This is a genomic window from Arthrobacter sp. TJ-236, assembly GCF_058269235.1.
Genome location: NZ_JBZCNI010000002.1, coordinates 565,932 through 623,602, shown reverse-complemented (window position 1 = coordinate 623,602; position 57,671 = coordinate 565,932). Strand labels below are relative to the sequence as shown.

At 70.9% G+C, this 57,671-nt stretch carries 42 protein-coding genes and 1 riboswitch (1 of these 43 only partly in view); of the genes, 6 read left to right on the top strand and 36 right to left on the bottom strand.

All coding sequences use genetic code 11. The features are described 5' to 3' along the window. On the top strand, nt 1-848 hold the 3' portion of the coding sequence (locus AC4D16_RS11495; protein ID WP_490955090.1) for a M28 family peptidase. Its footprint begins 778 nt before the window's first position; the window shows 848 of its 1,626 coding nt (coding positions 779-1,626); the start codon falls outside the window, past its left edge; the stop codon is at nt 846-848. Nucleotides 849-1,039: 191 nt separating this feature from the next. Here AC4D16_RS11495 and AC4D16_RS11490 read toward each other — a convergent pair whose 3' ends face one another. After that, on the bottom strand, nt 1,040-2,002 hold the full coding sequence (locus tag AC4D16_RS11490) for a DMT family transporter (RefSeq protein WP_490955089.1): 963 nt from the start codon (nt 2,000-2,002) through the stop codon (nt 1,040-1,042). A 40-nt stretch (nt 2,003-2,042) separates the two neighbouring features. On the opposite strand from AC4D16_RS11490, the gene AC4D16_RS11485 reads away from it, so the two are divergent. Beyond that, a complete protein-coding gene (locus AC4D16_RS11485) occupies nt 2,043-2,273 on the top strand; it encodes an RNA-binding S4 domain-containing protein (protein ID WP_490955088.1) in 231 nt (76 codons plus the stop codon). Nucleotides 2,274-2,309: 36 nt separating this feature from the next. Here AC4D16_RS11485 and AC4D16_RS11480 read toward each other — a convergent pair whose 3' ends face one another. Next, nucleotides 2,310-3,095 (bottom strand): alpha/beta hydrolase, encoded by a 786-nt coding sequence (locus tag AC4D16_RS11480; protein ID WP_490955087.1) that lies wholly within the window; start codon nt 3,093-3,095, stop codon nt 2,310-2,312. 97 nt (nt 3,096-3,192) lie between these two features. On the opposite strand from AC4D16_RS11480, the gene AC4D16_RS11475 reads away from it, so the two are divergent. Next, nucleotides 3,193-4,044 carry an SGNH/GDSL hydrolase family protein gene (locus AC4D16_RS11475; protein ID WP_490955196.1) on the top strand — a complete coding sequence of 284 codons (852 nt, stop codon included), beginning with the start codon at nt 3,193-3,195 and terminating at the stop codon, nt 4,042-4,044. Beyond that, the gene (locus AC4D16_RS11470) at nt 3,933-4,553 is read left to right on the top strand and encodes a P-loop nucleotide/nucleoside kinase family protein (protein ID WP_490955086.1); all 621 of its coding nucleotides are present in this window, start codon (nt 3,933-3,935) and stop codon (nt 4,551-4,553) included. The genes AC4D16_RS11475 and AC4D16_RS11470 overlap by 112 nt, the downstream gene beginning before the upstream one ends. Nucleotides 4,554-4,801: 248 nt before the next feature. On the opposite strand, the gene AC4D16_RS11465 is transcribed toward AC4D16_RS11470, so the two are convergent. The 3 genes from AC4D16_RS11465 to AC4D16_RS11455 all read right to left on the bottom strand — a co-directional run bounded on the left by AC4D16_RS11465 (nt 4,802) and on the right by AC4D16_RS11455 (nt 7,616). Further along, nucleotides 4,802-5,044, bottom strand: a complete 243-nt coding sequence (locus tag AC4D16_RS11465; RefSeq protein WP_490955085.1) for a hypothetical protein — start codon at nt 5,042-5,044, stop codon at nt 4,802-4,804. A gap of 109 nt (nt 5,045-5,153) precedes the next feature. Continuing rightward, the gene (gene metX / locus AC4D16_RS11460; protein WP_490955084.1) at nt 5,154-6,293 is read right to left on the bottom strand and encodes a homoserine O-acetyltransferase MetX; all 1,140 of its coding nucleotides are present in this window, start codon (nt 6,291-6,293) and stop codon (nt 5,154-5,156) included. Nucleotides 6,294-6,299: 6 nt separating this feature from the next. Next, nucleotides 6,300-7,616: a bifunctional o-acetylhomoserine/o-acetylserine sulfhydrylase gene (locus tag AC4D16_RS11455; protein WP_490955083.1), complete on the bottom strand. Its 1,317-nt coding sequence runs from the start codon at nt 7,614-7,616 to the stop codon at nt 6,300-6,302. A gap of 76 nt (nt 7,617-7,692) precedes the next feature. After that, nucleotides 7,693-7,809: riboswitch (SAM riboswitch) on the bottom strand. 118 nt (nt 7,810-7,927) lie between these two features. Between AC4D16_RS11455 and AC4D16_RS11450 the strand changes: the two genes are divergently transcribed. After that, nucleotides 7,928-8,569 (top strand): VOC family protein, encoded by a 642-nt coding sequence (locus tag AC4D16_RS11450; protein WP_490950687.1) that lies wholly within the window; start codon nt 7,928-7,930, stop codon nt 8,567-8,569. A gap of 101 nt (nt 8,570-8,670) precedes the next feature. Here AC4D16_RS11450 and AC4D16_RS11445 read toward each other — a convergent pair whose 3' ends face one another. From AC4D16_RS11445 to AC4D16_RS11435, 3 genes are all read right to left on the bottom strand, one after another. Continuing rightward, nucleotides 8,671-8,958: a DUF1540 domain-containing protein gene (locus AC4D16_RS11445; RefSeq protein ID WP_490950686.1), complete on the bottom strand. Its 288-nt coding sequence runs from the start codon at nt 8,956-8,958 to the stop codon at nt 8,671-8,673. A 133-nt stretch (nt 8,959-9,091) separates the two neighbouring features. Beyond that, a complete protein-coding gene (locus AC4D16_RS11440) occupies nt 9,092-9,889 on the bottom strand; it encodes a CPBP family intramembrane glutamic endopeptidase (protein ID WP_490955082.1) in 798 nt (265 codons plus the stop codon). 108 nt (nt 9,890-9,997) lie between these two features. Further along, nucleotides 9,998-11,215, bottom strand: coding sequence for an allantoate amidohydrolase (locus AC4D16_RS11435; protein WP_490955081.1), 1,218 nt, complete (start codon nt 11,213-11,215; stop codon nt 9,998-10,000). A gap of 123 nt (nt 11,216-11,338) precedes the next feature. On the opposite strand from AC4D16_RS11435, the gene AC4D16_RS11430 reads away from it, so the two are divergent. Further along, nucleotides 11,339-12,184: a siderophore-interacting protein gene (locus tag AC4D16_RS11430; protein WP_490955080.1), complete on the top strand. Its 846-nt coding sequence runs from the start codon at nt 11,339-11,341 to the stop codon at nt 12,182-12,184. 52 nt (nt 12,185-12,236) lie between these two features. Here the strand turns inward: AC4D16_RS11430 and AC4D16_RS11425 are convergent, their stop codons facing one another. From AC4D16_RS11425 to AC4D16_RS11290, 28 genes are all read right to left on the bottom strand, one after another. Beyond that, on the bottom strand, nt 12,237-13,430 hold the full coding sequence (locus AC4D16_RS11425) for a cation:proton antiporter (protein WP_490950682.1): 1,194 nt from the start codon (nt 13,428-13,430) through the stop codon (nt 12,237-12,239). Nucleotides 13,431-13,437: 7 nt separating this feature from the next. After that, nucleotides 13,438-13,920 (bottom strand): cation:proton antiporter regulatory subunit, encoded by a 483-nt coding sequence (locus tag AC4D16_RS11420; RefSeq protein ID WP_490950681.1) that lies wholly within the window; start codon nt 13,918-13,920, stop codon nt 13,438-13,440. Nucleotides 13,921-14,122: 202 nt separating this feature from the next. Further along, nucleotides 14,123-15,220, bottom strand: coding sequence for an NAD(P)/FAD-dependent oxidoreductase (locus AC4D16_RS11415; protein ID WP_490955079.1), 1,098 nt, complete (start codon nt 15,218-15,220; stop codon nt 14,123-14,125). Between the two features lie 57 nt (nt 15,221-15,277). Then, nucleotides 15,278-16,525 (bottom strand): glycine C-acetyltransferase, encoded by a 1,248-nt coding sequence (locus AC4D16_RS11410; protein WP_490955078.1) that lies wholly within the window; start codon nt 16,523-16,525, stop codon nt 15,278-15,280. A gap of 15 nt (nt 16,526-16,540) precedes the next feature. After that, entirely contained in the window at nt 16,541-17,584 is a 1,044-nt protein-coding gene (gene tdh / locus AC4D16_RS11405; protein WP_490955077.1) for an L-threonine 3-dehydrogenase, read from the bottom strand. Nucleotides 17,585-17,834: 250 nt separating this feature from the next. Further along, nucleotides 17,835-18,725, bottom strand: a complete 891-nt coding sequence (locus AC4D16_RS11400; RefSeq protein ID WP_490955076.1) for an aminoglycoside phosphotransferase family protein — start codon at nt 18,723-18,725, stop codon at nt 17,835-17,837. Nucleotides 18,726-18,924: 199 nt separating this feature from the next. Beyond that, a complete protein-coding gene (gene gatB, locus AC4D16_RS11395) occupies nt 18,925-20,439 on the bottom strand; it encodes an Asp-tRNA(Asn)/Glu-tRNA(Gln) amidotransferase subunit GatB (protein ID WP_490955075.1) in 1,515 nt (504 codons plus the stop codon). Beyond that, the gene (gatA, locus tag AC4D16_RS11390) at nt 20,436-21,953 is read right to left on the bottom strand and encodes an Asp-tRNA(Asn)/Glu-tRNA(Gln) amidotransferase subunit GatA (RefSeq protein WP_490950676.1); all 1,518 of its coding nucleotides are present in this window, start codon (nt 21,951-21,953) and stop codon (nt 20,436-20,438) included. The genes gatB and gatA overlap by 4 nt, the downstream gene beginning before the upstream one ends. A gap of 3 nt (nt 21,954-21,956) precedes the next feature. Further along, nucleotides 21,957-22,253, bottom strand: a complete 297-nt coding sequence (gene gatC, locus AC4D16_RS11385; protein WP_490950675.1) for an Asp-tRNA(Asn)/Glu-tRNA(Gln) amidotransferase subunit GatC — start codon at nt 22,251-22,253, stop codon at nt 21,957-21,959. 117 nt (nt 22,254-22,370) lie between these two features. Then, the gene (locus tag AC4D16_RS11380; protein ID WP_490950820.1) at nt 22,371-22,901 is read right to left on the bottom strand and encodes a GNAT family N-acetyltransferase; all 531 of its coding nucleotides are present in this window, start codon (nt 22,899-22,901) and stop codon (nt 22,371-22,373) included. Between the two features lie 24 nt (nt 22,902-22,925). After that, entirely contained in the window at nt 22,926-23,390 is a 465-nt protein-coding gene (locus tag AC4D16_RS11375; RefSeq protein WP_490955074.1) for a hypothetical protein, read from the bottom strand. 99 nt (nt 23,391-23,489) lie between these two features. Continuing rightward, a complete protein-coding gene (locus AC4D16_RS11370) occupies nt 23,490-23,966 on the bottom strand; it encodes a YunG family protein (protein ID WP_490955073.1) in 477 nt (158 codons plus the stop codon). Then, nucleotides 23,963-24,448, bottom strand: a complete 486-nt coding sequence (locus tag AC4D16_RS11365) for an META domain-containing protein (protein WP_490955072.1) — start codon at nt 24,446-24,448, stop codon at nt 23,963-23,965. The genes AC4D16_RS11370 and AC4D16_RS11365 overlap by 4 nt, the downstream gene beginning before the upstream one ends. Nucleotides 24,449-24,474: 26 nt before the next feature. Continuing rightward, on the bottom strand, nt 24,475-24,942 hold the full coding sequence (locus AC4D16_RS11360) for a DUF2087 domain-containing protein (RefSeq protein WP_490955071.1): 468 nt from the start codon (nt 24,940-24,942) through the stop codon (nt 24,475-24,477). After that, nucleotides 24,939-25,796 (bottom strand): inositol monophosphatase family protein, encoded by an 858-nt coding sequence (locus AC4D16_RS11355; RefSeq protein WP_490955070.1) that lies wholly within the window; start codon nt 25,794-25,796, stop codon nt 24,939-24,941. Before AC4D16_RS11355 ends, AC4D16_RS11360 begins: the two co-directional genes overlap by 4 nt. Beyond that, nucleotides 25,793-28,120 (bottom strand): NAD-dependent DNA ligase LigA, encoded by a 2,328-nt coding sequence (gene ligA, locus AC4D16_RS11350; protein WP_490955069.1) that lies wholly within the window; start codon nt 28,118-28,120, stop codon nt 25,793-25,795. The genes AC4D16_RS11355 and ligA overlap by 4 nt, the downstream gene beginning before the upstream one ends. Nucleotides 28,121-28,278: 158 nt before the next feature. Continuing rightward, the gene (locus AC4D16_RS11345) at nt 28,279-28,545 is read right to left on the bottom strand and encodes a WXG100 family type VII secretion target (protein ID WP_490950668.1); all 267 of its coding nucleotides are present in this window, start codon (nt 28,543-28,545) and stop codon (nt 28,279-28,281) included. A gap of 176 nt (nt 28,546-28,721) precedes the next feature. After that, nucleotides 28,722-33,158, bottom strand: coding sequence for a type VII secretion EssC family protein (locus tag AC4D16_RS11340; protein ID WP_490955068.1), 4,437 nt, complete (start codon nt 33,156-33,158; stop codon nt 28,722-28,724). Between the two features lie 9 nt (nt 33,159-33,167). After that, a complete protein-coding gene (locus AC4D16_RS11335; protein WP_490950666.1) occupies nt 33,168-33,896 on the bottom strand; it encodes a hypothetical protein in 729 nt (242 codons plus the stop codon). 9 nt (nt 33,897-33,905) lie between these two features. Next, complete coding sequence (locus tag AC4D16_RS11330; protein ID WP_490955067.1) at nt 33,906-35,615, bottom strand: serine/threonine-protein kinase; 1,710 nt, start codon at nt 35,613-35,615, stop codon at nt 33,906-33,908. Continuing rightward, a complete protein-coding gene (locus AC4D16_RS11325; RefSeq protein WP_490955066.1) occupies nt 35,612-37,678 on the bottom strand; it encodes an FHA domain-containing protein in 2,067 nt (688 codons plus the stop codon). The genes AC4D16_RS11330 and AC4D16_RS11325 overlap by 4 nt, the downstream gene beginning before the upstream one ends. After that, nucleotides 37,675-38,682, bottom strand: a complete 1,008-nt coding sequence (locus AC4D16_RS11320; RefSeq protein WP_490955195.1) for a PP2C family protein-serine/threonine phosphatase — start codon at nt 38,680-38,682, stop codon at nt 37,675-37,677. The genes AC4D16_RS11325 and AC4D16_RS11320 overlap by 4 nt, the downstream gene beginning before the upstream one ends. Before the next feature lie 14 nt (nt 38,683-38,696). Beyond that, complete coding sequence (locus tag AC4D16_RS11315; RefSeq protein ID WP_490955065.1) at nt 38,697-40,247, bottom strand: RDD family protein; 1,551 nt, start codon at nt 40,245-40,247, stop codon at nt 38,697-38,699. Further along, on the bottom strand, nt 40,244-42,673 hold the full coding sequence (locus AC4D16_RS11310; protein ID WP_490955064.1) for a transglutaminaseTgpA domain-containing protein: 2,430 nt from the start codon (nt 42,671-42,673) through the stop codon (nt 40,244-40,246). Before AC4D16_RS11310 ends, AC4D16_RS11315 begins: the two co-directional genes overlap by 4 nt. Continuing rightward, a complete protein-coding gene (locus AC4D16_RS11305) occupies nt 42,670-44,070 on the bottom strand; it encodes a DUF58 domain-containing protein (protein WP_490950142.1) in 1,401 nt (466 codons plus the stop codon). The genes AC4D16_RS11310 and AC4D16_RS11305 overlap by 4 nt, the downstream gene beginning before the upstream one ends. 89 nt (nt 44,071-44,159) lie before the next feature. Continuing rightward, nucleotides 44,160-45,131, bottom strand: coding sequence for an AAA family ATPase (locus tag AC4D16_RS11300; RefSeq protein ID WP_490950143.1), 972 nt, complete (start codon nt 45,129-45,131; stop codon nt 44,160-44,162). 70 nt (nt 45,132-45,201) lie between these two features. After that, nucleotides 45,202-51,237 (bottom strand): Ig-like domain-containing protein, encoded by a 6,036-nt coding sequence (locus tag AC4D16_RS11295; protein WP_490955063.1) that lies wholly within the window; start codon nt 51,235-51,237, stop codon nt 45,202-45,204. A gap of 186 nt (nt 51,238-51,423) precedes the next feature. Further along, entirely contained in the window at nt 51,424-57,540 is a 6,117-nt protein-coding gene (locus tag AC4D16_RS11290) for an Ig-like domain-containing protein (RefSeq protein ID WP_490955062.1), read from the bottom strand. Nucleotides 57,541-57,671 lie beyond the last annotated feature (131 nt).

The window sequence follows — 57,671 nt, the reverse complement described above, 5'->3', positions numbered from 1 at the left end:
AGAACCGCGAGACGTACAACGTGCTCGCCGAGACTGCCACTGGTGATCCGGACAACGTGGTGATGGTGGGCGCGCACCTCGACAGCGTGCTCGCAGGACCGGGCATCAACGACAACGGCACGGGCAGCGCGGGCATCCTCGCGGTGGCCGAGGGCATGAGCAAGGTCACGACGGCCAACAAGGTGCGCTTCGCCTGGTGGGGTGCCGAGGAGGAGGGCCTGCTCGGGGCCGAGTTCTACGTCGCCGACCTCGTGGAGAAGGACGAGCTGGACAGCGTTGGCCTGTACCTCAACTTCGACATGATCGGTTCGCCGAACTTCGGCCGCTTCGTGTACGACGGCGACAACTCCGCCTTCCCGGTCGGTCCCGACGCCGCTGCGGGTCCCGAGGGTTCCGGTCAGATCGAGCAGGACTTCCACGACTACTTCGCGTCGCAGGGCCTCGCCTCGGGTGAGACCGCGTTCAGCGGCCGGAGCGACTACGGACCCTTCATCGCCGAGGGCGTTCCCGCCGGTGGTCTGTTCACCGGCGCCGAGGGCATCAAGACCGTCGAGCAGGCAGCCCTGTTCGGCGGCGTGGCCGGCGCACCGTACGACGCCTGCTACCACGTGGCCTGCGATGACACGAACAACCTCAGCATCGAGGCGCTCGACCAGCTGAGCGACGCCGTGGCGCACCTGACAGTGACCTATGCCTCCAGCACCTTCGGTGTGAACGGCGCCGGCGCACCGGTCAAGGGCAAGGGCAAGAAGGACCGCTTCGAGGGCAACCCCCTCGGTGGCGGCACCGAGAGCGGCGGCGGGCTCCACCCGGAGCACGACCACGACCACGACGTCGCGGACCGCTGACCCGCACCACCAGCACAGCACCACCAGCAGCATCAGTGAGGAAATCAGTACAGGGGTCGTCCATATCGGACGGCCCCTGTGCCGTGTGCGGGCTCTCCGCTCTCGAGCTCCGGACCGTACGACGGCGATCGTCGCTGGCCGACGGCGATCACAACGAGCCGTCAGCTGTTAGGCCCGCGCGGCCATCGGTGTCACAGCTGGCGTCGGCGCGGCCAGGGCAGGGTGGTGAGGACAATCGCGACGAGGGTGAGCAGCGTCCCGGCGATCGTCGCGAACACGACGATGCTGCCCGGCGTCGGGACCAGGAGATCGAGCGCCAGGGACCCCACGAGTTGCCCGCCGATCATGACGAGGCCCGTCAGCAGCACACCGAGGCTCCGGACAAGCAGCGTGCCGAGGCCGATGAACACGCACCCCATCGGTCCGCCGAGGTAGTACCACCACTCCGTGGGCAGAGGGTTCGTGGGTCCGGCGATCGCGAGCTTGATGAGCCACGCGACGAGCAGCACCGTGGAGCCGGCCACGAAGTTCATCAGCGTGGCCGCGAGCGGCGACCCGTAGTGCAGCGCGGCCGTGCCGTTCATGGCCGACTGGAAGCTCAGCATGATCCCCCCGATCACGGGCAGCAGCACCGGGATCAGCCACGAGGACAGCTCCCCCGCTCCCCCGAAACGCGGCGAGACCGCCCAGACGACCGACAGCACGGTGAGGGACACCCCGATGATCCGCATGGGGGTGGCAGCCCGACGCCCGCCCGGTCCGATGCCGGCCCTGTCCACCAGCAAGCCGCTGAAGGACTGACCCATGACGGCGGCGACGGTGAAGAGCGCCACCCCGATCAGCCCGATGGTCAGGGACTGCGAGAACACGAAGAACGCGCCGATCATGCCTGCCGCCACGTAGTACGGCGGGAAGCGCCGTTCGCGCACCGACGGGATGATCTGGCGGGCGCCCGCCCTCGCGCTCGGCAGCACCAGCGTGATCACGATCATCACCACCAGGCCCGTCCCGAAGCTGATGAGTGCCGCCGCGATGCCGTCGTCGAGGGCGGTACCGAGGGCGCCGTTGATGCGCCCCTGGACGGGAACCGCGAGCCCGGCCGCGAGCGCCAGCGGGAACCCGACGGCGGGCGGGAGGGTGGGGGCATTCTGCACCCCGCCAGCCTAGTGCTGCGTGTCCGGCATGATGGTACGCATGAGTGATCGCGCCCCCGTCGAAGACCTGCCCATCCGCGACGACATGATCCGGCTGGGTCAGGTGCTGAAGCTCGCCTCCCTGGCCGAGGACGGCGTGGACGCCAAGACCCTCATCGACAACGGACTCGTCCAGGTCAACGGCGAGATCGAGGAGCGCAGGGGGCGTCAGCTGCACCCGGGCGACGTCGTCAGCGTCAACGGGCAGGCCGTGCGCATCAGCCGCGGCTAGAACCCGCCGCGCTGCCCCACCCGCCGCCCGGATCGGTCAGCGCCGTCCGAGCACCGTCATGCTGAGGAACTCGCGCACGTGCGCGAGTTCCTGCTGATTGATGCTGTGGAACATGTTCGGGTAGAGGATCTTCGTCAGCGTGGTGTGCTTCACGAGCCAGCCGTGGGTGTACTCGATCAGCTCGGGCGTGATCACCGGATCCTCCTGGTCGCGACCCCAGAAGAAGGGCACGGGTGCCGCCCGGACGTCGTCGTCCCGGAAGAACGCGTGGCCCTCGGGTGCAACGGCGAAGCCGGACAGCCCGACGACGCAGGCGAAGTCGGCAGGCCGGTGCCGCAGGAGGGAGGTGGCCACGCCCATGCCCTGTGAGAAGCCGAGAAGGCTCACGCTCGAATGGGCGCCGCGCACCGTGTCCAGCCAGGCGGACACCGCCTCGACGCTCCGGACCACGCTCTCCACCGAGTAGGTGACCTCGCGCGAGAGCGGGAACCACGAGTAGCCGGGGCCGGCGGGCTGCGGAGCACGCACGGAGGCCACCGTGAACTCCGGGGGCAGGTGGTCGGTGAGGCCCATGAGGTCTGCCTCGTCCGCCATGTAGCCGTGGAACAGCACGAGGAGCGGGGTGCCGTCGCGCTCGCTCTCCGGCTTCGACCAGAGGACCACGGGTGCCCAGTCCGCGCTGCGTCCGTCTGTCCCGGAGGTCTCCGCCGACTGACCGGTGGGTACGGCGGCACGCGGTGCGTCGGCGGGCGCCGGAGAGCCGGTCGAGGGCGGGGCGGAGGGTGGGGAGGGCACGGCGGTGCCGCGGGGAGCGTCGGTCATGGCGTCCATCCTGACACGGGCGGGCGCCGGTGGTGGAGCCGTCCCAGGGCTTCTCGCCCCGGCCTGGTGTGGCGCGGCGGCAGCGGAGGTTGCAACAATGTGGGGCGTGAGTACCATCCCGAACGGTCCGCTGGTCGACCCGACCCTCACCACCGAGCCGCATCCCTGGCATCGCCTCGTGTCGCTCGGCGACTCGTTCACCGAGGGCATCGGCGACCCCAACCCGGAGAGCATCGGCGGCAATCGGGGGTGGGCGGACCGCGTGGCGGAGGAACTCTCCCGAGGCCAGGCGGACTTCGCCTACGCCAATCTCGCGGTGCGCGGCCGGCTCCTCCAGCAGATCATCGACCAGCAGGTGGGGCCCGCGCTCGAGCTCCGCCCCGACCTCGTGACCATCTCCGCCGGCGGCAACGACCTACTGCGGCCCGGCGGCGATCCCGACGGACTCGCCGACAGGCTCGACGACGTCGTCTCGCAGCTGGCCGCCTCCGGTGCCACGGTGGTGCTGTTCACCGGTCCGGACGTACGCGAGACGGTCCTCGGCAGCATCCGCTCGAAGACCGCCATCTACAACGAGAACCTCCGCTGCATCGCCGCACGCCACGAGGCCGTGATCGCCGACATGTGGGCGCTGCGACAACTGATGTCCCCCCAGATGTGGGCCTCCGACCGGCTGCACTTCTCGCCGCTCGGGCACCACACCATCGCCATGATGGTTCTGGACACCCTGGCCGTCCGGCACACCCTCGAACCGCTGCAGCCGAAGGACCTGCCGGTGCGCACCTGGCGAGCCGCGCGCGCGGAGGATCTTGTCTGGGCCCGTGAGTACTTCGTGCCGTGGGTGCTGCGCAGGCTGCGTCACCAGTCATCGGGCGACGGCGTCATCGCCAAGCGGCCGGAACCCACGCCCGTCTTCGGCCCTGGCATGCCACCGGGCGCGGCGGACTGAACCGTCCGCTCGCCGCCGCCGCGGGTCGGCGGCCAGCAACCGCGACCGGACGCGTCGGGTGGAGCGGCCAGGCGCCCGACGCGACCGGCGCGACCGACGGGTCCGACGCGACCGACGACGATCGACGCGACCGACGACGATCGAAGGACTCCCCCATGGCCACGGTGCACCTGATGTGCGGCTTCAACGGCGCGGGCAAGAGCACGGTCGCGCGAGCCATCTCCCGGGTGACCGGCGCGCGGCGGTTCGGCCTCGACGAGCACATGATCCGCCTGTACCCGCACCTCGACTACGCCGCCGATGAGTACGGGAGAGCCGCGGTCGAGGAGCGCGAGACGCTGTGGCGGAACGCTACGCGCGCGCTGGGCTCCGGGCACGACGTCGTCCTCGACTGGAACTGCTGGCGAGCAGCGGATCGACAGCTGTGGGCCGACCGGGCGCACCGCGCCGGCCACGCCGTCGTCGTGCACTGGGTCGATGTGCCCCTGGCGATGGCCCTGGATCGATGACGCACGCGGAAGGGCAACGGGGAGGCCGGTGCGCACCGGCTGCGGGACCAGGACGTCCGTACTCTCGCTGCCCTCTTAGAGGAACCGCGGGCGGAGGAGGGACTCGTCATCCTCCGGCACGGGCCTGACGCTCCGACCGATCACGAGGCGGCTGACGCCTCACAGGAATGACCGGTCGGGTTGTCCCCGACCGGTCATCATGGCAGTGCAATCGACGTGCGCAGTGCCGCCAGCGAACCCCGTGCCGCTCAGGCGTCGAGGTCCACCTCACCGTTGGCGACGGCGTCCGCGCAAGCGCTGAGATCGGGCCCGGGCTTGAAGTCGACGAACTGCGGCTGCAGCTTCGCGAAGAGGAACTCGTACACCTCGTCGCGGGTCTTGCCGTCCATGGTCTCGACGGCTTCACGCACGGCGCCCTGCAGCGCTCGGTCCGAGTCGAGGAGGATCTTGTCGCGTGCTTCCTGGTTCCAGCCGATGGTGCTCAGTTCCATGAACAGCTCCTTGTGCGTCGTGGTGCGGTCCCGCCCCTGAATCCTAAGCAGGCTTAGCTCCCAGCCTAGGTGCCCGCCGCAGGAAACCCAACCCGCGATCCTCCGACGGTCAGCCTGCGTAGAACGCAGCCCCCAGGGCGGCTCCCACCTGGTGGATCTGCGTGAGGAAGGCGTCGTGACCGATGGGTGAGGAGATGGTGTGCACGGGTACCTCGCCGGGCAGTCCGGCCGCGAGGCGTTCGGATTGCACGGGGAAGTAGAGCCGGTCGGAGTCGACGGCCGCGACGAAGAACCGCGCGGTGGCCCGCCCCAGGGCCTCCTCGAGGCTTCCGCGCCCCCTGGCGGCGTCATGACTCATCAGCGCTTCGGTCAGCACCACGTAACTGTTGGCGTCGAAACGGTCCACCAGCTTGTCCGCCTGGTGGTCGAGGTAGCTCTCCACGCGGTAGCGGCCGCGCTCCGTCGGCAGGACACCGCCGAGCGGCTGCTCGTCGCCCTGCGCCGCACGGCCGAAGCGGACGTCCAGCTCGAATTCGGAGCGGTACGTGATATGGGCGATACGCCGCGCGATTCCCAGCCCGCCGTCCGGGTGCGGGCCGTCGTAGTAGTCGCCGTCACGGTAGGCGGGATCGAGGCGGATCGCCTGCAGCTGCGCCTGGGCGAACGCTATCTGTTCGGCCGAGCTGGCTGCGGTGCAGGCGATGACCGCGCATCGTTCCACGCGCTCCGGGAACACGAGGGCCCACTCCAGGGCGCGGGCGCCGCCCATCGAGCCGCCGAGCACGGAGTGCCAGCGCCCGACGCCGAGGAGGTCGGCGAGCAGCGCTTCCGCGCGGACTGAATCGCGGATGGTCACGAACGGGAAGCGCGAACCCCAGGGCGTGCCGTCCGGGGCGAGGCTGCCCGGCCCCGTCGAGCCGTAACATCCACCCAGCATGTTGACCGACACCACGAAGTACCGATCGGTGTCCACCGTGCGGCCCGGACCTACCAGGCCGTCCCACCAGCCGTCCTCCTCGGACTCCCCCCGCGCCACGTGCGAGCTGCCGGTGAGGGCATGCTGCACGAGGACGGCGTTCGAGGCGTCACTGTTGAGCCGTCCCCAGGTCTCGTACGCGAGGTGCACCTCGGGCAGCACTCCCCCGGTCTCGAGGTCCAACGGGCCGATCGACGCGACGCGGAGGATTCCGTCTCCGGCGGGATCGGCGGCGTCGGCCGCGGGCCTCAGGACAACAGGGGGGTGGGTCACGGGTGGTCAGGCTCCTTTGGCGGCGCGGAACCCCGCGTCGAGGTCGGCGAGGATGTCGTTGATGTTCTCGAGGCCCACGGACAGCCGCACGAGGCCGGGACGCACGCCCGCGGTGAGCTGCGCCTCCGCGCCGAGCTGGCTGTGCGTCGTCGACGCCGGATGGATGACGAGCGAGCGGACGTCACCGACGTTCGCCACGTGCGAGTGCAGTTCGAGTCCGTCCACGAACCGCGTGCCCGCCTCGTGCCCGCCGGCGATGTCGAAGCTGACGATCGCGCCGGTCCCGTTCCGCCCGTACTTCCTGCCGCGCTCGTACCAGGGACTGGACGGGAGGCCGGCGTAGGCCACGCGCTCGACGTCGTCGTGGGCCTCCAGCCACTCGGCGACCGTCTGCGCGTTCTGGACGTGCCGCTCGATCCGCAGGCTGAGCGTCTCCAGCCCCTGCGCGATCAGGAAGGCGTTGAACGGCGACACCGCGGCCCCGAGGTCCCGCAGCAGCTGCACGCGTGCTTTCAGGATGTAGGCGAGGTTGGCACCGAGGGCGCTGCCCACCCCGAGGTCACGCGCATAGACGAGTCCGTGGTAGCTCTCGTCGGGGGTGTTCAGGCCGGGGAAGCGGTCCGGGTACCGCGCGAAGTCGAAGTTCCCGGAATCGACGATCACGCCGGCGATGGCCGTGCCGTGCCCGCCGAGGTACTTGGTGGCCGAGTGCACCACGATGTCCGCACCCCACTCGATGGGTCGGATCAGGTAGGGCGTCGAGAGCGTGTTGTCGACGATCAGCGGGAACCCGTGCTCGTGGGCGACCGCGCTGATCCCCTCGAGGTCCAGGACGTCCTGGCGCGGATTGGAGACCACCTCGCCGAAGAACAGCTTGGTGTTCGGCCTGATCGCGGCGCGCCACTGCTCGAGATCGTCCGGATCCTCGACGAACGTGGTCTCGATACCGAACTTCCGCAGCGTGTGCTTGAAGAGGTTGTAGGTTCCGCCGTAGAGGCTCGGGCTCGCGACGATGTGGTCGCCCGCCTCCGCGATGTTGAGCACGGCGAACGTCTCCGCGGCCTGGCCCGAGGCGAGCAGCAGGGCGCCGACGCCGCCCTCCAGGCTGGCGATCCTCGTCTCCACCGCCTCCTGGGTCGGGTTGCCGATACGCGTGTAGATCGGCGCGAGTTCCGTCAGCGCGAAGCGGTTGGCGGCACTCTCCGCGCTCGGGAAGACGAACGACGACGTCTGGTAGATAGGGAGCGCGCGCGCCCCCGTTGCGGAGTCCGGCTCCTGGCCGGCGTGGATCTGGCGTGTCTCGAAAGACCACTCGTTGGACATGATGCTCCCTGTAGGAAGGGGCCTCGCTCGTGTCCGGAACCTGCCGACGTCTCGCCCAGGTCACCGGGCCGTCACGGGCCCGCGCTTGCGCGACGCCGGTGCGGCGTCGAGCCTGGTCTTCACCCGGGGCACCCCACCGCGGTTGGAGGGTTGCCGGCCAGCAAGCCGGGGCTTCGTGCTGGCACTCATGACCTGACTCCATGGAAGCGCACGGCCCCGCAGGAGGCAAGCCGTATGACACTTCGTGAAGGGACGAACGAGTAAGGCGAACCTAAGTCGAGACGTGGATCACTTAGTGCCAAGATATCGGCATGCGCCTGGATCATGTGTCGTACGCCTGTGAACCCGACGGTCTCGCCGCCACGGCAGAGCGGATCTCGACCAAGCTCGGGACGGACGCGGTGAGAGGCGGTGTGCATCCCCGCTTCGGTACACGGAACATGATCGTGCCCCTGGTCAACGGCCAGTACCTCGAGGTCGTGGAGGTCCTCGACCACCCCGCCTCGGACAAGGCCCCCTTCGGTCAGGCCGTCCGCGCCCGCTCCGAAGCCGGAGGCGGCTGGATGGGCTGGTGCGTCGCGGTGGACGATCTCGGTCCGTTCGAGGAACGCCTCGGACGCAGCGCCGTCCCGGGCAACCGCAAATTTCCCGACGGCCAGGAACTCTCCTGGCAGCAGATCGGCATCAAGGGCCTCATCGCCGATCCGCAGGTGCCCTACCTCCTCCGCTGGGACGAGGGTACCGAGGCCCTGCACCCCTCCCTCGCGCGTGCCGCATCGGTGAAGCTCGACTGCCTGACCATCGCCGGCTCGTCCGAGCGCGTCACCGAGTGGCTCGGCACGGAGGTCGAGGAGACGCTCGACGGCGTCCAGGTCCAGTGGATCGCCCCGAACGGCACGCCGGGCGTCATGTCCGTGACGTTCGAGACCGCCCACGGGCGGGTCGAGATCTAGCACGCAGCACCCTGCTCAGAAGAAGCTCAGACGAAGCTCAGACGAAAGGGACCGGCCGACGGCCGGTCCCTTTCTGTGTTCGTCAGTGGTTCGGCGCCGGCTCAGGCGTGGGTATAGGTCAGGCAGTCGGCGGCCTCGGCGCCGGGACCGACCTTGACCGCGGGTGCCGTGCACAGGAGATCCGCGTTGAACGAGCACTCCGAGCGCTGGCACGCCCCGACATGGGCGAGCATCTTCGGCAGTCCGCCGCTGATGGACGTGTCGATGAACGTGGCGCACGAGGCGTGCTCCTCGCTCCCGGACACCGTGATGGCGACCGCCGTGCAGCCGTCATGGTTGAAGGAGCAGTTGTGGACACTGCATTCGGAGACACTGGTGACGACGCTCATGATTCCTCCTGGGGGTGCGGCGGATCCTGACGGCGGAATCCGTACTTCTGCGGAATGAATTCACGGTAACACCGGTAATTGCGAATAATTTAGTCATGATTTGTGCGCGATAAAAGAAAAGGTAAGCCTTGGCTCAGCTACCTATTCCGATGGCCGGGCCGATCAGGGCGAACCCCACGAACCCGGTGATGTCGATCAGCGCGTGCGCGATCACGAGCGGCATGACGCGCTTGGTGCGCGTGTAGAACCAGGCGAAGAGCAGCCCCATCATCACGTTGCCGATGAACGGACCGAACCCCTGGTACAGGTGGTAGCTCCCCCGCAGGAGGGCACTCGTGATGATGATGGCGGGCGTCGACCACCCGAGTTCGCGCAGACGCAGCATGAGGTAGCCGACCACGATGACTTCCTCCAACACGGCGTGCCGCACCGCGGAGAGCACCAGCACCGGCACGGTCCACCAGTACTCGTCGAGCGCGGCTGGGACGATCGCCGTCGTGATGCCGAGAGCGCGGCCGGCCGCGTAGACGCCGAGCGTGCCGACGCCGATGATCCCGGCGAGGCCCACACCGAAACCGAAGGTCCTCAGCGGGCGGTCGAAGGTGAACCCCAGACGCCGGAAGGCCGATGTCCCCTGTCCGCTCAGGAGGAACAGCACCAGGGCGACCGGCACCAGCGCGAAGAAGATCCCGAGCAGCTGGTAGGTCAGGTCGATGTACTGGCGGTCGTCGAGCACCGGGTTCAACGTGGTGGTCTGTGCGGCCAGGGGCCCGCGGGACAACTTGTCCACGAGGCTCACGACGGCGTAGACGCCCGACTGCCCGAGCGAGAGCCCGAGCACGATCAGCAGTTCGGCCGTGATCCGGCGTCGCGGCGGCTGGACCGTCGGGACGGAGGAGGGTCGATCGGAGGAGCGTCGGTCGGTGGACATGGCGCCATCATTCCAGCGGCGGCTGGTGTTTCCCAGCGCGGCGGCACCGGAGCAGGCCCCCGATCCCGGCGGCCCAGGCGCGTGACACCTATCGACCGGACGGCGACGTCAGAGCAGGTCCTCGAGGACGTCCGCGAGGGCGATGGCTCCCGCGTCGGCGTCCTCGCGCTCCACGAACTCCTCGGGCGAGTGGCTGATACCCGTGGGATTGCGGACGAACAGCATCGCGGTGGGTGCGATGCTGCCGAGAATGCCGGCGTCGTGTCCCGCGCCCGTGGGGAGGGTCGGGGCGCCGGGGAAGGACCGGCCGAGCGCGAGGCCGAGCGTGCGCTGCAGGGCCCCGTCGAACCGGACGGTCCCGCTGCGGGATTCCTCGGTCAACGTGGCGCGGCAGCCCTCGAAGGCGCAGATCTTCTGCGCCTGACCGTGGATCCTCTCGATGAGCTGTGCGGTCACGGCGTCGTCCTCGTGACGGACGTCGAGCCAGAGGTCCACGCGGGAGGCGATCACGTTGGTACCACCTGGGACGGGTTGGAGCCGCCCGACCGTGGCGCGGGCGCCGTCCTGCTCGGCGGCGGCCTTCCGGGCGGCGAGGACCACCTGCGCGGCCGCGATCATGGGATCAGCGCGATCCGCCATGAGCGTGGTGCCGGCGTGGTTGCCCTGCCCGGTGATCGAGAGGCGCCAGCGTCCGTGGCCGATCATCGAGGAGCCGATGGCGACCGCGGAGTCGAGGTCGATCAGCCCGCGGCCCTGTTCGACGTGGAGTTCCACGAAGTCGCCGATCCTGCTGATGGCCTCCTCGTCCCGGCCGAGGTGGTCGACGTCGATGCCCGCGCTCCGGGCGGCGTCGGCGAAGGTGGTGCCGTCGGCGTCCGTCAGGGACCGCACGTGACCGGCGTCGAGGGACCCGGTGAGCAGCCGCGACCCGAGGCAGGAGACCCCGAAGCGCGAGCCCTCCTCCTCGGGGAACACGGCGACGGCCAGCGACCGGTGGGGCTGCACCCCTCGCTCGCGCAGGAGGTCGACGGCGACGAGGGCCGAGGCGACGCCGAGCGGACCGTCGAAGGCTCCCCCGCCCGGCACGGAGTCCAGGTGACTGCCGGTGACGAGTGCGCCGTCACGCCGGTCCGTGGCGTCCCACCACGCCCAGAGGATGCTGTTGCGGTCCGTCTCGACCGTCAGACCGCGTGCCATGGCTTCCGCGGCGAACCACTCGCGCAGGCTCAGCTCGGCACCGGTGAACACGCCGCGGGAGTACCCGCCGCGTGCCGGGTCGCGGCCCACGTCGCCTATGGTGTCGAGGACCGAGGAGACTGTCTGCACGGCGCTGCCTTTCTCCGGAGGATGAGGTCCCAGCATTCCACGAGGACGGCCGCGGGCTGCCCGGGACTGCCCGGACAGGCTTGTTAGGGTGAGTGGAGCCCACCGCGAAGGAAGCCCCGCCCCATGGCCCTCCCCCCGTCCGATGCGACGCGCAAGCCCCCGCGCCCGCAGGCCGTCCTGTCCGTGATCGAGACGCTGTGGCTGAGTCCGCACCTGGTCCGCGTGGTCGCGGGCGGGCCGGGATTCGCCGAGCTCCAGCACTGCGATGCCACCGACATGTACGTGAAGCTGCTGTTCGCGAAGCCAGAGCTCGGGCTGACGCCCCCGTACGACCTCCCCGCACTCAAGGACCGGCTCCCCTCCGGCGACCGCCCGGTCAAGCGCACCTACACCGTCCGGTGGCTGGACCGCGCCGCGCAGCGCCTGGCGATCGACTTCGTGGTGCACGGTGAGGCGGGCATCGCCGGGCCGTGGGCGGCTCGCGCCGTCCCGGGCGACGAGCTGGTGATGATGGGCCCCTCCGGGAAGTGGTCACCGGATCCCGACGCGGACTGGCACCTCTTCGTCGGCGACGACTCCGCCCTCCCGGCGATCTCCGCCGCACTCGAGGCCCTGCCGGCCACCGCCGTCGGGCATGCGTACCTCGAGGTGGACGGCGACGCCGACGTCCTGGAGATCGCACACCCCGAGGGTGTGGAGCTGCACTGGCTGCTGCGCGCCGGCCGGGAGCCGGGAACGACGACGCTGCTGGCCGACGCCGTCTCCGCCGGACCGTGGCCCGAGGGCCGCGTGGACGCCTTCGTGCACGGCGAGCGCGGCGCGATGAAGGCCCTGCGGGACGTCCTGTTCAAGGGCAGAGGGCTCGCACGTTCCCAGGTCTCGCTCTCGGGCTACTGGGCGTACGGCCGCGAGGAGGACACGTTCCAGGCCGAGAAGCGCGAACCGATCGGCAAGATCCTCCACGACTGAGGGCTCGTGCGGGCTCCGCCGGAGCGGTCGTCGCAGGGTTCGTCAGGCCGGGTCAGCCCGCGACGACGGGTCGCGGCCGGAGCGCGGGAAGCCGCTCGAGTTGCTGCAGCGCGGGTTCCGCGAGCCGCGCGAGGACGGGGCCGAGGACCGCCATGAGCAGCACGTACGTGGTGGCGAGGGCAGCGAGGTCCGGGACCACCGCCCCGGAGGCGACGGCGAGGCCCGCGATCACGATCGAGAACTCGCCGCGCGCCACGAGGGCCGACCCCGCGCGCACCCGGCCGCGGCGCCCGATCCCCTGCCGCTGAGCAGCCCACCAGCCCGTGGCGATCTTCGTCGCAGCCGTGATCACCGCGAGCAGCAGGGCGAAGCCGAGCACGGGCGGGATCGACGCGGGATCGGTGTTGAGTCCGAACACGACGAAGAAGATGGCGGCGAAGAGGTCGCGGAGAGGTTCGAGGATACGCGCGGCGTTCTCCGCCGTCGCACCCGAGATGGCGATCCCGAGGAGGAACGCGCCCACGGCCGCGGAGACCTGCAGGGCGGATGCCAGTCCGGCCACCAGCAGCGCGGCGCCGATGAGGGTGAGGAGGAAGACCTCGCGGTCGGTGCTGTCCACGACGGCCGAGACGACGTTGCCCCAGCGGAGGGCGATCACGAGGACGAGGGTGACCACGAGGAGCGAGATCCCCACGGTCCCCAGCCCGCCGGCGAAGCTGAGCCCTGCCAGGACCGCCGTCAGGACAGGAAGGTAGATGGCCATGGCGAGGTCCTCGAAGACGAGGATCGCGAGGACCGTGGGCGTCTCACGGTTGCCGAGGCGGCCGAGGTCGCTGATGACCTTCGCGGCGATGCCCGAGGAGGAGATGTAGGTAACCCCGCCCATGACGAGTGCGGCGACAGGCCCCCAGCCGAGGATCACGGCCACGAGCGCGCCGGGCGTGAAGTTGAGGACGAAATCCACCACACCCGCGAGCCACGACTGCCGGAGACCGGTCACGAGCTCCTTCGCCGTGTACTCCAGTCCCAGCATCAGCAGGAGCAGGACGACGCCGATCTCCCCGGCGATCTCACTGAACTCCATGACGCCCTCGAGTTCGATGAACCCGCCGTGTCCGAAGAACAGTCCGCCGATGAGGTAGAGCGGTATGGGCGAGAGCCCGATCCTCCCTGCGAGCCGCCCGAGGATGCCGAGGAAGAGCAGGACGGCCCCGAGTTCGATCAGGATGATGGCGGTCGAGTGCACGTTCCGATCAACCTCGTCGCAGGATGTCCGCCGCGGTGTCGAGTCCCTCGGAGGTGCCGACCACCACCAGCAGATCGCCGGCGGCGAGGGTGAAGTCGGGTGTGGGCGAGGCCTGGACCTGACCCGACCGGAGGACGGCGACCAGCGAGGCACCCGAGCGCGAACGCATCCGGGTGTCCGCGAGAGCGCGCCCGTCGAACGGGGAACCCGCCTCGACGAGGAACTGGCGGGTGGAGACGCCCGGGAGGTCCCGGTGCTCCTCCGTGAGCTGCGCCACGAGCTGGCGGGAACCGAGCAGGTTGCCGATCGTGGCGGCCTCGTCGGGCGTGAGAGGGATGGACGCCACGCAGGCGTCGGGGTCGTCGGCCTTCGAGATGATGAGGTCGAGATCGCCGTCACGCTGGGCGACGATCCCTACGCGCCGGCCCGAACCCGTGACGATCTCGCGCCGCACTCCGATGCCGGGGAGTCGAATCTCGATGACGTTCATGCGCCCATCCTAGACCCGCGGGGCACGAGCGACAGACGGTAGGGACGGCACTCGCGACGGCACGCTGGAGCGCGCTGCGGACTGCGTCCCGATCGCCCTCCGGACACGACGGCGGGGGTTCGTCCGGCACCGCTGCCAGGTCGCTGTGGACGTTGCTCCGCACCCTGTTCCCCGCGGTGATGTGCCTCCGCGTGGCCACCCGTCACACGGGCCGGAGGGCTTCCGCCGCGGCCGCGACGCTCACGGGGTCGGCGCCGACGTCGCGGGGATCGATGCCACTGAGCAGCACCGCGGCCAGCTCGGCGATGGCCGAGGACGTCTGGAACCCGTATCCGCCCTGCCCGGCGAGCCAGAAGAACCCCGGGTGCCGGGAATCGAACCCCACCACCGGCAGGCCCGATTTCCGCTGGGTCCGCAGCCCCGTCCAGGAACGGACCACGGAGCTGATGCCCAGTGTGGTCAGCGTCCCGAGGTGCTCCACGAGCCGCTCGACGTCCCCCGGGTGCGGCTGGGCGTCCCCGGCCTCGGCCGGTTCCGCCTCGCTCGGCGAGATGAGCACGCCCTCGGCATCGGGGCGGTAGTAGAAGGACTCGTCGGCGGCGGCGACCATCGGTGTACCGAGCGCCGGCGCATTGTCCGCCCTGACGATCGCGGCGGTCCTGCGGTGCGGCACGAGCCCCTGCGGAGCGACGCCGCACACGCTCGCGAGGCCGTCGGCCCAGGCACCGGCGGCGTCGACCACGATCTCCGCCGTGATGGGCCGGTAGCCCGCGCGCACGCTCCAGCCCGTACCGTCGTAGCGCGCGGACGTGACCTCGGCGCCGGTGAGGATGATGACGCCGTCGTCGCTCGCGCTCCGCCGGTGGTACTCGAGCAGGAGATCCGTGTCCGTGCCGACGCACGCCTCGTCGATCGCCGCCGCGGCGAAGGCGCCGAGGCGCAGCTGCGGTGCGAGCTCCAGCGCTTCGGCGTGCGAAACACGCCGCATCGCGGCGCTCGCCCCGGCCTCCACCTGCTCCTCGGAGCCGACGAGCAGGAAGGAACGCGGCACGGTGAGCGGCAGGCCCGTGGAGGACTGGACACCCGCGAGCAGGTCGAGGGTGCGCCGGGTGAGGTCGAGGACCGGCTCGGGGCCGTAGCTCGGGATGAGCTGGCGTGCCGAGCGCGACGACGTGTGGTACCCGAGCGTTGCCTCGGCCTCGACGAGCACCACACTGGCGAAGGGCGCGACGGCGGACGCCAGGGAGAGACCGGCGATGCCGCCGCCGACGATGAGGATGTCGCACTCGAGGGAGCTCATGCGGTCATCCTAGGAGGGGTCTCCCCCATCCGGCGTTCCGGCGGCGTGGGGCCTCGCTCAGGAGGCGCCGACGTGCGCACCCTGCTCGGCGTCGTCGTGCTCCGGTGCGCCCGCGGAGACGTCGGCGCGCGCCGCGACGAAGGCGCGCACGCACGACTCGATGTCCTCGTCCGTGTGGGCCGCGGAGAGCTGCACGCGGATGCGCGCCTTGCCCTTAGGCACCACCGGGTAGCTGAAGGCCGTCACGAAGACACCGTGCGCGAGTATCGCGTCCGCCGTCCGCGCGGCGAGGACCGCGTCACCGAACATGACCGGGATGATGGCGTGCTCGCCGTCGAGGAGGTCGAAGCCCTCCTCGGTCATCCGGCGGCGGAAGAGCGCCGCGTTGTCGGTCAGCCTGCCGCGGAGCTCGGCACTGTTCTCGACGAGGTCGAGCGCAGTGAGCGTTGCGGCGACGATCGACGGTGCCAGCGAGTTCGAGAACAGGTACGGACGCGCCCGCTGGCGCAGCAGCGCCACGATCTCGGCGCGTGCGGCGACGTACCCGCCGGACGCGCCGCCGAGCGCCTTGCCGAAGGTCCCGGTGAAGATGTCCACGCGGTCGGCGACACCCGCGTGCTCCGGCGTTCCTGCGCCGCTCGGGCCCATGAAGCCGACGGCATGGGAGTCGTCGACCATGACCATCGCGTCGTAGCGCTCTGCGAGGTCGCAGATGGCCTCGAGCGGCGCGAGGTAGCCGTCCATCGAGAAGATGCCGTCGGTGACCACGAGGCGTCGCCGTGCCCCCGATGCCTCCTGGAGCTTCGCCTCGAGGTCCGCCATGTCGCGGTTCGCGTAGCGGAAGCGCTGGGCCTTGGAGAGCCGGATGCCGTCGATGATGGACGCGTGGTTCAGGGCGTCCGAGATCACGGCGTCCTCGGCGCCGAGCAGCGACTCGAAGACCCCGCCGTTCGCGTCGAAGCAGGAGGAGAAGAGAATGGTGTCCTCCGTGCCGAGGAACTGCGAGACGCGGCGCTCCAGCTCGAGGTGGAGGTCCTGCGTACCGCAGATGAAGCGGACAGAGGCCATGCCGAAGCCACGCTCGTCGAGGGCCGTCTTCGCGGCCGCGATGATGTCCGGGTGGTCCGCCAGCCCCAGGTAATTGTTGGCGCAGAAGTTGAGCACCCGAGCGCCCTCGGCGTCGAGCGCCCCGGCCGTGATGTGGCTGGACTGCGCGGAAGAGATGCGGCGCTCGTGCTTGAAGAGGCCTGCGTCCCTGATGTCGTCGAGCTCACCGGCGAGCTGGTCGCGAACTGCTGAGTACATGGTGTTCCTGCCTCCCTAGAAGACGGTCCAGTCGAGGACCACTTTGCCACCGGCGCCGTCGCGCGCGGTCCTGAATCCCTGCTGCCACTCACTCGCCGGCAGGCAGTCGGTGACCACCGACGAGACGGCGTCGCGCAGCGTCCGGTTGGACTGCAGCATGGCGCTCATCGCGTACCAGGTCTCGAACATCTCGCGTCCGTAGATGCCCTTGAGCGTGAGCATGTGCGTGACCACCTTGCCCCAGTCGATGGTGATGGGCGCCGAGGGCAGGCCCAGCATCGCGATCCTGCCGCCGTGGTTCATGTTGTCGATCATCTCGGGCAGCGCCGTGGCGTGGCCGGACATCTCCATCCCGACGTCGAAGCCCTCCTTCATGCCGAGCTCCCGCTGCGCGTCGGCGATGCGCGTCCGGCTGACGTCGACGGCGATGTCCGCCCCGACCCCGCGGGCCAGCGCGAGCCGCGACGGCGAGACGTCGGTGATCGCGATCTTGCGGGCTCCGGCGTGCCGGGCGACCGCGACGGCCATCAGGCCGATGGGACCCGCCCCGGTGATGAGCACGTCCTCGCCGACGAGCGGGAAGCTCAGGGCAGTGTGGACGGCGTTGCCGAACGGATCGAAGACGGCGCCGAGTTCGGGGGTGATCGTGGCGTCGTGCACCCACACGTTGGTCTCCGGGACGACGACGAATTCGGCGAAGGCGCCGTCGCGCTGCACGCCGACACTGGAGGTCCTGATGCACATCTGCCGGCGGCCGGCGCGGCAGTTGCGGCAGATCCCGCAGACGATGTGCCCCTCACCCGAGACGCGGTCGCCGACCCGCACGTCGCGGATCCCCTCGCCGAGGGCCACGACCTCCCCGTAGAACTCGTGACCGGGAATGAGCGGCGCCGTGATCATGCCCTGCGCCCAGGAGTCCCAGCTCTCGATGTGGAGGTCCGTGCCGCAGATGCCCGTGGTCATCACGCGGATCTTGACCTCGCCCCACCCCGCCTCGGGCTCGGGGCGATCCACGAGCTCGAAGCCCGGACGGGCTCCGGAGGTGTACAGCGCCTTCACTGACCACGTCCTTCCACGCCGCTTCCCGATCACGGCGGGGTGGGCCGGAGGGTGCGGTACGAGTGCTGGGCGGGATGTGCCCGGAGCAACGATATCAGCGGGCTCCGGGCGGGACCTCCGCGGCGGGTGCCCTCTCGACGGCGCGCGGGTATCGAGCCGTTCCGCGGCCGGGCGGGACGCGGATTGTTCCGGGGCCGGGCGGGACCTACGCGGCGGGTGCCCACTCGGCCGCACCCGGGCCGCGATGCCGTCAGTCCTGGAGGACGGCGTGCAACGTCTCGATCCCGAGTGCACGGAGCGCCGGGGCGTCGTCCGACGACGCCGCGAGTGCGCTGCCCAGACTCACCGCCCAGCCACGGGCGCGGTCCCACAGGCCCGGATCGGCGGGCACACGATCGTCGATGAGCCTGCGGAACGCAGCACGCCCGGTGACGCCGAAGTGCAGCCACGCCGCCGCGAGGTCCGTTGCCGGGTCGCCCGCGCACAGGTCGCCGAAGTCGACGACGCCGGCGAGCTCCCCCCGCTGTGTCAGCACGGTGTTGGCCGGGTGCAGGTCGCCGTGCAGCCAGACGGGCGGCGCGGACCGGGTGGGCGCGGTGACCGCGCGTGCCCAGACGTCCTGCACCGTGCTGCCCGGTCCCTGCCCGAGGGAGACGAGCCGCGCACGCACGACGTCGTCGCGCGCTGCGAGCGGTCCTCCGCGGCCCACCGGACTCACCGGGGCGTCGTCGGGCGCGGGCCGATGGAAGTCGGCGAGGAAACGGGCCAGCGGGACGGCGGCCGGTGTCCGGTCGGCGCGCGGGACGGCGGCGGCCGGGACGCCCTCGATCCAGCGGCAGACCGACCAGTGCCAGGGGTACCCCGCGCCGGGTACCCCGACGCGCAACGGTGCCGACGTCGGGAGCCCCACCGTGCGCACGAGGCCGGGCAGCCAGCGCTGCTCCTCGATCATGAGGGCGTCCGCGACCGCGCGCCTCGGCAGCCGCACCAGGAGCGCCGGTCCGAGCCGGAACAGCTTGTTGTCCCAGCCGTTGCCCACGAACTCCACGGGAAGATCGGCCAGGTCGGGGTGCTGCTCGTGCAGCAGCGATCGGACGAGGGCGGCCGTGACGTCGAACTCGGCCTGCGGCATCAGGGCCATCGGAACCTCCTGGAACTGCAGAGCCGGGGCAACGGGCCGGACCCGGGGTGAATTCACCCCGGGTCCGGCCGGCCGCCGCGGCGATCCGACCGGACCTGCATCCGACCAGGTGTGCATGCGATCAGGCGGCGATCCGATCAGGCGGGGACTGCTCAGGCGGCGATCCGATCAGGGGGGGTCCCTTGAGCACCCGGCCTGATCAGCCCTCGACGCCGAGGCGCTGCAGGATGAGTTCGCGCACCCGGCCGGCGTCGGCCTGTCCGCGGGTCGCCTTCATGACGCCTCCCACGATCGCACCGACGGCCTGCACCTTGCCGCCGCGGATCTTCTCGGCGACGTCCGGCTGCGCAGCGAGCGCCCCGTCGATCGCCTCGAGGAGCGGGCCGTCGTCGGACACGACCGCGAGGCCGCGCTTCTCGACCACCTCGGCGGGTGTGCCCTCGCCGGCGAGGACGCCGTCGAGCACGTCGCGGGAGAGCTTGTCGTTGATCTTGCCGGACTCGATGAGCACGTTGAGCTCGACGATCAGCTCGGGCGTGACGCCGAGTTCGGCGGGCTCGACGTCGGCCAGCTTGGCCCGGCGGGAGATCTCGCCCATCCACCACTTACGGGCGACGGCTGCGCTCACGCCGGCGGCGATCGTGTCCTCGACGGAGGACATGACCCCTGCGTTGACGACGTCGCGGAACTCGGCGTCCGAGTAGCCCCAGTCGGCCTGGAGCCGCTTGCGGCGCTCGGCGGGCGGCTCGGGCAGTTCGGCGCGGAGCTTTTCGATCCAGGCGTCGTTCGTGACCACGGGAACGAGGTCGGGCTCGGGGAAGTAGCGGTAGTCGTCGGCGTCGGACTTGGGGCGTCCCGACGTCGTGGACCGCGTGTCCTCGTGCCAGTGCCGGGTCTCCTGGATGATGGGCGTGCCGGTGTCGAGGACGGCCGCGTGCCGCTGGATCTCGTAGCGGACGGCGTGCTCGACGGAGCGGAGCGAGTTCACGTTCTTGGTCTCGGTACGCGTCCCGAACGTCTCCTGGCCGTACGGACGCAGGGAGACGTTCGCGTCGCAGCGCACGTTGCCGCGCTCCATGCGGGCATCGGAGACACCGAGGTTCTTGACGATCTCGCGGATCGCGGCGACGTAGGCCTTCGCGAGTTCGGGGGCACGCGACCCGGCGCCCTCGATCGGCTTGGTGACGATCTCGATGAGCGGCACCCCGGCGCGGTTGTAGTCGACGAGCGAGAACTCGGCACCCTGGATACGGCCCGTCGAGCCACCCATGTGGGTTAGCTTGCCGGCGTCCTCCTCCATGTGGGCGCGCTCGATCTCGACGCGGAACACCGTGCCGTCGGCCAGCTCGATGTCGATGAAGCCGTCGTAGGCGATCGGGTCCTCGAACTGGGACGTCTGGAAGTTCTTCGGGGTGTCCGGGTAGAAGTAGTTCTTCCGCGCGAAGTAGCACTTCTCGGCGATGCTGCAGTTCAGCGCGAGGCCGATCTTGATCGCGGACTCCACGGCCACACCGTTGACCACGGGCAGCACTCCGGGCAGCCCGAGATCCACCGGCGTCACGTTGGTGTTCGGCACGTCGCCGAAGGCGTTCGGCGCGGAGGAGAACATCTTGGTCCTCGTGTTCAGCTCCACGTGGACCTCGAACCCGAGCACGGGATCGTACTTCTGCATGGCCTCCTCGAAGGAGAGGACCTCATCGGTTACAGCAGTCATGACGTACCACCTGGGATAGCAGTGATCTGCGGGGCCTTGGCCAGCAGCGGGCCGCCCCATGTCTCTTCGAGCAGCGCCTCGAGGACCGCGCCCACGCGGTAGAGGCGTGCGTCCTGGCGCGCGGGGGCGAGGAGCTGGATGCCGACCGGCAGCCCGTCCTCGTCCGCGAGCCCGCCCGGCAGGGAGAGCCCGGGGACACCCGCCATGTTCGCGGGGATGGTGGCGACGTCGTTCAGGTACATCGCCAGCGGATCGTCGAGCTTCTCCCCCAGCTTGAAGGCCGTGGTCGGGGCGGTCGGCGAGATGAGCACGTCGGCCTGCTCGAACGCGGCGGCGAAGTCACGCTGGATGAGCGTGCGGACCTTCTGCGCCGAGCCGTAGTAGGCGTCGTAGTAGCCGGCGCTCAGCGCGTAGGTGCCGAGGATGATGCGGCGCTTGACCTCGTCGCCGAAGCCGGCCGCGCGAGTGGCTCCCATGACGCGCTCAATGGTCGGGGCGCCATCGGGCACCACGCGCAGACCGAAGCGGACGCCGTCGTACTTGGCCAGGTTGCTGGAGGCCTCCGACGGCATGATCAGGTAGTAGGCGCCGAGCGCGTACCGGAAGTTGGGGCACGAGACCTCGACGATCTCGGCACCCGCGGAGCGCAGCAGCTCGAGCGACTCCGAGAACCGCGTGAGGACGCCGGCCTGGTAACCCTCGCCCTGCAGTTCCTTGATCACGCCGATCCGCATGCCTTCGACCTGGCCCATGCGGGCGGCCTCGACGAGTGCGCCGACGGGGTCGGTGAGCGACGTGGAGTCGTGGGGATCGTGGCCGCCGATGACCTCGTGCAGCAGGGCGCTGTCGAGGACGGTGCGGGACACCGGACCGATCTGGTCGAGCGAGGACGCCATCGCGATGGCCCCGTAGCGGGACACGCCGCCGTAGGTCGGCTTCACGCCGACGGTCCCGGTCACGGCGCCGGGCTGGCGGATGGAGCCGCCGGTGTCGGTGCCGAGGGCCAGGGGTGCCTCGAACGCGGCGACGGCGGCAGCGGACCCGCCGCCGGATCCGCCGGGGATACGATCCAGATCCCAGGGGTTCCGGGTGGGTCCGAACGCGGAGTGCTCGGTCGAGGAGCCCATGGCGAACTCGTCGAGGTTCGTCTTCCCGAGGATCGGCATCTTCGCCGCGCGGAGCTTCCGCACCACGGTCGCGTCGTAGGGGCTCTGCCAGCCCTCGAGGATCTTCGAGCCGGCCGTGGTCGGCTGGCCCTTCGTCACGATGAGGTCCTTGACGGCGATCGGTACACCCGCCAGCGGGTGGAGGGTGTCGCCGTCGGCCCGGGCCCTGTCGACCTCGGCGGCGACGAGCAGCGCTTCGTCCGTGTTGACGTGCAGGAAGGCGTTGATGGCGCCGTCCACGGCGTCGATGCGGTCCAGGTAGGCCTGCGTGGCCTCGACGGCGGAGACCTCCTTCGACGCGAGCTTCCGCGAGAGGGCGTCGGCGGAGAGGTGAATCAGATCGGCCATGGGTTACTCCCCGTCCAGGATCGCGGGCACCTTGAAGCGTCCGTCGGCGTTGTCGGGTGCGCCGAGCAGCGCTTCCTCGTTGGTGAGGGTCTCCCCCACCACGTCCTCGCGGAACACGTTGCTCAGCGGGATCGGGTGGCTGGTCGCGGGGACGTCGTCGCCCGCCACCTCGCTCACGGACTTGATGGACTCGACGATCACGGCGAGTTCCCCGGCCATGCGGTCGAGCTCCTCGTCGGTCATGTCGATGTGGGCGAGGCGCGCGAGGTGCGCGACGTCGTCCCGGTTGATCTCGGCCATGGATCTCCCCTGGTTGGAGGCGTGGGTTTCTGCGTCCATCCTAGTGCGGGCGCGCGCGATGGCCCGCACTGCGGGGGTGGGTGACGGCGGTGCAGCAGGATCCGCAAGGGCCAGGATTCAGAGGGCCAGGCGGAACACCCAGAGGATGATGTCCTCGTTCGGGACCACCCAGTCCCGCTCCGGCACCCGGACGAAGCCCATGGACGCGTACAGGCCGTGCGCCCGGACCATCTCGGAACCACTCGTGAGGCTCACGGCCTCGATGCCGGCCAGGGTCCGCGCGTGCTCGATGATGCGCTCGACCATGACGCGCCCCACGCCACCGCGCTGGACCGCGGGGTCGACGGCGAGCATGCGGAACTCGAGTTCACCCTCCACCGCGATGTCCGTGTACCGCTGGCCCGCGAACGTCAGCGCGACGGAGCCGATGACGGCGCCGTCGCGCTCGGCCACCCAGATCTCCGCGTGCTCGGCACGGTGCTCCACATCGGCGAGGACCGCCATGTACGGGTGCGTCTCGTCCGTGAAGTAGCCGGCCTCGAGGTAGGCGCCGCGCGTGATGCGGCGGACGTCGTCGTAGTCCTCCGGCCGGACAGGGCGGATGACGATGCCGGAACGGAGGGGGTCTTCACCGGAGGGGGCTGGAATCACCCGACCATCCTGTCACGATGCTCACCCGCGGGCCCGCTCGGGGATCCGTTCGAAGGTGAGGGTGCCGGTGTCGCTGGTCATGATCAGGGTGCCGCCGTCCACGGTGTAGCTGACGGGTGCGGAGAAGAACGAGTGCACCCAGGCATCGCGGCTCGCGGTCGGTTCCTCGCAGGCGACGGCCGCGACGGCAGCCCTCGACATGTCGACCACGATGTCGTCGTCGGTGATGACGACGGGCGCATTGATGGCAGCGCAGGGCGGGAGGATGACCGCCGTGTACTCACCGTTGAGGGTGGTGGCGCTCCACCGCACGGGTTGCTGGTCGATCCAGCCGAGCTCACCCGAGCCGTCCGTGCCGGACACCGATCGGAATTCGACGTCATCCAGGCGACGCTCGGCGGCGGACAGACATCCGGTGAGGGTCGGGGCGAGGGTTCCGCCGATCGCGAGCGACACGAGCAGGGTGGAGAGGCGGCGTCCTGTCATGGCTCATCGGAGCATGGAATCCGCCTGCGGTCGAGACCCTGCGGGCTCACGAGGGTCTGGGGACCGCCCACTGGCCTCGGGCTCATCGATGCGGGCTCGTCACATCGCCCGGCCCAGCGCAGCCAGCACCCGCGTGCGCAGCAGCTCGTACTCGCCGGCGTAGGCACGAGGCCCTCCGGGCGGCCGCACGACGACGCGGGGTTCCCCGATCACGTGCTCGGGCCCGAACTGTTCCCGGGTCAGGTCGATCTCGAGGCCGGCGGGCATCCGGTTCCAGTAGTGCACCTGGGCTGCTTGGTCAGGATGCGTGACGTCCGCGATCAGCAGGTCCCCGCCGAGGAGGTCCTGCAGCACGAGCGCCGTCGGTCCGCACTGGCCCCGCGCCGGGACGTCCGCGGTCCAGCAGGGGAGGCTGTCCCTCGCGAGACAGGTGGTGTCGGGGCCCCATGACGCACGGACGGCGCGTTCCAGCGCCGCGAGCGTGATCGGCGCGCATCCGACCGCCGCGGGTGTGGGTGGCGCGGTTTCGATCGCTGCGGTGGAGATCGGGACGGAGAGCACGACGCCGCCGGTCACCGGTCGATCCGCTCGAAGGTGAGGCTGCCCCCACCGTTGGTCAGGACGAGGACCTCACCCTCCAGCGTGTACGCCAGGGGCTCGGCGATGAAGTCCCGCACCCAGGCGTCCATCGCCGCGCGGGGCCCGTCGCACTCCACGTCGGCGATCGCCGCGCGATCCATGTCGACCTCGATGGTGTCCTCGCTGAGGGTCACCGGTGCCGTGACGGGCGCGCAGGGAGGCCCCACGACGGCGCTGTACTGGCCGTCGACGTACTCCAATTGCCAGTACACCGGATTGGCCTCGATCCACGGGAGAGGGCCGGTGCTGTCCTGACCCACCCGCGAGGCGAACACGGCGCTGTCGAACGCACGCTCCGCCGCGGGGACGCAACCCGTGATCAGGATCAGCAGCGCGACGCCGACCAGCGCCCCGCGAAGCGCAGCTGAGCTCGATCGGGGCCGAGGACCACGAGCCCGAGGGCCGCGGGCCAGACTCACGCGGGGCCTCCCCGCGCGGGGCAGACTCACGCTCCCCCGTCGACCCGGCGGTACCCCGTGCCGTCCGGGTTGCGCCGCACGAAGCCGTGGTCCACGAGGGCTCGGCGCAGCGTCGGCACGTCCCGGGTGACGGTGGCCAGCAGCCGATTGATCTCGAGTTCACCGAGATCCTCGTCCTCCGGCAGCAGCCTGACGGCAAGATGCTCCAGGAGGTCCCGGCGGTCCTGGCCCGCCCTCGGCAGACCGTCGACGCGACCCTCGCGGAAGAATCTGTCGACTCCCTTCGGCGTCGGTGCTGCGGACTGCGCGAGGACCTCGGTGAACAGGCCGCTGTTCACCGAGCCGTCAGCACTCAGCAGGCCGGCGTCCACGAGACGCTGCCGTTCCTTCGGCGTAGCGACGAGCGGCTGCCCGACGACGGCCTGCGCGTACAGGTCCCTCGACCGCTCGCTGGCGAGGGTCGAGAACACCTTCTGCCAGGACGGCGCGGTCATCGCACGCGCCCGGCGGTGACCGACGCTGCGAAGGCGGACGACCCCGCGACGGTGAGCGCGGCCAACCGCTCGGCGTCGCTCGGGCCGCCATGGAGCATGGGCGTGAGTGCGGGGCGCAGGACGACGGCGCCGGCCTCCTCGGCGATCAGGGCACCCGCTGCGAGATCGTGCTCGTTGAGGCCGCGTTCCGCATAGGCGTCGAGCGTGCCGTCGGCCACCATGCAGAGATCCAGCGCGGCGGAACCGAGCCGCCGCACGTCGCCGAACCCCTCGAGCAACCGACCCAGTTCCCCGAGCTGGTCCGCCCGGGTCGCGGGGTCGTAGGAGAAGCCCGTGCCGATGATGCGTCCGGTGCCCGCCCCGGGTCCGGGACCGGTCAGCCGCCTGACGCGTCCGTGATCGCTCAGCCACGCGCCCTGGCCGCGGGACGCCCAGTAGATCCGGGACAGCGCCGGGGCGTGCACCACGCCGGCGAGCCAAGTGCCGTCCTCGTCGGCCACGGCCACGGACGTGGCGTAGTACACGATGTTCCTGATGAAGTTCGTGGTGCCGTCCAGCGGGTCGATCGACCAGCGGGTACGGCCGCTGCCGTGCCGCCCCTCCGGCACCGTGGTGCCCAGTTCCTCACCCGTGATGATGTCGTGGGGTCGGGAGTGGTGGATGACGGCACGCACCGCGCGCTCCGCCGCGACGTCGAAGTCCGTGACCCAGTCGCTGTCCGAGCTCTTGCTCGTCGCCCCGAGCGCAGCGGCGTCGCGCCGCGTCAAAACCTGGGCTCCCGCCTCTGCGGCCTGGCGCGCGAGGTGCAGGAGTGCGCCGGGGGTCGGCGGGACGGATGGCAGGTCTGCGCTCACACGCCGTCCTCCGCTGCCGACCGGAGCGCCTCGACGCTCTCCTCGAGCTCCTCGGCGGCTTTCAGCTCCTCGTTCTCCGTCTCGGGCTGAACGTTCAGGTCCGAATCGGACGGAGTATCGGAGGGAGTGTCCGACGCCTCGGCGAAGGCCGCAGGACCGTGCGTCAGCAGCGCGATGAAGCCCTCCTCGTCGAGCACCGGCACCCCGAGCGTCTCGGCCTTCTCGAGCTTCGTCCCGGCGTTCTCCCCCGCGACCAGGTAGCTGGTGTTCTTCGAGACCGAGCCCGCCGCCTTGCCACCGCGCGTGATGATGGCTTCCTTCGCCTCGTCGCGGTTGTACTTCTCGAGCGATCCGGTGACGACGACGGTCAGGCCCTCGAGCGTGCGGGGCGTGCTCTCGTCGATCTCGTCCTCCATGCGCACGCCTGCTGCCGCCCAGCGGTCCACGATCTCGCGGTGCCAGTCCTCGGCGAACCATTCCTTCAGGGCCGCGGCGATCGTGGGGCCCACGCCGTCCACGTTCGCCAGCTCCTCCTCCGACGCGTTCCGGATCCGGTCCATGGAGCCGAACGCCGTCGCGAGCGCACGGGATGCCGTGGGGCCCACATGCCTGATGGACAGTGCCACGAGCACGCGCCAGAGCGGTTGCTGCTTCGCCTTCTCGAGCTCGGTGAACAGCTTGCGCGTGGTGGCGCTCGGTTCCGACGGCTTCTTCGCCGTGCCCTTCGAGTAGAAGTAAGGCACGAGCTCGCGGCCCGTCACCACGCCCTTGACCTTCTTGTCGCGCTCGATCCGCACGTCGGCGAGCATCTCGGGCGTCAGGTCGAAGACGTCCGCCTCGGTGGTGATCGGCGGCGCCTCCGGCTCGGCGGGGTGCGTCAGTGCTATCGCGGCCTCGTAGCCGAGAGCCTCGATGTCGAAGGCGCCGCGACCGGCGAGGTGGAAGACGCGCTCCCGCAGCTGCGAGGGGCAGGACCGGGCGTTCGGGCAGCGGATGTCCACATCGCCCTCCTTCGCCGGCTGCAGGGTGGTGCCGCAGGACGGGCACTCGGTCGGCATGACGAACTCACGGACCGGCGGGTCCTGCTGGTCACGCAGCGCCATGACGGGCCCGACGATCTCGGGGATGACGTCGCCCGCCTTCCGGAGCACCACGATGTCGCCGATCATGACGCCCTTGGCCTTGACGACCTCCTGGTTGTGCAGCGTGGCGAGCCCGACGGTGGACCCGGCGACCTTCACGGGCACCATCTGGCCGAAGGGCGTCACGCGACCGGTACGGCCCACGCTGACGATGATGTCCAGGAGCTTCGTGTTCACTTCCTCGGGCGGGTACTTGTAGGCCACGGACCAGCGCGGCACGCGGGAGGTGTGGCCGAGGGCGCGCTGCAGGGCGAAACTGTCCACCTTGACGACGATGCCGTCAATCTCGTGCAGGAGGTCGTGCCGGTGATCCCCGTAGTGCCCGATGAACTCGACCACCTCCTCCTGCGTGGACAGCACCTTGTAGTAGGGCGACGTCGGGAGCCCCCAGGACGTGAGCAGGTCGTAGGTCTCGGACTGCGTCTCGGCGGACAGGCCGGTGCGCGCGCCGATGCCGTGCACGTACATGTCGAGGGGACGCTCGGCGGTGATCGCCGGGTCCTTCTGCCGCAGCGAACCGGCTGCCGCGTTGCGGGGGTTGGCGAACGGCGCCTTGCCGGCCGCGACCATGCGCTCGTTCAGCTGGCCGAACTCCTTGGTGGGGAAGAAGACCTCGCCGCGGATCTCCACCTCCTCGGGATGGTCGGAGCCCGCGAGATTCTTCGGGATGGTCGCGATGGTGAGGACGTTGTGGGTGATGTCCTCACCCGTCACGCCGTCACCCCGGGTCGCGGCGCGGACGAGCTCCCCGTTGCGGTAGAGGAGGTTCACGGCGAGGCCGTCGATCTTCAGCTCGGTGAGCCAGGCGATGGTGGAGCCGGGCGACCGCTGCTCGACGCCCGCGGTGGCGCGGTCCAGCCACACCTTCAGCTCCTCGAGCGAGAAGACGTCCTCGAGGCTGTACATGCGCGCGAGGTGGTCCACGGGCGCGAAGGCCGCGGACACGTCACCGCCCACCTCCTGCGTGGGCGAGTCGTTGGAGGCGAGCTCGGGGTGAAGCGCCTCGAGCTCCTCCAGCCGCCGGAACAGGGCGTCGAACTCGGCGTCCGAGACCGTGGGAGCGTCCTGGCGGTAGTACGCGACGCGATGCGCGCGGATCTGTTCGGCGAGGGCCGCGTGCTCCTCCCGCACTGCCGCGTCGGGGCCCGTCGTCGTGCCGGCGTCTTCGATTCCTGTGGTCACTTTCCCATCTTGCACTACACCCCTGACACGGACCACCGCGGGCCGGCGGCGGTGCAACCCCGGGACGACGGCGGTCCGCGCCGCCCGACATTTAGTACTCCTCGTTAAAGGACAACGGCCCGCAGCCGGGGCTGCGGGCCGTTGTCCTCCAGGAGTGACTACGCCGAAGCGGTCTCCTGATCCTGCTTGTTCTTCTGGACAGTCTGGCTCACAGTGCCGAGCTCGGAGGCAATGGCGGTGAGCTTGGCGCGGTGGCCCTCCCAGTCGCTGCGGAAGCGGCCGGCATCGGGGCCTTCCCAACCCGTCGATGCGAGCTTCGTGGTGAGCTGACCGACCATCTGGTTGATCTCCTCGGACTTCTGCGTCAGGAGCGTTGCAAGTTCCTGCATCTCCTGAGGGTTGTTACCGTGCGTGATCTGGCTCATGTGTCCCCACCTTGTCGTGTTGTGCCGGCCCCGGTTCCTCCGGTACCGTTCGCCCTGCCGGTCCGTCCGGCCGAGCTACTACGTCGAACTTATGCGAGCCCCCTGGACGTGTCGATGGGGAGCTCTACCCATGACGGCGTAGCAACTGCCAGGGGTGTGTCCGGAGCATCCGAGACCTAGGACGCCCCGCCCATCGTCGTGGCAATCTGAACCTTATACGCCTTGCCCCGTCCGATGACATACCCGCGGCCCGGCAGGAAGCGGTTCCCCGTGGTCCGCCCGAGGGACGTGCTCAGGAGGGTGTCGCCGTCGATCTCGCCGGGGTTGAGCAACAACCCCCGGCGGCCCGATTTGAAGGGTCCGGCGAGGTTCCACGCACTCGACCACGTGGACGTCTCGGCCTCCCCCACCACCCACTGGTTCGCCTTGACGGCAGCCTTCACCAGGGCGGAGAGCTCCATCTCCGCCGGGGAGTCCGTGAACTCGGTGACGCCCTCGATGAAGAACGCCACGGCGTCGTCCGCCTCGGTGGTCAGGGCGAGGAGACGCGCGAGTTCCGGCTGCACGGCCGCCGGGGTGCCATACGCCTCGTCCCACACCGGCAGGGAGGCGATCGAGGATTTCCTGGCGCCGAAGTAGACCCGCCGCGTCCTCGGCGAGGACCGCTGGAGCGCCGCGGCGAGCGTGACGAGCGCCGTGGTGCGGCCTGCTCCGGGCGGGCCGCTGATCATGAAGACCCCGTGCGCCGTGAGCGCGGCGGGCTCGAGGTTGTAGTCGTCCACACCAATCACGGGGGCGCCCTCCGCACCGGCCGGGAGGACCTGCAGGTCCAGGCTCTCGGGCAGGCTGAGCACGCCGGGTGCCTGCGGTACGCCCTGGCGCACCATCGCGTCGCGGAGTTTCTCCACCTCGCGAGCCTGCAGGGCGAGGTTCGCGTTGCCACCGAAGATGGCGAGCTGGATCTCCTGACCGTCGCTCAGTCCGCGTCCCGGCGGCGAGGTGTTCGAGAGGACGTCCTTCGGCACGCCGAGCATCGCGTAGTCGTCCTTCCCCGCGAGCCGGAGGATCACGCGCCGCTGGATCGAGGCGGCGAGCGACGGCGGCAGGGCGTTGGTGCGTTCGCCGGTGACCACGACGTGCACGCCCATGGGCCTGCCGTCCGTGGCGATCTGCTGGAAGAGTTCGAAGTGGCGCACCGAGCCCTTGAACTCGTAGCTCTCGCGGAAGGTCGAGAGCCCGTCCACCATGAGGAGGATCCGCGGCTCGTCGGGACGGCCCGCGAGTTCCCGGTACTCGGTGATGGTGCCCGCGCGGACCTCGGAGAAGCGATCCGCGCGCTCGTCGATGATGCCGCGGAGGTACCGCAGCAGGCGGCCGATGCGCTCGGAGTCCTCGCCGTCGAGGATCGCACCCACGTGCGGGAGCTGGTCGAGCATCTGCAGCCCGTTGGACGCGCAGTCGATCCCGTACACCTGCACGGGCCCCCCGCGCACGGTCACCGCGGCCCCGATGGCGAGGGTGCGGAGCGCAGCGGACTTACCCGAGCCGCCCGCGCCGAGGAACGCCATGTTGCCGTCGGTGTCCGGTGAGTAGAACACCGTGGGCTGCGCCTGGTTCGCGGGGTCGTCCGCGACGCCGAGCAGCATCTTCTCGTCGGTGCGGGGGTTCGGGAGCTTCGAGAAGTCGTAGGCGGTGGCCAGTTCCGCGAGCCACGGTTTGCGGGGCGGGGTGATGCCGAGCTCGATCGCGGCCTGGGACACGTTCGCCACGATGCGCGAGATGTCGTTCGGTCCGCCGATCTCCTCCACCTCCGCCACGCCCTCGCGCTCCCAGGCGGGGCCGGAGCCGAAGTCCATCTCCACGATGTCGATCCGGGGCCGCGCCGGTGTACGCGTGGTCCAGCCGCCGGCGTACCCGGTCTGGAAACCCTGGAGACGCCCCGGCCCGGTCTTCGCGGCGCCGCGGCCCGGGATCGTCGGGCTGAAGTAGGCGGCCATCGGGTCACCGAGGATGTCCTCGGAATCGTCGGTGTCCGCCATGCGCAGTGCGATCCGCATGTTCGTGTTGGCGCGGAGGTTGTCCTTGATGACACCGGCGGGTCGCTGCGTGGCGAGGATCAGGTGCAGGCCGAGGGAGCGGCCACGTGCCGCGACGTCGACGACGCCGTCCACGAACTCCGGCACTTCGCGGGCCAGCGCCGCGAACTCGTCGACCACGATGATGAGCGACGGCGGTGTCTCGGGATCCGCCTCGCGCTCCATGGCGAGGAGGTCCTTGGCCTTCTTGCGGTTGAACAGGTGCTCGCGGAAGTGCAGTTCGGCGCGCAGGGAGGTCAGCGCCCTCCGGACGAGGTGCGGGGAGAGATCCGTGACGAGCCCCACCGTGTGGGGTAGCTGCACGCACTCGGCGAAGGCCGCGCCGCCCTTGTAGTCCACGAAGAGGAACGTGAGGCGGTCGGGGCTGTAGGCCGCGGCCATCCCCAGGACCCAGGACTGCAGGAACTCCGACTTGCCGGCACCCGTGGTGCCGCCCACCAGGGCGTGCGGCCCCTCGGTCTTGAGGTCCAGGTACATGGGCTCCACGCCCTTTGACCCAACGAGCGCACGGAGCGAACCCTGGTGCTTGCGGTTGGGCACCGCGGAGGCCGCCACGGAGTTGTTCTCGCGCCAGCGGTCCGCGACGGCGGCGGTGGCCTCCATCAGGTCATGACCCGCGAGCGTCACGTAGGACACGGCGCGCGGCAGGTCGGAATCGTCGTCGACCGGCGTGCCGACGTCCACCACCGGGGTGAGCATGCGGGCGAGCTGGCCCGCGAGCGCCTCGTCGACGCTCTCGCAGCTCACCGGCGTGGTCAGCCGCCCGTGACGCACCTGCCCCGAGACGTTCGCGGTGTCGCCGTCGACCGCGAGGAAGTCGCGGCACGCCGCGGGCAGGGCGGGGACGGACGTGGCGATCCACAGCAGGTGGACGCCGACGTCGGCCCCGAGTTCGGCGACGCGCGTGAGGCGCGCACGGTCCACGGAGGCGTCGTCCTCGACGACCACGAGCACGCTCGGGACCACGGGGGCGGGCGTCTCGAGGTCCTTGAGGTCGATCATGCCGCGCAGGCTCGGGCCGGAACGGCGGCGGGACCGGGCGGCGATGAGGTCTTCGAGCTGGGACAGGAGCGCGGCGCCCGCGGCGGGGCCGGCACCGAGGTGGTCGCCGGCGAGCGGACTGTGCACCGAGCCCACGTGCGGGAGCCACTGCAGCCAGCTCCAGCGCTCCTTCGAGGCCACGGACGTCAGCGCCGTGACGACGAACTCGGCCGGCGAGTGCAGGCCGATGGCCTGGATCACCAGACCGCGGGCGACGTCGTCCACGACGCCGCGGGGACCGGCGAGGCCCAGCGCACCGGAGAGCCGGAGGTTCGCGACGATCGGGACGTCGTCGATGGTGGTGTACTGCTCCACCGCGGTGGCGATCTCCTCCGCGTACTCAGCGAGCGTGTCATTGCTCGAGGCCTCGCGGATCTCCACGCGCGACGGCGCCGTGCCGGTGCCGAAGCGCAGCGTCAGGAACGCCGCGTGCTCGGGGCGGTGCGTCCACAGCAGCGGCCCGAGCTTGTAGATCGAGTCCACGGTGTCGGCGACGGACGGCGCCTCGGCATGCCGGACGGCGCGTTCGACGCGCTGCAGCCGGTCGAGGTCCCGCCGGAAGAACTCCATGGCGGCCGTGTACTGCTCGACGGCCTCACGGAAGGCCCGCTTCGCCGTCGAGCGCTGGTCGAAGTAGTTGGCCACGAGGATCAGGGGCATCATGAGCGCGAACAGCGCGCTGAACGGGCTCCGGGTGACCGCGAACATCACCATGCCCATGAGCAGGGGCGCGGCCATCATGATGTACGGGAAGCGCTGCGGCTGGGGGCGCTTGGGGCCGGCGGGCGGTGTCCGCGGTTTCACGTCGAAGGCGGGGACCACACGCGGGGACCGGTTGAACTCCACGAGGGGGTTGGTGGACTCACCGGCGCCCGCGCGGCCGAGGGACACCACGCTGATGGTGGTGTCACCGAGCGTCACCTCGTCGGCCGAGGTCAGGGCGGCCCTGCTGATACGCGTGCCCGCCATCATCAACCCGTTGGCGGAATTGGTGTCGATGATCTCGATGGTGTCCGAGATGTTGATCCTCGCGTGGCGCTTGGACATCATCGGATCAGCAAAACGGATGTCGGCGTTGCGGTCCCGGCCGAGGTAGCTGGCGCCGACCGGCAGCGAGAACTCCTTGCCGGCGTCGGGCCCCGCGAGCACGCGGAGCGTCGCGACCGACGGTCCGCGGTCCTGGCCGGGCAGGGAGAACTGGTCACTGACCTGCGTGATGGTCACCGTGGAACCCGGCCTCAGGCCGGACTCGAAGAGGCTGCGATCGGGGTCCAGCGTGCGCCCGCGCATACCGCCCGCCACATAGGACTCGTCGACCGTGAGTGAGAGACCGTCCGGCTGGGCAGCTCCGGAGCGGCCGGGATCGGAGGCGTAGAGCTCGCGGGCCACGTCACTGACGGTCGCGAGGCCGTCCACGGTGACGGCGAGGTCCTTCGCGGGCTCCGGCTCGCGCCTGAGGGTGAGGCGGAGTTTCATGCGTGGGCGTCAGTCGTCATCGGTGGTGTCCTTCGGATCGTGCACGGCGTCGGCCGGGTGGTCGAGGAGATGGAGGTCCTCGGGCGTGACGAGATGGGAGGTGATCGCGTGCTCCACGAGGCGCGCGCGGCGATTGGTGGCCAGCTTGCCGCCACCGGCCCGCAGACCGGCGACGCCCACGCGGTCCAGCTTGTCGCACACGTTGTCGAGTTTCCGGTTGAACCGCGTGAGCGCCCACCCGAGGCGTCGGGCGGCCTCCGCGGAGGACGGGATGGAGCTGAAGCCGGTTCCCTCGCGGCGGAGCATGGGCTCGGCCAGCGCGACGATCAGCGCCTTCTGGGCATCCGTGAAGCGGACGGGGCCGATGGTCGTCTCGCCCGTCGCATCACCACCGCGGCTGTCATGCCGGAAGGCGGGCGTCTTCAGGTGGACGTCGAACTCGTAGGTGGTGGGGCCGGCCGTGAACACCACACGCGTCTGCCCGAACACCAGGGGGATCCTGGCGCCGGGCGACACCCAGGCCTGCATGCCTCCGCTGACGTCGGCCACGGTGGCGGAGATGATGGACCCCACGTTGCTGAGCCACCAGATGCCGTTCTGGCGCTCGATCTGCAGGAACTTCCGGTGCAGGTACGGGTTGTCGTCGATCTCGAGATCGCCCTCGCGGCCGATGTCGAAGACGCGGTCCTCGGCGGGCTCGTGCCATTCCCCGCAGAAATCCAGTGCTAGTTCCCCCATGACGCCTTTCTACCCCGAGTAGCAGCTGGTGAGGGGCTCCGACGCGGACCCGTTGCTGCGGACGAGCTGGACCTCGATGCACGTCTCCCCGGAGGGGTTCGCCTGCACATCGGCGGTGAGCCGCACGGTGCGCACCCACTCCCCCGTCTGCTGCACCGTCGCCGTACGAAAGCGGTAGAGATCGCCCTCGCGCGGGTCAGGATTGGTCCAGGAGAACGTGACGACGCTGCCGTCGGGCACTCCGGTGATCCCCTCGGGCGCGGGGACGTTGCCCTCGAGTCCCGCCGTCGGGTCCGACGGCGGCTGCGTGAGCCCCGGCGGCGGGGCCGCTTCGTCCTCGCCCCCACCGAGCGCCACGGCGGTGACGCCGCCTGCGACGGCGAGCGCGATCAGGGCGCCGACCCCGATCAGGAGCGGCAGACGACGTCGGCCGGGCTGGGTGGTGTCCGCCGCCGTCGCGCCCGCGCTGGTACCCGAGGTGATCCCGGCGGGCCGGTGCATGGTGGTGTCGAGACGCAGCGAGTCCTCGGGCGCCGCCGCTCCGCGCAGGACGGTGCGCTCGGACCACCCTCCGTCCTGGCTCTCCTGCGTCACGGGTGCGGGCGGGGGCGCAGGCACGCCGCCGGATCTCGATGAGGTGACCTCCGGGGTCGGCGCGGGCGACGGGTGCGCCGTCTGCTGCGGCTCCGCCGGGGGCGGACCCGCATGCGGGGAGGTGGTGCGGAAGGACGACGGGTGGGGGAAGGTGGGCCCGAAGGTCGTGGACTCCGGATCGATCGAGACGACGCGGCGCACGCGCGTCTCCTCGGCGCCGTCGTCCTCCCCCTGGACGTGCTGGGGCGCGTCGTCGAGCACCTCGAAGGGCGTCACGGAGTAGCCGAGCTCCGTCTGGATGCGCTGCAGGGTGAGGGCGAAGGAGTACGCGGACTCGAACCGCGAGCCGGGCTGCTTGGACATGGCCGTCGCCATGGCGAGCTCCAGCGAATCCGGGACGTCCTCACGGCCGGTCCGCTGCAGCGCCATGGAGCCGATACGGTCCATGAGGGCCGCCTGCGAGTTGTCCATGCCGGGGAACACGAACGGCGAGCGCCCGGCGAGCAGCGTGTAGACGGTGGCGCCGAGCGCCCAGACGTCCACCTTGACGCCGTCGATCCCTCCGCCGTGGAACGCCTCGGGCGGCGACCACGGGATGGACATGCCCTGGTCCTCGTCGCCCTGCGTGGACTCCATGGTGCCGGAGATGCCGAAGTCGGTCAGGGCGGGCCTGTTGTAGTCCGTGACGAGGATGTTGGCGGGTTTGATGTCGCGGTGCGCGATTCCCGCGCGGTGGGCCGACTCGACGGCGGACGCCACCTGGATGCCGATGGTCAGGGTCTCCGCGACCGAGAGGCGTGCGCGCCGGTACCGGATGTCCAGGCTGGGACGCGAGCAGTACTCCATCGCGAGGTAGGAGTGGCCCTCGGCCGTGGTGTCGGCCTCGTAGATCGTCACGATGTACGGGTGCGAGGACAGCTGCGCCATCAGGTTCGCCTCGGACTCGAAGGCCCGGCGCGCACCCTCGGTCTTGAGGTCCGAGATGAGCACCTTCACGGCGACCTGCCTGCGCGGCCTGTCCTGCTCGTACAGGTAGACGTCCGCGAAGCCGCCCGAACCGAGCAGGCTGACGTAGCGGTACCCCGGGATGGACGGCGGCGGGGCTGCGGCCCGCTTCGTGGTCACGGGAGGTCCTCGAAGCGCAGGGACACGTCGTCGCCGAGCTGCGCGATGTCGCCGTCGAGCAGGAACGCAGTCTCCCCCTGGCCCAGGCGACGCGGCGGCTGCCCCTCGCGGATGAGGACGGTCCCGTTGGTCGCCTTGAGATCGCACAGGAGCACGTGCCAGCCGTCCAGCCGCACCTCGACGTGCGACCGCGAGATGTCCCCCGTCTCGGACTGGACCTGCACGAGCTTCGGCATCTCCTTGCCCTGGACGCGCGAGACCGACGGCTGGCGGCCCACGATCAGGGAGCGGTCGAGCTGGATGACCTCGCCCGTGGAGATGCGCATGAGGCCGAGGCTCGGCCGGCGGACCTGCTGCGTCTCGGCGCTGACCGCGCCGCCGCAGACCGTGCAGACGGAGATGGTGGGCGCGTTCGCGTGCCCGGCGACGCACAACCGCGCAAGGACCAGCGGACCGGTCCCGGCGGGTCGATCCGAGGCTCCCCGCACCGTGGCGGGCGCGGCGTCGGCTGCCGCGGGTGCGGCGCCTCCGGTCCCGGTTCTGCTCGGCGCACCCGGCGCCGTTTCGGGCGCAGCGGCGCCGCCCCGGCCGAGTTCGCTGCGCATCACGGTGTGGCCGTCGTGGTCGCCCTCGTCGGCGCCTCCGGTTCCCCGCTCGGCGGATTCCGTGCCGCCCGTGCTGCTCGGACCGGCACCTCGCCCCGCTCCGGAGGGACCGGTGGCAGGGACGTCCGATGGCGCTGCGGGAGCGGGCCGCGGCGTGGCCCAGGGCACCGAGTCGATGAGGATCGTGGCCGGTGCAGCGCCGACGGCGGGCTCCTCTGCCACGGGGCGGCCGCCGCTCGGGGCATCGTCCGCGGCGTCGGCGCCGTCCGGGCTCCCCGCAGCGGCACGTCGGCCGAGCGTGGGCTGGTCGTCGGCGTCCGACGCCTCGGATGCTGTGCCCGCCGCTGACGAGGACGCGCCGTGTCCGTCGGCGTCACCCTCGGACTCGCGTACTGCGGCGTCCTCGACGCGGCGTGCCACGGTCTGGTCCCACAGGTGGTCGTAGCCGAGCCCGGAGGTGCCCTGCTCCTCGATGGCATGGGCGGAGGACACGGGCGATGTGCTCGAGTCCGCGGGAGCCGCCGGGCGGTCGACCTTGGCGGAGGTGCCGGAGGGCTCGGCGGTCCTGCTGGTGGGATCGGACGCCGGCACCGTGCCGGGTGCGGTTGCAGTGCTCGTCGCGCGGCCTGCCGACCCGCGCGTCGACGCGCTGCCCGGGTCCGTGTCGGGACCCGTGCCGGTGAGGGGGGTGAGCGGCTCGGCGTCGGAGACCACGCCGGGGTCGGCGATGTCGGACGGCACGCTCGTGAGGAACACACCGGGATTGATGGTCGCGGAGTCGTCGCCGTCGAGGTCGCTGTCGGGAGCGACCGTGGCAGGCGCGGAGGGTGTCGCAGATCCGAGTGACGCGGAGGCCACCGCGGACCGGGTTCTCGCGGTGGCTGCCGCGGTGTCGCGCGCAATGGCCGATCGGGCACCCGACGCCGGCGCGGGGTCCGACGAGGCTGCCGCGTCGTCGGCCTGCAGCGACACGGTCAGCGAGCCGGCCAGGACCACGCCGGCGACCAGCGGGTACGCCGGCATCGCAGACCCGTCGGCTCGTACAGCTCCGGCGGCTTTCGCAGCTCCGACGGCGAGCGTGAACCCCGAGACGTCACCCGGCTCCATCACGTGTTCCGTCCAGGTGGTGACGCGTGCCCCGGAGACGGTGGAGGTCGCCGCGCCGGAGCCGCCCAGGTGCCTGGTGGTGAGGGTCACGGGCCCACGCAGAATGGCTTGCAGTCCGTGGGTGGTCGAGACGAGCGCGAACGACGGCATGGCTGCCAGCCCGGCTCCGAAGCCCCCGGTCACGAGCGGCAGCAGCGTCGCGACGCCGCCGTCGTCCCCCAATGCACGCCACACCTCCTCCACCACCTCCGTCGGCGTGCCTTCCGGGAGCGCCGCCACGAGATCGCCCCTCACCATCAGGGTCCAGACGCCTGGCGTGTACGTGCGCGTCGGTGCTGCAGTATCCGTCACCGCGGCTCCTCCTCGCTCGTGATGGGCGTGCCCTCGAGTGAGCGCCCGTCAGCATGACCGGCACCCGGGGCGTCGGAGGCCGAGCCGACCGCATCCGAGTCCGCGAGTGTCGGGACATCGGCGTCCGTCACCGACGCATGGGCACCCGCAGGACGGGCGATCGTTTCCTGCACCGGCTGGCTGCCGTTGGTGACGGCGTGCCCGACGTCGGCCGCGAAGGTGCCGCCGCGCGGGGCGGTGGTCTGCATCTCCGACTCGTCACCCACGCCGGTGGCGTCCACGACGATCACCGTGACGTTGTCCCGCGCGCCGGAGCGGAGCGTCGCCTCGACAAACTCCTCGCAGGCCTGCTGCGGGTCCCTCACCGTGCTCATCACGGCGTAGATGCCGTCGTCATCCACCTCGCCGCTCAGGCCGTCCGAGCACACGAGAATGCGGTCACCCTCCTCGACGGGCATGAGCCAGAAGTCCGCCTCGGTGTCATCACCCGTGCCGAGGGCGCGGGTCACCACGTGGCGGCGTGGATGCGTACGGGCCTCCAGCGCGGAGATGGTCCCCGTGTCCACGAGTTCCTGGACCTCCGAGTGGTCCACCGAGATCTGCCCGAACTGGCCCTGGCTGAGGCGGTACGTGCGCGAATCGCCCACGTTGAAGAACAGCCAGTACGGCATGCCGGCTTCCTGGACGAGCACCACACCGCTGACCGTGGTCCCCGCCTGGCCACCGGTCTGCCGGCGGATCTCGAGGTCGGCGTCCTCGATGAGCTCCTCGAGGTCGCTCGCGGAGAAGACGGGCAGGTGACGGCCGATGATCGCGCTGTCCCCGAGCGTGCGGACGCAGATGCCGCTGGCGATCTCCCCCGCCTCGTGCCCGCCCATGCCGTCCGCCACCGCGAAGATGGGCTCGGAGGCGATCAGCGAGTCCTCGTTGAGCTCACGCCGGAGGCCGCGGTCCGTGGCGAAGCCGTAGCTCAGGCGCAGATCCTTCGGCGGCGGTGCCGGCATGATGCCGCGTTCCGTCACGGGCGGACCACCAGGAAACTGCGGTCGCCGAAGTGCACGGTGGAGCCGGGCTGCGCGAGCAGCGTCTCGCCCCCGCGGACGGGCGTCCTCTGCCCGTCGGGCGAGGTGATGGCACTGCCGTTGGTGGAGTTGCGGTCGGTGACCCAGAGGCCCTGGCTCTGCGCCTCCACGCGAACGTGCAGATGCGTCTTGGACACGGAGCGCCCCTGGTCGGAGAAGTCGATGAGCTGGTCGATCATCTCCCCATTCTGCCCTGCGGGGTTCCGGCCGATCAGCGCCTGCGAGCGCAGTTCCACCTCGCGTCCGTTGTCGAACAGGATGCGGCAGGGCACCGCGGCGCGCCCGGACGTCACGCGCGTCAGCTCGACGTCGTCGTCCGGGTGCGCCTGCGCGGCAGCGGGATGCGCCGCCGGCACGCTCGCCGTGGGCACGGGCGTGGACGCCGCGGGTGCCGGTGCGGGCGCCGGTGCCGGTGCGGGTGCCTGCGCGGAGGCCGACGACGGCGCGAACGAGATGACCGCGGGAGCCGGTGGGGCGTCCCGGCGCTCCCTACTCGGGGGCGGCGGTGCGACCGGTCCCGGGAGACCGGCATCGGGAGGCGTGCTACCCGTACCGCCCGTATGGCCCGGGACGTTCGCCGCTCCGAAGGCCGCGTGCTCGCGGGAGGGTCGGCTCGTGGCGTCCTCGACGCCGTCGGACGGGAACGGGCCGCGGACGGAGGTGTCCGGACGCGGACCACCGGAGGATCCCGCGGGCACACCACCGGCTGTGAAGGCGGCGGGGACGGAGGGAGCCGTTGCGGTCCTCGGGGCCGGGGCATTCCGGGGCGCACCCGGTACCGGCGAGGCGACCGGCTGGAGGCCCGGCGGCGGCTCGGGGGGCGCGAAGGAGGCAGGGCCGCCGAGGCCGCCCGTGACGAGCGGATTCCGCCCCGCGCGCACGTCGAACACGCGGGTGTGCGCAGCTTTGTCGTGCCATCCCTGCTTCTTGCCGTCGGCGTCGAACACGTTCGAGACGAGCACGAGCACCGTCCCGACCACGGGGACGAGCCCTCCGACGGCGATGATGAGGCCGCGGACGAAGACGGCGAGCCAGCCCGGCGCGTGACCGGCTTCGTCGGTGGTCCGGATACCCATCAGCAGGTTGCCCGGGGTCTTGCCGGTCTTCGCCTCCCAGCCCCACACGAACACCGAGTACGCGAGGGAGAGCAGGGACCCGATGCCCATCGAGACCAGGAAGCCCGTGAGGGTGATCTGCTGGCTGACCGCTGAGACGGGCTGCGTCTCGATGGTGGCGGCCCCGATGGCCGCGGCGAGACCGCTGATGACCGACGCCGGCAGGACGTCCACCAGCTTCGCGAGCAGTCGCTTGAACGCCGCGGCGTCCCTGACCTCCAGCTGTGCCATCGACGTCCCGTCGCTTCCTCCGGCGAGGGCCGGGTCGAGTGTGGCCCGGTACCCGGTCCGGGTGCCACAGAGAACACAGTAGAGCGTGCCCGGTGCCAGCTCCGCGGCGCAGCGCGGGCAGGCGAGCGTACGTGTGCTCACGAGGCCCCGCCGTCGCCCGGTGCTCCGCGCCGACGACGCCGTGGCGCGCGCGTGGTGCGCCCGGTCGCCCGGCTCGTTCCGCCACGTTTCCGGGCCTCGGCGTCGCGGAGCAGCGAGCGGGGCGAGAACCGGGCGCGCTGGCGCTTCCAGAAGCCGACCGAGCCGGCCATGCCCTGGAGCGACGTCCGTACGTCACGCCAGTAGTCGCGCACCTCGTCCTCGCTCGGGTCGCCGGCTGCGAAGATCCCGGCGTCGGCGCGCGTGGCGAGCAGGGTGGTCGTCTCGCTGCTGGTGGGGAAGGCGGCACCGAGGTGGCGCGCGCTCTCCCGGCGCGTGGCGCGCGGGTTCGTCTCGGCGCCGAGGTCGGTGGCGAGACTGACGAGTTCGCTCCAGCCTCCGCCCACGCGGTCCGCGGGCATGCCCTCGTACTCCCGCCGCTTCCGGCGCTTGCGCTTCAGCAGCGTGATCACGAGCAGCGGCAGCAGGAGGAGGACGACGGGGATCAGCACGAGGGCGATCAGCCCGAAGTACGGTGCGAGCTCGTCGAGGAGGTCCTTCTCGCGCTCCTCGGCGTCCTGTGGCTCCGGCGCGGAGTCCGGCGGCAGTTCGGCCGGTTCCTGCGGCGGGGGTGGTGGCTGCAGCACCTGCGGCTTGGGTGAGGACTTCGGCTGCTGCTGGGGCGGCACGGGCTCGTTGTCCTCGGGCGGGGTGGGGTTGAAGGCCACCCAGCCCACGCCGTCGAAGGCCACCTCGACCCACGCGTGGACGTCCTCGCCCTTGATCTCGATGGGCCCCTCGGCGTCCCCGACCTCCTCCCAGTCCGGGTAGAACCCCATCACCACGCGGGCGGGGATGTTCACCTTCCGGGCCATGAGCGCCATGGCGGCGGCGTACTGCTCGTCGTCGCCGACCATCTGCTCGGCGTCGAGGAGGCTCAGCATGCGGGCCGCACCGTGACCGGGGAGGGACTTCGCCTCGTCCTCCTTGCCGTTGCTGAAGAACCCCTGCGCGCTGAGTACCTGCTCCAGGCGCCGGGCCCGCTCGATCGGCTCGGACACGGCCCCGATGTACTCGCTGGCCTTCGAGGCGATGACCGGGGGGTCGTTCTGCACGCGCGGGAGTGTGAGGTCCGCGAACCCGTACTGCGCCAGCTGCTCCTCGGAGAAGGTCTCGGGGAACACGGCGTTGACCTCGTAGGTGTCCCCCGTCTGCACGCCCACCGTGGAGAGCGCCGTCCTGGCGTCGTCGTTGTAGTAGAGGGAGCGGCCCAGCTCCTGGGCACGGGGGCCGCCGAGCCGCACGCCCTCCAGCTCGCCGCCCGCGGGCAGCCAGACACCCGAGTACTCCTTGATGTCGAAGGTGAGCTGCGCGCTCGTGCCGCCGTCGAGATCGTCCGGGTCCACGTCCCCCAGCTGCTGGGCATCGCCCACGCGGGAGAAGTTGCCGGCCGCCTGCGGGTTCACGTTGTAGACCACGCCGTCGTAGGCGTCCATCGCGGCCAGGCGCACGCGCTCGCCCTCCGGCAGCCCGTCCACGGTGAACAGCACGGTGTCAGCGTTGTCCTTCACGTAGGTGCGGAAGCTGGTGAGCGGGCTCGGGTAGGCGAACAGGTCCACCGGGGGCTCGACGACGTCGCGCAGCACCTTCCGGTCCGTGACGGACGCGACGACGGGGCTCACCACGAGCGTCAGGACGGTCGCGGCCGCGAGGACACCCGCCCCGAGCGCGAGCCTCCGGTTCCTGCCGGACCGCGCGGTCGCCGGGTCCGTCACGGCCGGGTTGATGGCCACGCGGGTCCGCATGTCCGTCCGCGCGATGTCGCGGCGGTAGGCGAGCCACGCCGTCATGCCGATCACCAGCAGGATGCCGCGGACCTCGGGCAGGGACGCCCGGTCGGTCCCGAACGCGATGCCGACGACGAACAGGACGAGGACGGGCAGCATGGACCAGTAGGGCGTTCGCAGACGCCACGCGAGGGTCCCGGCGACCACCGCGCAGAGCATCGCCGCGAGGAAGGGCACCACGAGCATGCCGCTCGCGGTCCCCACGGGATCCGCGACGGTCAGGATGTCCTTCCAGGAGAACACCACGCCCACGATCAGGATGCGCAGCGACCGCAGCGTCGGCAGGAACCCGAGGAACGCCTCCTGCGGTGCCGCGAGCGCGTGGCCGAGCACGAGGTAGGTCGCGAGGAACACACCCGTCATGGACCACAGTCCCCAGCGCAGCAGGCGCCCGAACCATGCCATGGCGAGCCCCAGCAGGATCCCCGCGAAGCCGGCCACGAGGTAGCGGACGTCGCCGCCGAAGGTCGGGCCGAACCCGAGGACGCCGAGGCCGAGCAACAGGACGAGGACGCCGGCGTCGATCCCGGCCTGGGTGCGCGGGATTGCCGCCACGGCCGGCCGGCCGGACCGGCGGCTCATGCCGCGGCCTTGCGGAGCACGAGTGCGAGGTCGGCGAGGGTGGTGAGTGTGAGGACCGTGAGGTCGCCGATGGTCGCCCGGCTCTGCTGGCCGTCGGTGACACAGCGGATGGCGAGGCACCGGATGCCCGGCGGGATCGACGCGGCGGCCGAGCGCAGCTGGGAGGGCGTCACCTCCGGCCCGACGACGAAGAAGACCACGGAGGCGTTCGGCACCGCGTCCGCGGTGGTGCGCGCGAGGTCGACCGCCGTGGGACGCATGGGGCGCCCCTCGAGCCGGGTCATGTCGTCCAGCAGGTTGCGGCCGGTCTCGGTGCGCAGGGGCCCGTTCTGGGTGAGGACGCTCAGGTTCCGCTGCTCGCGGATGGCCTGCAGGCCGATCGAGCCCGCCACGGAGACGGCGAGTTCGAACTCGGCCTCGCTGGCGTACTCGCTCGTGTTGGCGGACAACGCCACGGCGAGGTGCGAGCGGCGTGTCTCCTCGAACTGCCGCACCATCAGCTTGCCGGTGCGGGCGGTGGTCTTCCAGTGGATGTGCCGGCGGTCGTCGCCCGGCACGTAGTCGCGGAGGGCGTGGAAGGAGACGTCGGCGCTGGAGAGCTCCTTGGTGGGCAGACCCTCCAGGTCCTTGATGAACCCGGCGGCGGAACCGATCAGCGGGGTGGTGCGGGGGTGCACGAACAGGTCCGTGGGCTCCGTCCACAGCACTTCGCGCCGCAGGATGCTCAGCGGATCGGAGCGCACGGAGCGCACGGGCCCGACGACGATCACCGCGCGCCGCTGCGTCGGGATGCTGAAGAGGTCCTCGTGCACCTGGTCGGGCGCAAGCCGCGGCAGGTGGAAGATCGCCGTCGCGGCGCCGACCGGAAGCTCGAGGGACGCCGGGAGCAGCGGCTTGTCCGAGGTGTTGGACACCGAGACGCTGCCCACCGCACGGTCCCCCACCGCCACGCGGGTGCGGGTCAGGTCGAGGTCCACCCCGTACGAGGACCGTCCCAGGACGAACCCGACGGCCAGCAGGACCAGCAGCGTGCCCATGGTCGCCGCCACCAGCGCCTCGCTCCAGTCCAGGACCACACCGAGGACAGCCAGCACCACGACGCTCGCGATCAGGAGACGGCCGAGCGGGCTGACGAGCGACACGACCGGAGCTGCGGCCCGTGCTCCGAGCGCCCGAGCGCGCCGACCTGCCGGCGCCAGGGTGGCGCCGAGGAGGCGTCCGGACTCGGCGACGAGGGATCCGGGCCGCAGCGACGTCGGATCAGCGGCCCTGCCCGCCCGGACGGTGGCCCGGTCGGACGCCCTGCCCGCCGCTCCGCCGGACGCCCTGCCCGCCGTCCTGCCCGCCGCCCTGTCCGCCGCCCTGCGGGACCGCTTCGGGGTCGTTGTCTGTGCCATGGTCTGCCTGCTGTTCTCTGGCTCCGGTGATGTCCTGCTGGTTCTGCTGGTGCTGCTGCTGGTGCTACTGCTGGTGGTGCGCGCCCCGGTCAGGCCGTTGCGCGCTGCTGGGGTGCCGAGACGTCGGCGAGGACCCGCCGCAGGACCGCCTCGGGCGTGGCCCCGGCGAACTCGGCCTCCGGGTCCATGACGAAACGGTGCGTCCAGACGAAGGGCGCGAGCTCCTTGACGTCGTCGGGCAGGACGTAGTGGCGGCCCTGGCCCGCGGCCCACACCTTGGCGGCGCGGACCATGGCGAGCGCCCCGCGGACACTGACGCCCAGGCGCGTCTCGGGGGCGGTGCGGGTCTCCTCGGTTAGGCGGGAGATGTACTCGAGCACAGCGGTGTCGACGTGCGTCTCCGCCGCGAGGTTGGCCATGTCCACGATCGCGGAGGTGGTGATGATCGGATTCAGGGCCAGTGAGCGGTCGCGCGTCGCGGCGCCGGCCAGCAGCTGCACGGTGGAGGCGTGGTCCGGGTAGCCGATTTCCGTCTTGATGAGGAAGCGGTCCAGCTGGGCCTCCGGCAGCCGGTAGGTGCCGGCCTGCTCGATCGGGTTCTGCGTCGCGATGACCATGAACGGGCGCTCATTGGTGTAGCTGACGCCGTCCACCGTCACCCGGGATTCCTCCATCACCTCGAGGAGCGCCGACTGCGTCTTCGGGGAGGCGCGGTTGATCTCGTCGGCCAGGACGATGTTCGCGAAGATGGGGCCCTTGTGGTACTCGAACGCCTGGGTCTTCTGGTCGTAGATGGTGACGCCCGTGACGTCGGACGGCAGGAGATCGGGTGTGAACTGGATACGGGAGTGGGTCCCCTGCACCGTCGCGGCCAGGGAGCGGGCCAGCATCGTCTTGCCGGTGCCGGGCGCGTCCTCGAGCAGCACGTGCCCCTCGGCCAGCATGGCCGTGAGCACGAGGCGCACCACCTGCGTTTTCCCGAGCACCGCCTGGCCCACGTTGCCGACGAGCTTGTCGAAAGTGCCCGCGAACCACGTCGCCTGCTCAACTGTCATTGCCATTGTTCGTTCTTCCTCTGATCGGTGCTCGTGCTGGTGGTGGTGATGCGGGTGCTGGCGGTGCGGGTCCTGCCTAGAAGTCCCATCCGCCGTCGGCGCGGAACTCGCCCACGCCGTCGATCACCACGCGGAGGTATCCGGGTGAGGACGTGTTGTCGTCGAACTTGCCGTAGCAGACCGAACTCTGGAAGGTGCCGGACTCCGGGAAGGTGTCCTCCCCGACCGCGTAGGGGGTGGCTCCGCCGTTCGTCTGGTCCGCATAGCAACTGACCCTGTACCGCCCGGGCGGGAAGTTGTTCACGCGGAACTGCTCCCAGTTGTAGGAGGAGTCGGGCGTCGAGCGCTGCGCACCGCGCCCGATCAGCAGGGTGGTCGGATCCGTCCTCGCCGACGCCGTGGCCTCGCCGGAGCGCTGCCCCGCGGCGTCGCGCGTGGTCACGCGGATGCTCCAGTCGGTGTCGGCGGTGGAGCCCTTGTCGATCGAGCCGCCGCCGGCGCCGAAGCTGCCGCTCTGACCGTCCGACGTCGTGTAGTCGAAACCGGTGATGTCGCGGCCGTTGCCGGCGGGCGGGGTGACGGTGAAGCGCACGGACAGGCCGTTCTTCTGCGCCTGCACGCCGGGCGCGTTCGGCGCACCATAGGGCACCACGGCGTTCGACTGCGACTCCGGCCCCGGGAGCGACTGCCCATCCGCGGTGTTCACGGCCCTGACGCTCACGCGATAGGTGCTGCCGTTGCTGATCCCGTCCCGGATCACGCGGTCCCCGGGCACCTGGCGCCACCCGGCGCCGGTGTTGTACTCGTAGACGAGCTGGTCCGCCGCCGCGCCGTTCCGGGCCGCATCGCCGAACGCGATGCCGATGGAGCGGTCGCCCTCGGTCGCCGACAACCCGGTCACCGCGCCGGGCGCACCCGAGGCCTGTCGGGGTGCCGACGGCGGGCTCCCCGCGGACACCCCAGCCTTGTTCGTCGCGGTCACCGTGAAGCTGTAGGGCGCCTCCGAGTTGGCCACCGTGACCGGGGCGGAGGTCTGCGACCCGCCCAGCTCCGTGCTGGTGACCGCCTGCCCGTTCTGCAGGGTGGTGAGGGTGTAGCTCTGGATCTCGGCACCGTTGCTGTTCGGCGCGGCCCAGCTCACGTTCATGACGGAGTTGGCCTCACCGCCGCGCGAGCCGAGCGCGGAGAGCGGCGCTGCAGGAGCGGCGGGGGCCCCCGCGGGGACCTCGGGCGCGGAGTACGCGCTGTACTCGGACGGGTCCGGTGCGCGGTTGTAGGCGCGCACGCGCACCTGGTAGGGCGTCCCGTTCGTGAGTCCCGTCCATTCGAGCGAGGTTCCCTGCACGCCTGCCCGCAGCGCTGCCCCACCCGGCGGCGCGGGCGAGATCTCGAGGTCGTAGGTCTCCACGGGCGAGCCCTCCGTCGCCGGGACCGCCCACTGCACCGCGAGCGAACCGTCGCCGAAGGTGAGCGTCGGCGCGCCCGGGGTCGACGGCTTCTCGTCCGGCCGGGCGACGGGTGAGGCCGCGGACGGGTCCGACTCCCCCACCTCGTTGGTCGCGGTCGCGGTGAAGGTGTACTCCACGTTGTTGGTGAGGGGCGTGAGCGTGCACGTGGTGGACGGGCAGGACTGGCTGAAGCCGTTGCCCTGCACCGTGTAGGCCGTGATCGGCGCTCCGTTGGACGCCGGCGGATCCCACTCGAGCACCACCGTCCGGTTGCGGACCTCGACCACGAACGGGGCCGCAGGCGTGTCCGGCCGGCCGCGCACGGTGAGCCGGATGCGGCCGTCCACCTGGCGGTCCGCGGCCTCCGTGCGGTCGCCGACGCGGTAGCGCACCACCATGGTGCCCACGAAGTCGTCGCCCGGGGTCACACTGACCTCCGAGCCGACCACGGACGCCGATCCCACGCCGGTCTCGACCTCCGCGTTCAGCAGCTGCAGCGGCGCGTCCGGGAAGGGGTTGGTGTCGTTCGCGAGGACCGGGACCGTGACCGTCTCGCCCTGCGCGGCGTCGGCGAGGACGTCGTCGTTCGCCACCGCGAGGGGCTGGCGGGAGGACACCACGACGACGTCGACGATCGCCTCCGCGCGCCCGCCGCGAGGATCCTCGACGGCGACCCTGAGGGCGGCACGCGTCCCGGGGGCGGCGTCGGAGGAGACGTCCAGCACGGAGCCGTCCAGCCGAGCCCTCAGGCCTGCCGGGGCGTCCACCACCGAGAACGTGAGGGCATCGACGTCCTGCGGGTCCTCGTCCGCGGCGAGACCTTGGAGGTCGAGCCGCCCCGACCCCTGCTGCTCCACCTGGAGTCCGCCCGAGGTGAGCGTGGGCGGGGTGTTGCGGTCCGGATCCGGAAGCACCCGGATGCCGACCGTGAGGACGGACGTCAACCCCTCGGGGTCGTCCGCGGACTCGCCGTCGGTGACCTCGAACGTGACCGACGCCGCTCCCGCGTAGTCGAGTGCCGACGTGAAGGCGAGGGTGGAGACGTCGCGGACGAGCGCACCGCCGTCGGACGCGATGGCCGTGACCCGCGAGTCCTCGGTGATCACCGGCACGCGGCCCTCCCGCACCACCACCAGCTCCGTCAGGTCCAGCAGGAGTTCGTCGCCGGTCTGCACCTCGAGCGTCGCGGTGTCCCGCAGCGCGGGCCGCTGGTCCGCCAATCCGGGTACCCGGATGAACGCCACGGAGGTGAGACCGTCGAGGTCCGTGACCTGGTACGGGATCAGCTGCGCCTCCTGCTGCAGGGTGACGGTCACGCGGCCGTCCTCGAGGGCCGTGACGCCCTCCGTGTTCTCGGGGAACGTCACGTCGAGCTCGTCGAACGCGCCGTCGGGATCCACGTCGTTGTCGAGCACGGGTACGTCCACGGCGGTGCGGCCGCGGGTGTCGGCGAAGGAGACGCGGTCGTCGAAGGCCACCGGCGCGAGTCGGCGGGCGGTCGGTGAGACGTCGATGCGGACGGTGCCGATGACGTCGCCGCCCCGGCCGTCGGAGACGAGGTAGGGGACGGCCGTGGTGATCGGCTGTGCAGGCGCGTCGAAGAAGAGCTTCCCCTCGATGACCTCGGCGCCGAGGCCCTCGGGCAGTTGGAGGCCCTCCAGCGTGACCGAGAGCGGATCCCCGTCGGGGTCGGAGTCGTTCTTCAGGACGTCCACGCTGACGCGCCGGCCCGGCTGGACCGCGATGGCGTCGTCGACCGCGACGGGCGGCTGGTTGGCAGCGGACGGCGGCGCGATCCCCACGAGTACCGTGGCCGTCGAGCGGGCGCCGTAGCGGTCCTCGACGACATAGCTGAAGGCGTCCTGGCCCGACGCGTCGTTCGCCGAGGTGTACTCGATGAAGGTGGCACCCACGGTGGCGGTCCCGCGGGTCGGTGCCTGGTCGATCCCCACGAGGGACACCGAGTCGCCGTCGGGGTCGATGCCGTCCAGCGGGATCACGATCCTCGTCGGGTTCCCCGCGATGGCCCGTGCCTCGAGCGACGTCGGCGTGGGGCGCGCGTTGTTCTCCCCCGTCGCGGGCGTGACCCGGAAGGTGATCTGCGCGGAGTCGGTCTGGCCGTCCGGTCCGAGCACGGCGTACACGGCGTTGAACGTCCCGGCGGCGGTGCCGGCCTTGAACCGGACGGCGTTCCCCGACACCGCGATGAGTCCGCTGCCCCCGCTCGGCAGTTCCACGAGGTCCGGGGCCAGCGCGAGCTCGGCGTTGTCGGGGTGCACGTCGTTGTCGAGGACGTACACCGTCGCGACATCACCCGCCCGCACGGTGACGTCGTCGGCCGCCGCCCTCGGCGGTTCGAGGGTCTCGGGAGCAGGCAGCGGGAGGACCGACACCTGGCCGGTGGCACTCGTGACGCCGTTGGAGACGGTGTAGGAGAACGTCGTCGGGGCGCGCAGTCCCCGCGCGTCGGTCACCCGGAGGACGTCGTGTTCGAGGATGGCGACGTTGAGTTCGCTGTTGGGCGGCAGCGTGACGGACTGCAGGACGAGCACTCCGCCGGCAGGGTCGGTGTCGTTCGCGAGGGCGTCAACGAGCGTCTGCCCTCCCGCGGGCAGCAGGGCGACGTCGCGGACGGCGATGGGATCACCCGGCGCACCGCCCTCCGGCGTGACGTCGACGCGCACGAGCGCCTCCGCCGTCGCCGGTCCGTTCGCGACGACGTAGGGGATGTAGACCGTGCCGGGCGTGGCCGAGGAGAACGTGAAGGTGCCGAGTTCGTAGTCGGGTGTCAGCGTTGCCGTGTCGGGTGGGGTGGCCTGGGTGAGCCGCAGTCCGCGGCCGCTGGGATCGAGATCGTTCCTGAGCGGCGCGACGACCACCTCCTGACCCGCGACGACGGTGATGTGGTCGGAGTTCGCCTGCGGAGGGACGTTGCCGCTCGGCTTGACGTCCAGGAGCACGATGCCCTCGGCGGTCTCCTGGCCGTCGGAGACGACGACGGTGATCTCCTTCTGGCCGAGCGTCCCTCCCGCGTCCCGGTAGGTGAGCTGGCCGTCGTCGCGCGTGCGAGCCTGGTCCCCCTCGACGCCGACCGTCGCGGACTGAAGGAAGAGGTCGTCCCCGTCGGGATCCTCCCAGTCGGACAGGATGTTCGCGGAGATGGTGGCGCCCTGCTCCACGGTGAGGCGTGTGGCGCGCTTCGGCGAGGGAGCGCCATTGGCGGTGACCGAGCGGACCTCGAGCTGCACCTGGGCGGTGTCGTTGCCGCCGCGGCCGTCGTCCACCCGGTAATCGAAGGTCTGCCGCCCCGGAGCGGCGTCCGCCGGCACCACGACCTGCAGGCCCGTGGAGTCGTAGACGGGCTGCACCGCACCGATGCCCGGGTTCTCGCCCTGCACGGTCACCGTGAGGATGTCGCCGTCGGGATCCGAGTCGTTGTCGAGCACCGGGAGCAGCGTGGTGCGGCCGGGCCTGACACCGAAGGCGTCGTCCTCGGCGACCGGCGGCCGGTTCTCCCCCGTGCGGTCCGGCAGGGTGTTGAGCGGGTTCTCGTCCGCCGACTCCTGGTCCTCCTCGTCGCTCTCCTCCGGGGGCGGGATGATCTCGTCCCAGTTGTCCACGAGCACCATGTCCTGCTGGACGAGCCACACGTTGCCGCCGGTGAGGTCGTTGAGGATGACGATGTCGCGGTTGGTGCGGAACACCAGTTCGGACCGGGCCCCGAGCGAGGGGATGGTGCCGGCGTCGTCGTTCGCGGGGTCGTCACACGAGCGCAGGTACTCGGCGGATCCGGTCCAGGCCGCGTGGATGCAGCCGTCCAGCTGCACCGGGGCGATCGGCTGGCCCGCCGTGACCGTGGGAGTGCTCCGGGGCTCGCCGCCGTCGAGCGGCACGTCGAGGAGTGCGGAGGGAGCGGCGATCGCCACGCCGTCGGCCTCCCCGCCGCTCTGCTGGAGGAGGGCACCGTCGGCGTCCGGCAGACGACGGACCTCCCCGTCGTCCGTGACGAGGTCACCGGCGTCCGAGAGTACGACGGCGCGGGCACCCACCACGGCCACCTGGAGTTCTCCCGTGATCTCGGCGGCGGTGACGGTACGGGGTTCGCCGTAGGCGCCGTCCTCCAGCGTCCAGGTGGTGAGCGTGTGCGCGCCGGGGTCCGCGACGGCGAGGGTGTCGTCCGGACCGATGGCGCCGACGGTACCGGGAGCTCCCTCGACCAGCGGCGTCGCGTCCTCGGTGGTGAGCTCTGCGAGACCGGCGGTGTCCGCCAGCCAGACCGTCCCGTCCGTCGCGTTGACCGTGAGGGCGTAGCGCGCACCGAGCAGGACGTCCTCGTAGGCGGGCAGCGGCTGCTCCTCCCCGGTGGTCACACTCGCGGTGTCCACCCGGTTGAGTGCTCCGACGTCGCGGTTCTCGGTGAAGACGGACGCGGCGTTCTGCAGCACGTCGAAGGAGTTGCTGTTGGCGGCGAAGCCGCCGTCGAGGGTACGGGAGGGGTAGTTCAGGTGCGCGATCTTGCCCTGCGCCAGGTTCGTGACCCACACGCCGCCGTCGTTGAGGTCCACGTCCGCGGTCCGTACCCCCGGGTACAGCACCGCACCGGTCACGGCGAGTGCGCCCACGACCGACAACGCCACCGCGCTGATCGATCTGCGCCTGCGCATGCTGAGACCACCCATATGTGCCTTGATTCCCCCGAGAGACCTAGAGCGCCTGATCGAACAGCGCCTGCATCAGTGTAGCCACGACGGCAGGCGTGACCCGATGGGCAGGACTACCCATGGCGAACCCTCCCCGGAGTGGTGTCCGCACAGTTTCCTCGCCGGAATGACGCCGGACCCCAAGACCGGTCAACAAGGACCAGGACTGTTCTGACTTGGCTGGCCAAGGGTCGTGTGGCCTGCGTCGACATACCGGCCGTTATTGCGGGGGCTGACGATGCGATACCAGTTACCGGTTACCCCGTACCCGTCGGTGTGAGTGATGTGGCAGCCGACCGTGAAGTTCTGTCCCGCGTAGAACCAGGGTTCCCTGTCAGCGCTGATGCCGTCACAGGTGAACTCTTTCGGGTTGTAGCTCGGACGGTTTGCCGTGTCGGTACAGCTACGCTCCATGGCGCCGTGCAGAGTCGTCGGTACCTGATCCGGTCGCTTCTCGTCGCCTGCCCTGGCAGTAGCTTCAGCAACGGGGCCATTCTCGCCCCGAGAGTTGACTGATCTCACTCGAATGGTGTGGTTCTCGCCGTAGTTGCCACCCACCTCCCGAGACCCTTCGTCGCGTGCCCTCTCCCAATTACCCCCATCGATACGTACCTCGATGTAGGCGACGTCGTGCGCCGCCTTGTTGGGAGGTCCCCAGTTCAGATCGACGGTGCGATCACCATCAGGCGCGTCACGGCCACCGGCCGTTGCCGCTCCCGGCGAGCCGTAGGGCTGCGCGGTGTTGGACGCCCCGCTGGGGTCGCTCGTGTAGTTCGCACCGTCGCTGCTGACGATCGCCCGGACGGCCGCCGTGACGCCCTGGCCGTTCTGGAAACCGCCCACCGTCTGGTTCTGGCTGATCGGCCGCCAGCCTCCGCCGTTGAAGCTCGCCTGGTAGGAGACCTCGTTCTCGCGCGCGCCGTTGCGCTGCGCGGGTGAGAGCGGGGAGAACGTGAGGGTGACCGACCGTCCGGCTCCCCCGGTGTCGGCCTCGACGAGCTGCGGCGGGGCCGGAGGTGACGGGTTGCCCACGGCACGGCGGGGCGCCGAGACTGCACCGTACTCCGACCAGCCGGCCTTGTTGAGCGCCCTCACGGCGTAGGAGTAGTCCGCCTCGGCGTTGTCCACCGTGATGGTCTGCTGCGACGCCGGGGTTTCGGGCAGTGTCCGCACGAGAGCCCCGCCGCGGTACTCCTGCACCTGGTACTGGGTCACCGGGGCGCCGTTGGGGTCGGCGTCGTTCCAGTCCACGGAGAGCTGGCTCTGCGCGCCGACCGACTGCGCACGCGTGGTGGTGGGCGCCTGCGGCACGCCCGGCAGGCCTGCGGGCGTCTCGGCCGCGGAGTAGTCGCTGAAGGCGGAGGGGTCGGGGGCCGCGTTGCGCGCCTGGACACGCACCTTGTACGCCGTGCCGTTCTCGAGCCCCTCCCACACCACCGGACTCCCGACGGCGGAGCGCTGCGGAGCCCCGCTGGGCGGCGCGGGCGAGATCTGCAGCTCGTAGCCCTCGATGGGCGAGCCCTCGTTGTTCGGCGGGGTGAAGTTCACGGTGAGCGAGCGGTCCCCGAAGACGAGCGTGGGTGGCGCCGGCTGGTCGGGCTTCGTGTCCGGCCGCGCCGGGGCACTGGCGGGCGAGGGATCGGACGTGCCGTTCGCGTTGGTCGCCGTCACCTGGAAGACGTACTCCACGTTGTTCGTAAGGCCGGTGATGGTGCAGGTGGTCGTGGGGCACTCCTGGCTCACGCCGTTGGCGCTCGTGACGGTGTAGCCCGTGATCGGCGAGCCATTGCTGGCGGGCGGGTCCCAGGACATGACCACCTCGCGGCTCCGCGTCGATTCGACGGTGGGCGTGCCCGGCACTCCGGGCTTCCCCTCGACGGTGAGCTGGATCTGCCCCGTCACGTAGCGGTTCGCATCCTCCGTCCTGTCACCGACGGTGTACTGCACGGTCATGCTGCCCACGAAGGTGTCCGCAGGCGTCACCACCACGGAGTCGCCCTGCTGGGATGCGCTGCCGTTGCCGTCGGCGATCACGGTGACGATGGTCAGGGGTGCGTCCTCGAAGGGGTTGACGTCGTTGTCGAGGACGGGCACGGTGACGGGTTCGCCCTGAATGGCCTTCGGCACGATGTCCGTGTTCGCGACCGCGAGCGGACGGCTCGACGCGAGGACGGTCAGCGCCACGGAGTTCAGCGCCGTCGCCTCGCCGTCGGAGACGGAGATGCCGAGCCGGCCCACCGTGCCGACCCTCGCGGAGTCCAGCGCACTGACCTCCAGCACCGACCCGTCCAGGCGGGCGTCGAAGCCCTCAGGGATCTCCCCGTCGAGCGCAAAGGTCAGGCCGTCCACGTCCTCGGGGTTGGGGTCGGACGCGAGCTGGCGGAGATCGAGCGACACGGCGGGTTCCGCGGTGGCGGGTTCCAGGGAGGCCGAGGTCAGCGTGGGCGGGAGGTTCGTCTCCGGCGCGGGAATCACGTTGACGAGCACCGTGAGGGTACTGGTGAGGCCCTCGGGGTCGTCGGGCCCGGTGCCGTCGGTGACCTCGAACGTGATGGTACCGAGTCCGGCGTACCCGATGTCCGCCCCGTACACGAGGGTGGACGGGTCCCGGATCAGCTCGGCGGCGTTGTCGACGCCGATGGCCGTGACCTTCTCGGCCACCGTGATGCGCGGTGAACGGCCCTCGCGGACCTCCACCAGTTCCTCGAGGTTCAGCGGTAGGTCCTCGCCGGCCGTCACGTCGATCGGGGCGTCGGACACCAGCGTGGGGTACTGCTCGCTCAGGCTCGGGACCCAGATCACGGCGCGGGCCACGCCTCCGTCGATGTCCTCGACCTGGTACGGGATCAACTGGTCCTCCTCGGTGAGGTCCACCCTGACGATGTTGTCGTCCCCGACGCTCGCCCCCGTGAACTCCGGGTCCACCGTGACCACGAGGTCCTCGCGGACCCCGTCGGGATCCTCGTCGTTGTCCAGCACCGGCACGTCGACGGCCGTCTCGCCGCGGGTCTCCGCGGGCTCCACGCGGTCGTCGCGGGCGATCGGCAGGAGGAGCTCCGCGTTCTGGTCCACGGTGACGGTGATGTTGCCGTCCGCCGCTCCTCCGCGCCCGTCCACCACCTGGTAGCGCACGTTGAACGTGCCCTGCGCCTCCGGGGCCGTGAACAGCACCCGGGCGTCCTTCACCTCGGGGTTCATCTCGGGCGGTGTTGCCGCCAGTTCGTCCGGATCCAGGCGCACGATGTCCCCGTCCGGGTCGGAGTCGTTGCGCAGGGCCTCGACGGCGATCGCGCGGCCCGGTCGGAGGATGGCGCCGTCGTTCACCGCGATGGGCTTCTGGTTGGCCTCCGAGGCGGGCGCGATGCCCACCCGCACCGTGCCGGTGTTCTCCAGCCCGAAGCGGTCGCGCACCCGGTAGGTGAAGGAGTCGGTGCCGGCGCCGGCGGCCGATGCCGTGAAGTCGATGTAGTTGGTGCCCGGCACGGCCGCACCCTGTGTCGGTGCGCTGTCGATGCCGGTGAGGAACACGGAGTCGCCGTCGGCGTCGATGCCGTCCAGCGGCACCGGGATGCGGACGGTGGATCCCGCGATCACACGGCCCTCGAGGTTCTTCGGCACGGGCTGCGTGTTCTTGGCGTCGTCGCGCGCCTTGATGGTGATGCGCACCTCGGCCGAGTCGATCTGCCCGGTCGTGTCCTTCACGTTGTAGATCGCGTAGACCGTCTTGGCCGTCTCCCCGGCCACGAAGCGCAGCACGTTCTCGGAGGCGAACATCCGTCCGTCCGCCGGGTCCACGCCCTGCGGGAGCACCGGGTCGAGCGTCAGGGCGTCCCCGTTCGGGTGTGTGTCGTTGTCCAGCACCGGGATGGTGACGACGTCCCCCACGCGCACCGTCGCCTCGTCCGCGCTCGCCTGCGGCGGCAGGAGCGTCTCCGGCCCGGCGACCGACAGCACGCTCACCTCGCCCGTGGCCGACGCCGTGCCGTTCGAGACCGTGTACTGCAGGGTTGTCTGCTGGTCGAGCCCCCGTACGTCGTGGATGCGCAGGATGTTGTGGTCGAGCAGGGCGACGTCGAGGGGCGAGCCGTCCGGGGTGGTCACGGACTGCACCACCATGACGCCACCGGTGGGGTCGGTGTCGTTCGCGAGGACGTCCACGAGTACGTCACCGTTGCGCGGGAGCAGGGCGACGTCGCGCACGGCCACCGGTGCGCCCTCGATACCGCTGGTCTTCGCGTCCACGCGGATCAGCCCGCTCGCCGTTTGCGGACCGTTGGTGACGAGGTACTCCACGTAGGTCGTGCCGGGCGCGGTGGGCGTGAAGGCGACCGTCCCGGTGTCGTAGTCCGGCGTCACCGTGCCCTCGCTGCCCGTCACCTCGGCCTTCGCGAGGCTCAGCTGCCCGCCCGCGGGGTCGAGATCGTTCTGGAGGGGCGAGAGCTGCACCTCCTGGCCCACCACGGCCGTGAAGTGGTCGAAGTTCGCCACCGGCGGCAGGATCCCGTTGGCGCGGACGTCGAACACGATGGTGCCCTCGACCTGCTCCAGTCCGTCCGAGACCACGATGGGAACCTCCTTGACACCCTGGCTCTTGCCGACGTCGCGGAAGGAGAGCAGGCCGTCCGAGCGCGTCCGGACCTGGTCGCCGTCGGGCGTGGGGGTGGCGCTCACGAGGAAGAGGTCGTCGCCGTCCGGGTCCTCCCAGGTGTTGAGGATGTTCTGGCCGACGCTGCGGCCCTGCTCCACGAGAATGGTCGTGGGGCGCTTCGCCCGCGGCCCCTCGTTGCTCTCGGGGCCCCGTACGTCGACGGTCACCGAGGCGCCGGCCTTGCCGCCCCGGCCGTCCTCGATCTCGTAGCGGAAGGTGCTGCGGCCCACGGGGGCATCGTCGGGCACCACGATCTGCATGCCGGCGCCGTCGTAGATGCTCTGCACCGTGCCCGACGGCGGCTGATCACCGGCGAGCGTGGCCGTCAGCAGGTCGCCGTCGGGGTCGGTGTCGTTGTCGAGGACGTTGAGGATGGTGGTGCGACCCGCGCGCGCACCGAAACTGTCATCGGTGGCGACGGGCGGGCGGTTCTCGCCCGAACGGTCCGGCAGCGTGTTCACCGGGTTCTCGCTCGCCGACTCCTGGTCCTCCTCGTCCGACTCGTCCTTCGGCGGCACGATGTCGCCCCAGTTGTCCACGAGTTCCAGGTTCTGCTGCACGAGCCAGACGTCACCGGCCGCGACGTCATTGAGGACCACCACGTCGCGGTTCACGCGGAACACCAGCTCCGACTGCGCTCCGATGTTCGGGATGTCCTCGCGCCGGTCCTGGCCGTCGTCGAGGCAGTCCCGGATGTAGGTCTCGGCTCCGGCCCACGCCGCGTGCAGGCAGGAGCCCTGCATCACGGGTGCGGCGGGCAGACCGTTGCCGATGTCCGTGATCACGGCGTCCCCGCCGTCGAGCGGCTGCTGGATGAGGGAGGTCTCCGTGGCGATGGCGACGTACTCCGCCGAGGGCCCGCTCTGCTGCAGCTTCGCGCGCTCGGTGTCCTCGAAGGTGACCGTCCCGCCGTCCGGCAGGATCACGAGGCCCGACGCCGGGTCCAGGACGACGGCGTCCTCACCCACCGTCGCGACCTGCAGGTCGCCGGTGTTCGCCAGCTCGGGTGCCTCGCGGACCTCGGGTTCGTCCCACGTGCCGTCCGTGCGCACGGCGTACGAGGTGATGGTCGAGGCATCGGGATTCGCGACGACGACGCGCCCGCCCGAGGAGACGGCGGCCACCGAGCCGGTCCCGGAGGATACCGGGTCCTCCTCCTGGTCGTTGAAGGCGGTGAGCGCGGAGGTGGTGGTGATCCACACCGAGCCGGTGGTCGCGTCGGTGACGGTCGCGGTCGACCCGCCCATCGCGAGGACGGCCGCGCCGGGCAGTTGCACCTCGGTGCCGCGGATCACGTTGGCGATGTCCACCGGACTGACCTTGGACTGGTCGGAGTTGATGTTGAACACCGTCGCGGCGTCCTGCGTGATGTCGAAGGCGTCGCTGTTCGCGGCGTACCCGCCGTCGAGCAGGCGGGAGGGGTAGTTGAGGTGACCCACCATGCCGAGGTTCTCGTTGGTGACCCACACGCCGCCGTCGTTGAGGTCCACGTCCGCGGTGGCGAAGCCGGGGTACAGGAGGGCGCCGGCGACGACGGCACCCGTCACGGCCGTGACGACGGCACCCGAGGCCACACGTCTGCGGCGCGAAGTCATGCGGTTGAGACCCACGAACGTCACCCTTGCTACCTGTTGATTCGACCCAGCTCGACCCACGCCGAACCGCGGAATCCACCCTGGACCGAGGGCGGGCGGCGAACGGGTGGTCGCTAGCAGTGTCGCACGGCTCCCCCGATGTGCCAATGCACCTC

Coding starts and splice junctions, on each gene's coding strand:
- AC4D16_RS11400 (WP_490955076.1), bottom strand. CDS start 18,725: ATGGCCCTGATGCCGCAGGCCGAGTTCGACGTCACGGCCGCCCTCGTC.
- AC4D16_RS11375 (WP_490955074.1), bottom strand. CDS start 23,390: ATGACAGGACGCCGCCTCTCCACCCTGCTCGTGTCGCTCGCGATCGGC.
- AC4D16_RS11430 (WP_490955080.1), top strand. CDS start 11,339: ATGGCCCTCCCCCCGTCCGATGCGACGCGCAAGCCCCCGCGCCCGCAG.
- AC4D16_RS11345 (WP_490950668.1), bottom strand. CDS start 28,545: ATGAGCCAGATCACGCACGGTAACAACCCTCAGGAGATGCAGGAACTT.
- AC4D16_RS11415 (WP_490955079.1), bottom strand. CDS start 15,220: ATGAGCTCCCTCGAGTGCGACATCCTCATCGTCGGCGGCGGCATCGCC.
- gatB (WP_490955075.1), bottom strand. CDS start 20,439: ATGACTGCTGTAACCGATGAGGTCCTCTCCTTCGAGGAGGCCATGCAG.
- AC4D16_RS11440 (WP_490955082.1), bottom strand. CDS start 9,889: ATGTCCACCGACCGACGCTCCTCCGATCGACCCTCCTCCGTCCCGACG.
- AC4D16_RS11340 (WP_490955068.1), bottom strand. CDS start 33,158: ATGAAACTCCGCCTCACCCTCAGGCGCGAGCCGGAGCCCGCGAAGGAC.
- AC4D16_RS11320 (WP_490955195.1), bottom strand. CDS start 38,682: ATGCCGGCACCGCCGCCGAAGGATCTGCGCCTGAGCTACGGCTTCGCC.
- AC4D16_RS11305 (WP_490950142.1), bottom strand. CDS start 44,070: ATGGCACAGACAACGACCCCGAAGCGGTCCCGCAGGGCGGCGGACAGG.
- AC4D16_RS11465 (WP_490955085.1), bottom strand. CDS start 5,044: ATGGAACTGAGCACCATCGGCTGGAACCAGGAAGCACGCGACAAGATC.
- AC4D16_RS11420 (WP_490950681.1), bottom strand. CDS start 13,920: ATGAACGTCATCGAGATTCGACTCCCCGGCATCGGAGTGCGGCGCGAG.
- AC4D16_RS11480 (WP_490955087.1), bottom strand. CDS start 3,095: ATGACCGACGCTCCCCGCGGCACCGCCGTGCCCTCCCCACCCTCCGCC.
- AC4D16_RS11485 (WP_490955088.1), top strand. CDS start 2,043: ATGAGTGATCGCGCCCCCGTCGAAGACCTGCCCATCCGCGACGACATG.
- AC4D16_RS11450 (WP_490950687.1), top strand. CDS start 7,928: ATGCGCCTGGATCATGTGTCGTACGCCTGTGAACCCGACGGTCTCGCC.
- gatA (WP_490950676.1), bottom strand. CDS start 21,953: ATGGCCGATCTGATTCACCTCTCCGCCGACGCCCTCTCGCGGAAGCTC.
- AC4D16_RS11300 (WP_490950143.1), bottom strand. CDS start 45,131: ATGGCAATGACAGTTGAGCAGGCGACGTGGTTCGCGGGCACTTTCGAC.
- AC4D16_RS11455 (WP_490955083.1), bottom strand. CDS start 7,616: ATGTCCAACGAGTGGTCTTTCGAGACACGCCAGATCCACGCCGGCCAG.
- AC4D16_RS11445 (WP_490950686.1), bottom strand. CDS start 8,958: ATGAGCGTCGTCACCAGTGTCTCCGAATGCAGTGTCCACAACTGCTCC.
- AC4D16_RS11410 (WP_490955078.1), bottom strand. CDS start 16,525: ATGTACTCAGCAGTTCGCGACCAGCTCGCCGGTGAGCTCGACGACATC.
- AC4D16_RS11360 (WP_490955071.1), bottom strand. CDS start 24,942: ATGACCGCGCCGTCCTGGCAGAAGGTGTTCTCGACCCTCGCCAGCGAG.
- AC4D16_RS11475 (WP_490955196.1), top strand. CDS start 3,193: ATGTGGGGCGTGAGTACCATCCCGAACGGTCCGCTGGTCGACCCGACC.
- AC4D16_RS11310 (WP_490955064.1), bottom strand. CDS start 42,673: ATGAGCCGCCGGTCCGGCCGGCCGGCCGTGGCGGCAATCCCGCGCACC.
- gatC (WP_490950675.1), bottom strand. CDS start 22,253: ATGGCCGAGATCAACCGGGACGACGTCGCGCACCTCGCGCGCCTCGCC.
- AC4D16_RS11295 (WP_490955063.1), bottom strand. CDS start 51,237: ATGCGCAGGCGCAGATCGATCAGCGCGGTGGCGTTGTCGGTCGTGGGC.
- AC4D16_RS11335 (WP_490950666.1), bottom strand. CDS start 33,896: ATGGGGGAACTAGCACTGGATTTCTGCGGGGAATGGCACGAGCCCGCC.